We start from the raw sequence: 40,762 nt of genomic DNA, 5'->3' as shown, positions 1-40,762 counted from the left end.
TCCACAGACATGGCGCAGGATCGGGCGACAGCAACCAGGTTGACGACATGGCGCAGGCCGCCTAATCATGAAACCGCAACGCTGCCCGTTCCTTTTTCAACAGAGAACGGGACATCCCCGCCGTCGATCGCCACCTATCGCGCCGCGTTCGAAGCGGCGGGGATCGCAATCGTGCGCGAGGTGTTTTTTCCAGCACTCAATCCGGACATTTCGTCGATTGTCTCCGGCATGCTGGCCGAAAATCCGGATATATTGTGCTGGGATACGGCCTATGAGCCATTTGTTCATGCGCTGACCGAGGAGGCCTTCCGGCAGGGGTTCCAGGGACAGATCATTTCGTGCACCGCGGACAATTACAGGACGCTGATCGAGCATACCAGCAAGGAGTTCATGGAGGGCTTCGTCTTCCAGTTTCCGGATTTCGACGATCCCACGCTCAACGCACCCGGCGTCAACTTCAACCGGCCAAACGCCTTCTTCAAGGAATATTCCGCGCGTTTTCCCGGGACATGGAGCGCCGTTTCATGGGAATACGTTTCGATCCTTTCCCTGTGGCGCCAGGCGATCGAACTGGCGGGCACGGTGGAGCCCGTTTCGGTGTTGACTGCCATGAAAGCCGGCGGAAGGGGTGCCCACGCCTTCGGCGATGCCGAGTGGTGGGGGCGCGAATTGTTCGGTATCGACAATGCGCTGGTGGGCCCGTGGCCGGTTGTCGCCATACGCGACGGCAAGGCCCGCATCCAGGAATTCCGCTCCACCATCGAGTGGTGCAAGGCGCACGGGGACCTGCTCGAGCGACACATGCGCGCTCTGGGTCAGATGTGGGACCAGCGCGCGGTGCCGACGACACAGGACCGGGAAATCGAACCGCGCCAGCTTTCCCGGGAACGCCTGCCGCAGACGTAGCTCGGATACGCCCTAGTCTTCCTGCAACAGCCGCCGTTGCTCGTCGACCAGGTGGAGCTTGACGATCTCCACCGCATTTTCGATGTCACGCAGGGCAATGGCATTGTAGAGGGAATTGTAGCGCCGCTGATACTGCTCGATGCGTTTGGGCGACAAGTGGCGCTTTTGCTGGGCGGTCCGCAAATTGTGCTGGCGAACTTCCATGATCAGTTCATAGCAGGCGATAAGCAGCGGATTGCCGGTGCCGCGCGCGACAAGGAGATGAAACTCGTCCTCAAGGCGCGAATAGGCGCCCGCGTCCGTTCTGATCGCCTCCATGCGCATGAGCACGTCGCCGAGCGCCTCTATGGCGCGCGGCGCCATGTTGATTATGGCGAGCCGCACCATTTCCGGTTCGATTATGCCGCGCATGATCTGAAGCTGCAGGGGGCTGGTTGCCTCGGAAACCTGGTGGCTTTCGTCGGAGGAGGCCGGCATCACATCGTTTTGCAGCTGGTGGCTCTTGTAGATCACGAAGCTGCCACTGCCGGCCCGGCGGTTGATGACGTTGTGCGCCTCAAGCAGGTTCAGCGCCTCGCGAACGGTATTGCGCGCAACGCCCAGTTCCGCAGCAAGATTTCGTTCGGCGGGAAGGCGGGAGTCCGCCGGGTACTCCTCGGTATTGATCCTGGCAAACAGCGTTTCCACCACGACGCGTACCGTGCTCGGGATCGATTGGTCGCCGAACAAAGCCGCTGCCGTTTCGTCGCTCGCGTCGTTCAAGCTGTTCTCTTTCCTGGCCCGCATTCCGCAATTAAACAGTGTCTTTGGCTTTGCCGCATCAAAAAAAGGGCCGGATGGCTCCGGCCCAAGTTGCTAGCACAAGTTTCTTTAGGGAGGTAGTGTGGTCGCTAAGCCGTCTCCAGCTCGACCTGCAAATAGCTTTCCAGCGAATCGTCCAGGGCATCTTTCCACGGCGTGTGGTGCGGCGGGGCCATCGAGCCGGTCATCACCGACCGGTAGCTGTTGTTGCGAAAGCCCATGATGTTTTCCTTCTTGTGTTTCTTCCACTGGAAGAACGCCTCGTTTGCGCCCGCAATATCGAAGCTCGGATAGTCCGTCTCGGCGATAAGCTCGCCGGTATAGGCACCCTGGTACTCGATGCAGCCGTAGTCATCCTCAAGGGCGTCTTCGGCGGCAATGCGCGCTTCCACATCGGCGGCCCTGGCCTCGCGATCGGGCACTTCAATGCGGCCCATGATGATGTCGCGCACGTACCAGGCCTGTGCGTCGAACATGTTGAAGGTGTACCACTGGTCCTGCATGCCCAGGTAAAAGAGCCTGGGATTGTCCACCCAGACAACGCCCTTATACAGGTCTGCTGTCGCCAGCCGGTTTGCCGTGCGCAGCTTCAGTTCCTCCTGCATGAAGGGGAAATGGTGCACGTAGCCGGTGCACAGGATTATGGCGTCCACGTCCGTGGTCGTGCCGTCCTTGAAGGTGCAGGTGTTTCCGACCACCTTCTGAAGCAGCGGAACCTCTTTCCAGTTGTCGGGCCAGTCGAAACCCATCGGCGCGGTCCGGTAGGAAACGGTGACCGACCTGCAGCCGTATTTCCAGCATTGCGAGCCGATATCCTCGGCCGAGTAAGACGTGCCGACGATCAGGATGTCCTTGTCCTTGAATTCCAGCGCGTCGCGGAAATCATGGGCGTGCAGCACCCTTCCGTTGAACGTGGTGAAGCCCTCGAAATGCGGCACGTTTGGCGTGGAAAAGTGGCCCGAAGCGACAACGACGTGGTCAAATTCCTCGGAATACTCGCGGTCGTTGACAAGGTCGTGCGCGGTGACGGTGAATTTGTTTGAACCCTCGTCAAAGGTTACCCGGCGCACCGGCGTGCGGAACCTGATCCACTTGCGCACGTCCGCCTTCTTCACGCGGCCCTCGATATAGTCGAACAACACGCTGCGCGGCGGATAAGACGCGATCTGCTTGCCGAAATGTTCCTCGAAGGTGTAGTCGGCGAATTCCAGCCCCTCCTTGGGGCCGTTGGACCACAAATAGCGGTACATCGAACAATGCACGGGCTCGCCGTATTCGTCGGTTCCGGTACGCCAGGTGTAGTTCCACAGCCCGCCCCAGTCTTCCTGCTTTTCAAAGCAGACGATTTCCGGAATGTCCGCACCCTTCCGGGCGGCTGACTGGAATGCCCGAAGCTGTGCCAATCCGGACGGACCGGCCCCGACTACCGCCACGCGTTTTGTCATGTGTCTAACCCTCCGTTTGGTGGCCGGAACCTCGTTTGTCCTGACCGCTGGCATTTTTTGGTTCAGTCCAATTTACATGCCAATTGAACCAATGCAAGTCCAAATTGACGTATTGGTTCAAATATGCCATGATTGGCTCGCAAATTGGTATAAAATTGGCCTAGTTATCGCAGACTTCGTTATCACTTGCGGTCGGCTGGAGGAGCGCCGCCGCAAATTCGAGAATGTTCCGTCAACGATCAAAAATTCTGGCTTTACAGATATTTGCCAGGGAGGGATACACATGAGACTGACTTCCACGCCGCGCCGTATCAGCCGCCGCGAACTCTTGCTCACAAGCTCCGCCGCCGTCACCATGCTGGCGACCACAGGCGCACCGAAATTTGCTTTCGGCGCCGACAAGACCGTCAAGATCGGCTTTCTGGCCCCGCTTACCGGAGCGGTCGCGGCCTGGGGCAAACCCGGGCTGGACGGCTGCCAGATCTGGAGCGACCGGGTGAACAACGCCGGCGGCATCGAGATCGGCGGTGACCGCTACAAGGTCGAATTCATTGCCTATGACAATGAATACGATCCGGGAAAGGCCCGAACCGGTGCTGCCAAGCTGATCAAGGAAGACGGCGTCAAGTTCATCATGATGCTGGGCGGCGACACCTGGCCCGGCGTGCAGCCGATGGCGGAGCGCGAAGGCATGCTGGTCTCAACCTTGCTGCCATCCGATCTGACCCCGGACACCAAGACCCTTATCGCGCCCTGCGAGGTCCATCCGATATACAATGTCACCGGTGTTCAATGGCTGGCGGAAAACAAGCCGGACATGAAAACCGCGGTTATCTGCGCGCAGGACGATGCCCTCGGCAAGCCGTCGGTCGCAACCTATCTGGCAGCCTTCGAGGCTGCGGGCATCGATGTGATTGACGAGCCGCTGTTCTTCGATCCCGCGACAACGGATTTTGCTCCGGTGATGACCAGGCTGCTGTCGGGCAAGCCGGACATCCTGTGCCTCGATACCTGCTATGCCGACTACGTGCATCCGCTGTGCGAACAGGCTTTCCAGCAGGGCTTCCAGGGCACCATCATTTCCTGCACCGCGGATTTTTATCCGAAGATCATCGAAAAGACCTCCAAGGAGTTCATGGAGGGATTTGTCTTCCAGTTCCCCGATTTCGATGACCCGGCGCTCAACGACGCAAATGTCAATTTCTCCAAGCCGAACGAGTTTTTCCAGGAATATGCCAACCGCTTCGGCGAATCGGAATGGAGCGCGGTTTCCTGGGAATACGCCTCCATCATGGACCTGTGGGCGGATGCCGCGAGCAAGGCCGGTTCCATCGAGCCGGGCGATGTGCTTGCCGCCATGAAATCCAGCGGCAAGGGCAAACATGCATTCGGTGACGCCGACTGGTGGGGCGAAGAGCTTTTCGGCATCGACAACGCCCTGGTCGGCAACTGGCCGGTGGTGGTGATTGAAAACGGCAAGGCCGTGATCAAGGAGTACAAGTCCATACCGGACTGGTGGAACCAGCACAGCGATCTGGTGATCAAGCACTTCCGGGCGCTCGGCCAGATGTGGGATCAGCGCGGCTGATCTTCAGCCTTGCCCCGCCGCTCCATTCCCGTTTGCAAGAGGGAAGGGGGCGGCGGACCGGTGAGGGGGCGCCGCGCGACCTGTCGCGGCGGGCTCTGAACACCAGCAAAAGCGGTTCTCCCCGATCATGACAGAAATCATCCTGCAGACGACGCTCAATGCGGTCTATGCCGCCAGCTACATGTCGCTCATCGCCGTCGGGCTTGTGCTCATCTTCGGCGTGATGGGCGTAATCAATTTTGCCCATGGTGAACTCTATATGGCCGGCGCCTACACCGTGGTTGCGCTCTACTCCCATCTGAACTTTCCGTTCTTGATCGCAGTCGCGGCGGGACTTGCCTTCGTCGGGCTCCTGGGCATCTTGATGGAGTATTCGCTTTTCCGTCCGCTTCGCGACAATCCGCTGGGCGGCCTCATCGCATCGATCGGCTTCCTGCTGATGCTGCAGACGGCGGCGGTACTGGGTTTCGGCGTGCGGATGGCCCACATCAAGCCGCCGATCCAGGGCAAGATTGAGTTGCTGGGAGCCGTGCTGACCTATCAGCGCTTCCTTGTGATTGCGGCCGCGATCTTATTGCTGACGGGGCTCTACCTGTTCCTGCGCAAGACAAAGATCGGCTGGGCCATGCGGGCGTGCGCGCAGGACAGGGAGGCGGCGGCCCTGCAGGGGATATCGCTGAACCAGATCACCCGGATCGCCATGTTCATCGGCGCAAGCCTGGCGGGCGTTGCCGGTGCGCTGACTGCGCCCCTCGTCAGCCCGACCCCTTACATGGGCCATTCCGTCATTGTCACGGCCTTCATCATCATCATCGTCGGCGGCATCGGACATCTTGAAGGAGCCGTCGTCGCCGCGGTGCTCTACGCTTTCGTGCACACATTCGTCACCACCTTTTATGACGGAGTGGTGGCCGATATCGTCGGCCTCGTCCTGATGCTTCTGGTGCTTGTGATCAAACCGACGGGATTGTTTGGAGCCAGAGAACGTGCGTGAGGACATCAGCAAGATCTCGAAGTGGGGCCTCGGCCTGGTGTTCCTGGCGGCGCTTTTGGTGCTGCCCCAGGTGTTGTCCTATTCGCAGCGGGAAATTGCCGTGCTGCTGGTCATCAACGTCCTGCTGGTGGCGTCCTACCGGTTGATGACATTGACGGGCGAATGGTCCCTCGGCCACGTGGTCATCATGGGCGTCGGCGCCTATGCCAGCGCCCTGTTCGCCAAGCGCCTCGGCGTGCCGGTCCCCGTCTCGATGTTCCTCGGCGCATCGACCGCAGGCCTCGCCGCAGCGGTTCTGAGCTTCCCGCTGTTTCGGATGAAGGGGTTTTATTTCCTTATCGGTTCATTCGCTGCCGGAGAGGTGATCCGTCTCGTCTGGAAATACTTTTCAACGCCGTTTGGCGGCCCGAAAGGCATCAAGCTCATCCCCGGCTTCCCGGATATCGGGCCGATCTCGATGTTCGAGCCGGAGAACTACTACTATCTGTGCCTCGCCGTGGTGTCGCTCAGCCTGTTTATCCTTTATCGCATCGAGCAATCGCGTATCGGCCTCACCTTCCATGCCATCCACTGGCAGGACAAGCTGGCCGAATCCGTGGGCGTGGGCACCTTCCGGTATCGCATGCTGGCCTTCGTTCTGGCGTCCTTTTTCGCTGGCCTTTCCGGCGCGCTTTACGCGCATTATATCGGCACGATCAATCCGACCCGCTTCGACGTCGAGGAGATGGTGTTCGTGCTGATCTGGGCCATTGTCGGCGGCACAAACACCTTTTTCGGCCCGATCATCGGCGTGGTGGCGCTGACCATCATCAACGAGATCATCCTGCGGTCGCTGGGCTTCGACAGTGCCCGGCCGATGATCTACGGCGCCCTTTTGATCCTCTCGGTGCTGTTCCTTCCTAAAGGGCTGGAGGGCGTGGTGCAAAAGGCCGGGCGCATCTTCAAGGCACGCAAGGCGCCTGAGCCGACTGTGCGCAGGGAGCAGAACGCATGAGCCAGCCGATCCTTGAGGTGTGCGATCTTTGCCGCTCCTTCGGCGGCCTAAAGGCTGTCCACAATCTGAACTTCGCGGTCGAACCGCAGACCATCCATGGCCTGATCGGCCCCAACGGCGCCGGCAAGACCACCACTTTCAATGTTATCAGCGGCTTCTACGCACCCAGCAGCGGCAAGGTTGTCTACCAGGGCCGCGATGTCTCCGGCATGAAGACGTCGAAGCTCGCCGAAATCGGGCTGATCCGGACGTTTCAGGGTACCACGCTGTTTCAGGAATTTTCGGTAATCGACAATGTGCGCATCGGTTGCCACAACTCCGCACGGTCGGGGTTTTTCAGCCGCATCACCGGCATGGACCGGGCTGTCGAGACAGCCGCGCTGGACAAGGCCCACGAGCTGCTGGCGTTTTTCGGCCTGTCCGAAATCGCAAACGAACCTGCAGCCAGTCTGCCGCACGGTCACCAAAGAGCACTGGGAATGGCCGTCGCGCTTGCAGCCGACCCCAAGATCATTCTGCTCGATGAGCCGTTCACGGGCATGAACCCGGATGAGACCGCCCGCATGATGGAACTGGTGCGCGATGTGCGCCGGCGGGGCATCACCGTCATGCTGGTGGAGCATGACATGAAGGCCGTCATGGGATTGTGCGACGTCATCACGGTGATGAATTTCGGATCGCGTCTGGTGGAAGGAACGCCGGATGCGGTGCGCAATGATCCCAAAGTCATTGAAGCCTATCTGGGACGTGCGATCGATGCTGCTTGAAATTCGCGACATTCAGGTCCACTACAACGGCGTTGCTGCGCTGAAGAGGGTCTCCATCGAGGTACCCGTCGACGGGATCGTCACGATCATCGGTGCCAACGGCGCCGGCAAGAGCACCACGCTCAGGGCGGTCTCGGGACTGACCGCCATAAGCAGCGGCGAAATATGGTTCGACGGCGCGCGCATCGATACACTGCCGCCGGACAAGGTCGTCGCACGCGGCATTGCCCAGGTGCCGGAAGGACGGCGCATATTTCCGGACCTGACGGTTGAGGAAAATCTGCGCACCGGCGCTTACCTGCGGACCGATGCGGCTGCCGTGGAGCGCGATCTGGACGGTATTTTTGTGCGCTTTCCCCGCCTGAAGGAGCGTCGCCGCCAGTGGGCCAAGACGCTGTCGGGCGGCGAGCAGCAGATGGTGGCGATCGGCCGCGCCCTGATGGCCAAACCACGCCTGCTTCTGCTTGATGAGCCATCCATGGGCCTGGCTCCGGTGGTCATTCTGGAGATTGCCCGGATCATCAAGGAAATTGTGGCAAACGGCGTGCCCGTCGTCCTGGTCGAACAGAATGCGGAACTGGCTCTGGGGCTCGCCAACTATGCCTATGTGCTGGAAACGGGTACCGTCTCGCTGCACGGCGCATCAAGGGACTTGCACGAGAACGAACATGTGAAGAGGGCCTATCTTGGTGTCTGAAAAGTGGGAACTGAACGATCTGCTGCAGGCCGGCTGGAGCCCGTCTGATCTGGAATGGGAGCAAGCCGCCGAGGCTTACGCGAAATCGGGCGTTGAGGGCGATGCACAACGCGCCCGGGAAAGTGCCGGGCTTGCCTTGCGCATAGCCCGGGAGGCATTTCGGCCCGGAGATCCGCGGCTGGCAACGTCGGTGGCCAACCAGGCCCAGTGCATTGCCCCGACCGACGGCGCTCTGGCAGAAAAGTTGCTGCACGAAGCCTGTTTGCTGTGGCAGGCCTGCGGACCGTGGATCGACGCCATGCAGGCCCCGCGCGTTGCCCGGTCCTCCATGTTCCACATGCGCATGGAACAACGCCATCGGGACACGTATCGTGAGAATTGGCGCAGCAAATGGCACGGTATGTCGGAGAAAGCCATGGCGAAAATTTCCGATACGGATTTTGTCGAAACCAGTAATGCCAACACGGCCAAGGACGCTTGGGAGCAATGGCAGCGCGAACGACCGGCCATGCTCAACGACACGCGAAAACTGATGGCAGCCGTCTATCTTCTTCTCCCGGGCCTGAAAGGCTGAAAATCATTCAGACCGATGGCCGGAAGCCGCGTCTTACTTCTCCCTCACGTGTCCGAGGGTCTGATGACGCCCTTTACAACAACTTCAACGATCGTGTTCCGGGCGTTTTCGAAATCGGCCAAATTGAGCCGGCCCTTTTCAAGGGTGGCCGCGGTCACGGCCGCAAAATCAGCGTAGAACTGCGTTGTTGCCCACAGCATGATCAAAAAATGGTTCGGGTCGATGGGCGCCATCTTGCCCTGGTCGATCCAGCCTTGAATGACGGCGGCGCGCTCGCGCGTAATGTCCCGCATATGGCGTTTCTGGCGCCGCGATAGGAACTGTCCGCCGCGCAGCATCTCGTTGGCAAAAAACCGCGATTCGGGAACATGTTTGCGCGAGTATTCGAGTTTGGCCGTCACATAGTCGGCAAGCGCTTCCGCTGGCTCTCGCTCGGCACTGATGTGCTCAAGTGCCCGGTCCCAACCTGCCAGCAGTTCCTCAATCAGCCGCGTGTAGATGGCCTCCTTGGTGGCGAAGTAATAGTAGACATTGGCCTTCGGCAGCGCACTGACGTCTGCGATTTCGGCGATCCGTGTACCGTCGAAGCCCTTGCGCGAGAACAGTTCGACAGCGGCACTGAGGATTTTTTTCTCGTTGCGTGCGCGAATACGCTCTTCCGTATTGACCTTCGCAACCGGCCTCTTCGCTTCCGTCATGCCTTCAGATTACTCCAGTTTGCAGATTCCGGCAGATGAGCCCCGCCACTCGGGTGCGAGACCTTACAATGCACATACACCCTTCCTCGCCACGTTCCAAGCGCGCCGCCGGGCGAACTCCAATTTTCTGACGTTTCGGTCAGTTTTTTTCACATAAAACTTGACGCTTTGGTCAGGATTTGACAAGCTTTGCCCTGGCGACGGGAGGCGCCGTTCAATGCCGGTCAGGCTGGTCGATGCACTCAGGGAGACTCTGTCGGGTTGGCACGATGACCTGCCCGCGGCATGGCGCGCAGTGCTGGAAGACACGGAACTTGACCTCGACGGCTGCGATCCCGACCTGATGCTGGAACATTGGGAGCCGATCTTTCCCGCACGCAAACGCAATGCCTTTCCCGGTGCACCTGAAGGTGCCCACATGCTGCGCGCCTTCGACGACATAGGCCCGCAGGACGTGCGGTGCGTCATCCTCGGCCAGGACCCTTATCCCGAGCCCGGCTTTGCTACCGGTCGCGCCTTCGAATGCGGCAATGTCGCCGCATGGCGCGAACTCGACAAGATGTTCTCAAAGAGTGTCCGGGCCTTTATGCAGCTTATTTGCGCAGCCCGCACAGGCAAACCCGAATACGCACATTCCTTCGACCATTGGCCAACGCTGCTTGCCGACATCGAGGCCGGGCTGGTCGAGCTTGAGGCACCGGCCGACATCGCCGGGTGTTGGATCGACAGCGGTGTGCTCCTGTTGAATGCGTCTCTTACCCTGTCGCGGTTCAGCGTCCGGACGGATCCGCACCAATCCCGCGGTCACCTGCCGGTGTGGCGACCGTTGATGTGCGGTGTTCTGCGGCATCTCGCGCGGTCCGGACGCCCCGTCGTTTTCATGACGTTTGGCGATGCGGCGGCGGAATGCCTTGAGGCGGCGGAACTCGGTCGCATCGAACCGCCCGTCTTCCTGATCAGCCGCCCGCATCCGGCGGACGCGGAGGCCATTCTTGATCTCGAAAATCCCTTTCTTGCCTGCAATGACTTCCTCGAAGCGGCAGGCGAGCGGCCTGTTGACTGGTGACCCGATGAGCGAGTCCAAAACATACGACTACATTATCGTCGGAGCGGGTTCGGCAGGCTGCGTCATCGCCAACCGGCTTTCGCAGAACCCGGACAACAGCGTGTTGCTGCTTGAGGCAGGCAGCAAAGACCGCAACCCGCTGTTCCGCCTGCCGATGCTGATGGGCAAGCTTTTCCAGTCAGGCATTTACAACTGGCATTATCACACGGAACCGCAGCCGCATCTCAACGGACGGTCGCTCTATTGGCCGCGCGGCAAGGTGCTTGGCGGATCGTCGACGATAAACGGCATGATCTACGTGCGCGGCAACCGTCGCGACTACGACCGGTGGGCGCAACTCGGACTGGCGGGCTGGTCCTATGACGAAGTCCTGCCTTCCTTCCTGCGCTCGGAGGGGCACATCCAGCGCAAGGACGATTATCACAACGACGGCGGGGAACTGACCGTCTGCCGGGCGCGCGGCAACAACAGCCTTCACGAAGTCTTCGTCGAAGCCGGCACGCAGGCCGGCCATCCGCGCAATGACGATTTCAATGGCGCGGAGCAGGAGGGTTTCGGAAGATTCGATTTCACCATCCGCAAGGGCAAACGCTGGTCGACATCGTCCGCATTCCTCAAGCCTGTCATGAGCCGCCGAAATCTGACAATCGAGACCGGCGCGCTGACTCACAGGATCCTTGTCGAAAGCGGTCGTGCCGTAGGCGTCGAATTCTCGCAGGGAGGCGAATTCCGCACAGCCCGCGCAGATGGCGAGGTTATTGTGTCGGCCGGTACGGTCAACTCGCCGCAACTCATGCTGCTTTCCGGCATCGGGCCGGCGGACGAACTGTCCGAACACGATATCGATACGGTCCTCGACCTGCCCGGCGTCGGCAAGAACCTGCAGGACCACGTGGACTGCGTGATGTCCTGGGAGTGCCTTAAACCTGTGACCCTTTACGGCGACCTGCGCGCCGACAAGCTGGCCTGGTCGCTTGTCGAGGGCATGCTGTTCGGCCGCGGCACCGTCACCACCTTCCCCTATGAAGCGGGCGCCTTCATGAAGTCGCACACCGGTCTTGCCTCCCCGGATATCCAGCTGCACTTCATGCCGGCGCTCGAGAAAACGGCAAATCTGCATTTCCCGAATCCGTTCAAGAAAAGGCCGGTGGAAGCCGATCACGGTTTCACACTGCGCGTCGGCCCGGTCAATCCCGAAAGCCGTGGCGAAATAAAGCTCAAGTCGCCCAATCCCGATGACGCGCCACGCATTCATGCCAACTATCTGCAATCCGAGTTTGATCTGCGTACCATGATTTCCGGCATCCGCATGACCCGCGATGTGATCGGCCAGAAAGCGTTCGATCCCTATCGCGGCAAGGAACTGGCGCCAGGACCCGATGTCGCCACCGACGACGACATGACGAAGTGGCTGCGCGCCACCGCCATGACGACGTTCCATCCGGTCGGCACCTGCAAGATGGGCACCGACCCCATGGCTGTCGTGGACGAACGATTGTGCGTGCACGGTATCGACGGCCTGCGGATCGCGGATGCCTCCATCATGCCGATCATCGCGAGCGGAAACACCAATGCTCCGGCAATCATGATCGGCGAAAAGGCCGCCGAGTTCATTTTGGAGGATCGACAGAAATGATCATCGAACACCGAACCTACACATTCAGGCCCGGCACGATCGATCGCTGGCTCAACAAATACGGCGAGGAAGGCCTGCCGGTTCAGAAGCGGCACCTGAACCGCTTTATGGGTCTCTACACCAGCGAAATCGGCCGTCTGCACACCAGCGTGCTGATCTGGGCCTATGACAGCCTGGCCGACCGGGAAGCACGCCGTGCTGCCATGTACGCGGACCCCGATTGGCAAAAATTCATTTCCGAGGTCTGGTCGCTGGATGCCATCCAGAGCCAGGACGTGATGATCATGAATCCGGCACCGTTCTCTCCCGGTGTCGAACAAAATGAGGGCGCCTGATCAGGCGTCGAAACCGGGGAGACGCTGTCGGTCGAGGAAGCGATCGGCGGTCTACATAGCAGGAGGAATGTACAGATGTCTGATTACAAACGGATTGCTGCCGCGATTGGCGCCGCTCGATGCGACCGGAGGCTTTTCCTGAAATCAACTGCGGGGATCGTGGCACTGGGCGCTGCCGGCGCACTTGTCACGCCGAAGGCAACTGCGCAAACCGGCCTTGTCGCGCTTGTTCACACACAGGCCGCCGGCGACGCCGGTCCTGTCGATTCCATGATCTCGAAACTCAAACTGCTGGCCGAAGAAAGAGGCCTGCAAACCCGCGAGGTCTACGCTCAGGATCCGGCAACCTACGAGACCATCTTTCGCACGCTTGGCGACGCCGGCGCGGCGGTGGTGATCTCCACCTTCAACGAGGTGGCCGAGCCTTTCAAGGCGGTCGCGCCGGCCTACCCGGACACCAAGTGGATCCAGCTTTTCGGCGATCCGTTCGATCCCCCGATCCCGAACGTGGTGACGGTCTCCTATGACTATTATCTCGGCTGTTACCTGTCGGGCATCTTCGCCGGCCATGTCAGCAAAACCGGAAAGATCGGTTTCATCGGCGGCATCTCGATTCCGCCGATCAATGCCGATTTCAATGCCTTGAAGGCAGGGGTGCTTTCGGTCAGGCCCGATGCGACGGTTACCGCCGCTTTCGCAGGTTCGTTCCAGGATCCGGCAAAGGGTCAGGAAATCGCTACGCAGATGTTCAGCGACGGTATCGACTATATTCAGACCGACGCTGCGGCGACCGATTTCGGCATCATCACGGCTGCCAATGAGGCAGAAGGCAGAATGGTCAGCGCGCTCGATCCGGCGCAGTTCCCGCTCGGCCCGAGTTCCCTGATTTCAATTGTCGGACTCGACTTCGGTGTTTCCCTCTACAATGAAACCCAGAAGGCGCTGGGCAGTGACTGGCAGGGGGGGACGCATGTTTCGACCGGCATCGGCACCGGTGTGATCGATTTCATCCTTTCACCGGTATTCCAGGAAAAGGGCCCGGCCGATGTCATTGCCAAGTCGAAGGAGGTGTGGCCGACAATCGAGAAGGCAAAGGCCGGCATTCTCGACGGTTCCGTGAAGGTGCCGTTCAATACCGTGCTTTAGAGGAGCGACGACTGCAAGATCAGACAACAATGGAGAGCGATCACGAAACGCTCCTGAAGTGCCGGGAACTCACCGTTCGGTTCGGCGAGGTAACGGCGCTTCAGGACGTTGACGTCAGCCTGGAGGCAAACAGGATCCACGCCGTTGTGGGGCAGAACGGCGCGGGCAAGACCACCTTTGCCCGTGTCGTCGCCGGTCTCGTCAGGCCGGACAAGGGCGAGGTCAGGATGAATGGCTCCGCGATTGCGCCGGGCAACGTCGCCGCATCGCGCCATTCCGGCATTGAACTGGTCCACCAGAGCTTTGCGTTGCCCCCGTCCTTCACGGTTGCGGAAGCAATGCAGTTCGGCGCCGATGGGGGCGGACTGTACTCGCGAAGTGCGCTGGAGAGGCGCTGGCAATCCCATCTCGACAAGCTGGATATCCAGGTCAAGGCAGGTCAGCGCATCCGCGATCTGCCGATCGAATCGCAGCAGGCCGTCGAAATAGCGCGTGCACTGGTTTCCGACGCAAAGCTGCTCATTCTCGATGAACCGACGGCCGTGCTTTCACCGGAGGGTGCGGCCAGACTGTTCGATCAGGTAAGGCATTTGCGCGACCGCGGCGTGACCGTGGTTCTGATCCTTCACAAAATCCGCGAGGTGCTCGCAGTCGCCGAGACCGTTACGGTCCTGCGCGGAGGGTTGTGTGTGGCCGGCCCCCTGGAAACCGCGCAGATCGATTCCGAGCGGTTGTCGGAGTTGATCATCGGTTCATCGTCGGACGAACTGGACGACGAAGACCGGGCGGCGCTTACCGGAGCGGCAACGCCCGCTCACCTCCATGCCGCGCAGACATCTGAGGGAATACCGGTTCTTGAGTTGAAAAACGTCTCAACCCGGCGAGACAGCGACGGGCCGGGCCTTGATTCGATCGAACTTTCGATCCGGCCCGGCGAGATCGTCGGCATCGCCGGTGTCGAGGGCAATGGCCAGCGCACGCTGGTGCGCACGATCGCAGGTCTTTCGCACGTTTCCGAAGGAACCGTCGGCCTCAACGGCAGCGACGTAACGCAGCAGAGCCTCGCTGACCGGCGTTCGGCGGGATTGCGTATCATACCCTTCGAACGCAATGTCGAGGGCCTCAGCCTCAACAGCCCGTTGTGGGAGAACTGGTCGGCTCTCGGCCTGCTCCGCAAGCCGCTTTTCGCAATGATCAGCCCCGGTGGTTTTCGCCGAGACTGTATCGGGGCGCTCGAAAGTTGGGACGTTGTCTATGCGGACATCAACCAGCGGGCGGGTTCGCTGTCCGGCGGCAATGCCCAGAAACTGATCCTTTCCCGCGAGATCGATGAAGCCGCCAAACTGGTCATCGCCGCTCAACCGACGAGAGGGCTGGACATCGGCGCAACGGCTTTCGTGTGGGACGCGCTTCGCGCCGCGCGGGCGCGCGGCTGCGGCATCCTGTTCGTCTCATCGGATCTCGACGAGATCTTTGATATTTCCGACCGGGTCGCCGTGATGGTATCCGGACACATACAGGCGGTATTCGAGCCGCCCTTCGAAATCGGCCGCGTCGGGGCCGCCATGACCGGTGCGGTGCAGTGATGGAAAGCATCCTGTCCGGCCTGCGCGCCGCCGTGTTCATCGTCATCGCCCTGCTTCTGTGCGGCGTTATTTTCGAGATTGCCGGATATTCCGCACCGCTGATGTTTGAATCGATCCTTGACGGCGCGTTCCTGCGCAGGGGGGCCCTGGAACAGGCACTGCGATGGGCGCTGCCCCTGTTCATTACGGCGCTGGGCGTCGTCATTTCGTTTCGGGCCGGCTACTTCAATATCGGCGGACAGGGCCAGTTCTACATGGGAGCGATCGCCGCAGCATTTGTCGCCGAATGGCTGAAAGGCTCACCGGCTGCCCTGGTGATCCCCGCCTGTTTTGTCGCGGGCATGGCCGGCGGAGCATTATGGGCGCTCTGGCCGGGCATATTGCGCATCAAATCGGGGGCAGATGAGGTCATCACCACGCTCATGGGCAACTTCATCGCCGCTTTCGTCCTTGTCTACGTGACGGCCGGACCGCTCAAGGATCCGTCCGGATCCGGCCAACAGGCATCCAGCCGGCCCCTCGACGCGGCCTATCGCATCAGCAATTCGCTCGGGCTGTCGCCGACAATCATCATTATCGCCGTTCTGGCCGGTGTTCTCGTCTGGGCTCTGTTGAACAGAACAAGCTTCGGCATATTGGCCGGCCTTTCAGGTCGAAATCCTACGATGGTCGAGTGGCAGGGTGCCCGGGTCTGGCGGATCGGCCTGGCGAGCTTCCTGATCAGCGGCGCGCTCGCGGGCCTCGCCGGAACCATCGAGTTGATGGGCCCGAACGGACGGCTTGCCGGCGGTTTCCTGCCCGGCCACGGCTTCACCGCGATCCTGATCGCACTGGTGGCGAACCTGTCGGTGCTGGGAACGGCGGTCGCGGCACTGTTCTTTGGCGGCCTCGCCTCGGCGGCACTGTTCCTGCCGATCCTCGCGGGCCTGCCGTCCGCGGCCATCGACATTATCAACGCGGCAATCTCTTTGTTCATAACGGCAAAGTCCGGTTTCATAGACCGGGTTGCAAGACTTGGAAAAGGGCAATGGACGAAATCCTGATCGCCACTTTACGCTCGGGTACGCCGCTCGTTTATGCGGCGCTCGCCGGCGTTATCGCACAGCGGGCCGGAATCTGGCATCTCGGGCTTGAGGGGCTGATGATCGCGGGTGCCTGTGCAACCATTGTCGGCATTGTCCTGACCCAATCGGTGCTCCTTGCGCTGATCATCGCCATCGCTGTGTGCATGCTCGGATCGGCCTTGCTGTGGCTGGTGGTGGAAAAACTGAAGGCCAACCAGATTATTGCGGGTCTTGGCCTTACGGGGCTGGGATTGGGTGGAACGACGCTGGCCGTGCAATCCATATTCGGCACGCAGGCCGCCGTCAGCGCGCCGTTCGGATTGCCGAAGATCGGTCCGGCATTCGGACCGTTCGAGTCGCTCTCCATTCTCGCCTTGCTGATGCCTGTCATCGTCTTCCTGGTCTGGGTCATGCTGAGGCGAACGCGGTTCGGGCTGCGGCTTGCGGCCTCCGGAGAACACCCGTTTGCAGCCAGGAGCGCCGGCGTCAATCCATCGACGATGCGGCTTGCCGCACTGCTGATCGGTGGCGTGTTGTGTGCCCTGGCAGGCGCCGAACTCGCTGCCGGAAGCTTGAACATATTTGCCCAGAACATGACTGCGGGACGGGGCTTCATGGGGTTCGCCGCCGCCATATTCGGAGCCGGACATCCGATCGGAGCGGCTTGCGCGGCCATGTTTTTCGCCGTCGTCGGTGCAATGGGCATTCGCGCCCAGATCGTGTTCGGTGATCACATTCCGCACGAGCTTCTTCTCAGCCTGCCCTATATCGCCACCGTTATCGGCATATGGCTGAGTGCAAGGCTGCGCGGCGGAACCAAAGCCCTGACCGGTTTCGGGGAGTTGAGAGACCAATGACAGGGCGGCAGAAACGCAACCTCATCATATTGACGGATCCGGGACAGGATCAGGCTGCTGCCATTTTCATGATCCTTGGTGCTTCCGAGGCATTCAATGTCAAAGGCATCGTGGCGACAGCGGGAAACATCGACCTTTCCCATACGGTGAACAACTGTCTGAAGCTGCTGGAGTTGGCCGGTCGCTCGGACATTCCGGTCTATGCGGGCAGCCCGCGGCCTATTCTACGCGACCTGACGACAGCGGAACATGTCCACGGGCCGACAGGCCTGGACGGTGTTGAACTGCCTGAGCCGAAATCCCGGCCGGCACCTGGCAGCGGTGTGGCCTTCATTATCGATACGATACGCCGGGCTGACCCCGGTGAAATCACGATCTGTTCGCTGTCTCCGCTGACCAATCTCGCGCTGGCGCTGGTCCAGGCGCCCGATATCGCGCCAAAGATAAACAGCATCGTTGCAATGGCCGGTGCCTATTTCGAGGTCGGCAATATCACGCCGACTGCCGAGTTCAATGTCTATGTCGATCCCGAGGCCGCGCAAATCGTGCTCGGTTCCGGTGTCCCGGTCACCCTTTTGCCGCTCGATGTGACGCATCAGATGCTGTCGACCCGCGAACGCCTGAATGCGATGCGCGCCATCGGAAATCGCTGCGGCCCAGCGCTCGCCGATATGTTGACCTTTTCGGAGCGCTTCGATCTGGACAAATATGGCTGGGAGGGCGCGCCACTGCACGGGCCGTGCGTTCCTGCCTACATGCTTGATTCGGAGATCTTTTCAGGCCGGCACATCAATGTGTCGGTTGAACGCGGCAGCCCGCTTACACTCGGAATGACGGTTGCGGATTGGTGGCAGATTACGGACCGACCAAAGAACGCATTTTACGTGCGTAGCGGAGATGCTGTCCGGTACTATCAGCTCCTGCAGGATTGCCTGAAGCGCCTGCCTTGAACGGCTTTGCAAGGGGTGTCAGTGAAAAACTAGCCAATTTGTTTTTGCAGCGAACGCCGGCATTCCCCCGCGGCCGACCCGTCAGGAATGCCGCTGAGACCGCCTTTTCGGAACCGCGGGCCGGGAATGACGGTGGCGCTATGGCGCAATTCCGGTGTTATCCAACGCGTCGAGCAGGACCCTGATCGCCGGATAGCCCAGCGAACTCTTGCGCACGTGAACGCCGGCATCGCGCCGTTGCATTCCGCCGGCGACGGGCCTGATCTCCAGCCCGTGCGCCTTGATCACGCTTTCCAGCTGAAGCGGTGCGGACATGACGAAATTGCCCTGGGAGACCAGCTCGAGGCCGGTGAAAAATGAGGTCGTCCGGACCTTCACGTTCACCGTGTCGGTCTCTTCGGGAAGATAGAAATCGCTGATCGCCTTTTCGGTCTCGGGATCGTCCGTATAGATCACCCAGGATGCCCCGGTGAAATGCGCCGGGGTCACGAATTGCTGGCTCTCGGCCATGTGGCCGCGCTTGAAGACGACGCCGTGTTCGATCTCGATGATCGGCTTCAGGTGGATGGACTCATCGACGTCATCCGGCTCGATCATTCCGAGAACGACGTCCAGGCTGCCTTCGATCAGCATCGGGATCGTGCGCACATTGGCATCTGTCTGAAGGTCCAGGTCAAGGTGCGGGAAGCGGTCGGACAATATCTTGAACAGCGGCGCGATGAAGCGCATGTGAAACAGCGGTCCGGCGCCGACCCGCAGGACGGACAGGCCCGCGGCGCCGATCGCGCCCACCTTTTCAAGACTTGTCCTGTATTCGGCTTCGATCGTTTTCGCGTGTTCGAGAAACACCTTGCCGGCCGGGGTCAGCTTCATTCCCCGCCTGTGGCGTTCGAACAGCCGCGCGCCGAATTCCTCCTCGAGGCTGGCAAGCCGCTTGGTGACCGATGGCTGAGTCAGGGCCAGGAGATCGCTGGCCCTGGTGATGTTCTGCGTCTCGGCGACGGCCAGAAAGGCCTGGAGGTTTCGATCCATATGAAATTCATATTTTTTATCGATACAGTCGAATTATCAATTTTACAGAATATCAATATCCGTGCAAGCATCTGCGGATCACGGCAGGGAGGTGCATGGTGAGGACGGTGTTTGTATTGTTCGATTCGCTCAATCGCCGGGCCATTGGCGCCTATGGCGGATCAGCTTTGCGCACGCCCAACTTCGACCGCTTCGCCGCGAAAGCCGTGGTCTTCGACAACAACTATGTCGGCAGTCTGCCGTGCATGCCGGCGCGCCGGGACATTCACACCGGGCGCCTCAACTACATGCACCGGACCTGGGGGCCGCTGGAGCCGTTCGACGACTCATTTGCCAGGATCCTCAGCAGGAACGGTGTCTATACCCATCTGATTTCGGATCACCTGCACTATTTCGAGGACGGCGGCTGGGGCTATGCCAACGCCTTCGATAGCTGGGATTTCATTCGCGGTCAGGAATACGATGCGGTCAAGGCGCTGGTCCAGCCGCCGATCGCGCGCTACCGCGAGATGTTCGATGGCCGCCACTATCCGATGGGCGACCTTGAAGACGCCACCGCGATCACGCGGGGCACAACGGCGAAGATGGCCTGGAAGAAATCCCGGGGCGCCATCAATCAGGTCTTTCTCGAGGAGGAGCAGGATTTCCCCACGGCCAAGTGCTTCGCTTCGGCCTTCGAGTTCCTCGATCTCAATTCGGAAGCGGACAACTGGTTCCTGCAGCTTGAGTGCTTCGATCCGCACGAACCCTTCGTCGCGCCCGAGCGTTTCCGCGATGCCTATGCCAGCGGCTACAAGGGCAAGATCCTCAACTGGCCGATGTATGAACAATCAACCGGTTCCGAAGAGGAGATCGCCGAGATCCGCGGAAACTATGCGGCGCTCGTGGCCATGTGCGACGAGTATTTCGGCAAGCTGCTTGACTATTTCGACACGAACGGCCTTTGGGACGATACCTGCCTTGTGCTGACCACCGATCACGGTTTCCTGCTGTCCGAACATGACTGGTGGGGCAAGAACCGCATGCCCTACTACGAAGAGATCTCGCATATACCGCTGATGATATGGCACCCGCGGCACAGCGCCCAGGCCGGGCAGCGCCGCGCCAGCCTGACGCAAACGCCGGACCTGATGCCGACGTTCCTTGATTTTCACGAATGCGCAGCTCCACCGAGCGTGACCGGCGTGTCCCTCGTCCCTCTTTTGGGCGGGGACACACCGGTCCGCGACTCGCTGACATTCGGCATGTTCGCGGGACCCGTCGGCGTCACGGACGGGAAATACAGCTACTTCCGGTATCCGGTAGAGAACGATCCGAAACAACTCAGCCTGTACACGCTGATGCCCATGCACCTGGCGGAGCAGTTCTCCGTGGAGGAGCTGAAATCCGCCAAGCTCGTCGAAGGCTTCGACTTTATGAAGGGGGCACCGGTTCTCAAGGTGCCGCTGAGCGTGGAACGCACACAGGTGGGCATGGACGGGCAGACATTGGGCGCCTTTTCGACCGCGCTCTTCGATCTCGACGAGGATCCGGGGCAGTCGCGTCCCATTCGCAACGACACGGTCGAGGACATGTTCACCGCGGCAATCTTCAAGGACTTCGCGCGCCACGATGCGCCGCAGGAGCTTTACTCGTACTTTGGATTGGGTCGTCCGGAGTCGGGTTCCAGGAGCAACGAACAATTCGTAGCCAGGATGGAATGACCCATGTAGGGAGGAGCAGATGATGAAATTCAACCCCATAAAGACCGGTCTCGCAGTCGCGGTCAGCCTGATGATCGGCGCCGGTGCAGCGCTGGCGGAGTTTCCCGAAAGGACGATTGAACTCATTCATCCATGGTCGCCGGGCAACGCGATGTCCGTGTCGCAGATCATCGCGAAGGCGATGTCCGACGAGCTGGGCGTCGCCCTGCCGGTCATCTCGACACCCGGCGCCGCCGGCACCAAGGGCATGATCACCGCCATGGGCCGCCCCGCCGACGGATACACCATCATGGACGGCTATGTCGCGCCCCTGGTGCTCCAGCCGGTGCTCGGCAATGCCGACTGGACCTACGCGGACTACAAGCCGCTGCATGCCGCGGTATCCAACGCTTTCGCCATTGGCGGACGGCCGGACGAAACGCGCTGGTCGAACTTCGAGGAGATGATGGCCTACGGAAAGGCAAATCCCGGCAAACTCCGCTACTCGTCCGGTTCGCGCAACAACCTGCCGCATATGGTGATTGCCAAAGTGCTCCAGTCCTATGGCGTCGTCGCCCAGAACATTCCGTATTCGGCCGATGGAAACGCCGTGAAGGACCTGAAGTCGGGCGTGCTGGACTTTTCATTCATCAATGTCGGCAACTACAAGCAGGATCCGAGCGCCTTCAATATCATGCTTGTTCTTTCGGAGCTTCCGGGCGCCAAGGCGTCCTATGACGGTGCGCCCAGTATCGTCGATCTGAACGTCGACCTCGGGCTTTCCGGCCTGGCGCCCATGGGCTGGACCTGGTGGATCGTTCACCGCGACACCCCGGACGACGTGACGGAAAAGCTCCGCACGGCCATGACCGCGGCCATGAAGCGTCCGGATGTGCGGGAAGCCATCGAAGCGGTCGGATTCGTTCCGCTCGACTGGGATCACACCCAGTATGAGGAAATCGTCGGACCCGTCTCGGGGCAGCTTGGCGCCATGGGCAACGCGCTGGCGTGGGAAGAAGAAGAGCTCAAGAAGCTGAAATAGGAACCGGGACCGTGGTCATACGCAGGAAACATCTGAATGTCCTCGTGACGTTGTTTTTCGCGGTCGTGATCGCGGTCGTGTTCCAGCAAATCGCCACCGACATGGCTGAACAGGGGATCGCCTCCGGCGGTCCCTACGACAATGCGGCGGCTTATCCAAGAACCATCGCTCTGCTGCTCGGCTTCCTGATCGTTCTCAAGATCGCGGTCGGCCTTGTGTTCAGGACGCCATCGACGGAACCGGACGAGGGCATCGAGGTTGCGTCACTTTCCAAACCGTTCCTGATGCTCGTGGTCTTCGCGGTCTATCTGAGTCTGCTCAGCTGGATCGGTTACCACATCGCGACGCCTCCGATGCTCCTGGCCGTCATGTATATTGCCGGTGTCCGCAACCCGGTCGCCCTGATTGCCCTGGCCCTCGGCATGTCGCTCTTCTTCGCGTTCATGTTCGAATTCTTCCTCAAGATCGTGCTTCCGGGCGGCGTCTTCCGCCTCGTGATCCCGTGGAGCTGACGCGATGATCGTTGATTCACTTGCCGACGGGTTCGCGCTGTTCCTGACACCCCTTGCCATCGGACTGACGCTGCTTGGTGTCCTGTTCGGGCTGCTCATCGGCGCGTTGCCAGGCCTCGGTCCGCTGATGGGTATCATCCTGATGCTTCCGGTGGTCATCGGCCTGCCGCCGGTCGCGGCGATGGGATTCCTCATCGCGATCTTTGTCGGCGGGTCCTGCGGCGGTTCCATATCGGCGATCCTGCTGCGCATTCCGGGAACGCCGTTGGCCGCGGCGACGCTGTTTGACGGCTTCCCCATGGCGCAGAAGGGGCGTGCCTCGGACGCCATCGGGATTGCCATATCGGCATCGGCCCTGGGCGGGCTGTTCGGCGGGATCGTGCTGATCATGGCGTCGCCGCTTCTGGCCAACTTCGCGGCAAATTTCGCGCCGCCCGAATACAGCATGCTGGCCATAACAGGCCTCATCGCGATATCCGTGATTTCCGGCGGATCGGTCATCAACGGCTTGATCGCCGGCTGCTTCGGGCTGCTGCTGGCGACCATCGGCACGGACGAGTTTTCAACCGGCTACCGGTTCACCTTCGGCTCCCATCACATGCTCAACGGGTTTCATATCGTCGCCGTCGTCGTCGGCCTGTTCGCGATATCCGAAATGGCGCATCAGATGATGGGCAAGGACATGCTCAAATCGCCCGATATCGATGTCGCGCGTCCGGGTCTAGGCACCATCATCTTGACCATGAAGCACTGGATCAACGTGCTGCGGTCGTCAACCATCGGCGCCTTCTTCGGCGCGCTTCCGGGCGCCGGCGGCGTGATCTCGTCGTTCACGTCCTATGCCGCCGCAAAGGCCCTTTCGAAAAGCGATGAAAAATACGGCGAGGGGGCCGAAGGGGGCGTCGTCGCCACCGAGGCGGCCAACAACGCGACCGTCGGCGGAACGCTGGTGCCGACGCTGGCGCTCGGCATTCCCGGTGACGCCTCCTCGGCCATGCTGCTCGGCGCGCTATTGATCCTCGGCATCATTCCGGGACCCGAGATGTTCGTGCACAACGGCGAGATTGTCGGCGGCATCTTCCTTGTCTACCTGGCCTCCAATGTCCTGCTGCTCTTTGTCGGGATCATGGTCACGCCGATGTTCGTCTACGTGCTGAAGATCCCGAAAAGCCACCTGGTGCCGATCGTGCTGCTGCTGTGCTCAATCGGAACGTTCGCGCTGCAGGCTTCGGTTTTCGACCTGATGGTGATGTTCGCCTTCGGGCTTATCGGCATATTGTTCCGGGCGACGAACATCCCCCTGGCACCGGTCGTCATCGGGATCATCCTCGGACCGCTCCTTGAGAACAATTTCCGGCGCTCGATGCTGATCTCGCAGGACGGGCTGTGGATCTTTGCCGAGCGCCCCGTATCGGCGGTCCTTGCCGTGATCAATGTGGTGCTGATAGCGGGCGCGGTCGTTTTGACGCTGCGGGGCTGGCGCAGGTCCCTGGCAAGCGCGGAAGCCTGAGCGGCGGTACAAAACGCCGGCGGCGCTTCCAGCTAGTCCAGCAGTTCCATCACCAGCGCGCGCGTGTTGTCTTCGCTCAGCGTGACCGGGTTTCCAAGGCGGCTCGGATCGACGAGGGCGCCGGCGACGATGCGGTCGATGTCGGGGTCCGCGATACCCATCGCGGCGAGGTTCTCCGGGATGCCCAGCGTCGCGTTCAGTTCGCCGACGAAGGCGTAGAACCCGTCGAAGCCGCCGTCGATGCCGAGATAGGCGGCGGCCTCGACCAGCCGGTCCTCCACCGCCGCGCGGTTGAAACGCAGGACGGCCTGCATGACGACGGCATTGGTGGTGCCGTGATGGGTGTTGTAAAGCGCGCCGATCGGGTGGCTGAGCGCGTGGATCGCGCCGAGGCCCTTCTGGAAGGCGGTGGCGCCCATCATCGCGGCCGACATCATGTGGGCGCGGGCCTCGAGATCGTCCGGTGTCGCATAGGCGCGGGGAAGATATTCCTTCACGAGGCGCATGCCCTCGAGCGCGATGCCCTGGCTCATGGGGTGGTAGAACGGCGAGCAATAGGCCTCGAGGCAATGGGCGAAAGCGTCCATGCCGGTTCCCGCGGTGATCGCCGGCGGCATGCCGACGGTAAGTTCGGCGTCGGCGATGACCACAGAGGGCAGAACGGCCGGGTGGAAGATGATCTTCTTTTCGTGGCTTTCCGAGTTGGTGATAACCGAGGCACGCCCGACTTCCGATCCGGTGCCGGCGGTCGTCGGCACCGCGACATTCGGGGCAATCGCGCCGCCGTCCGCCCGGCTCCACCAGTCGCTGACGTCCTCGAAATCCCAGACCGGGCGGGTCTGGCCGGACATGAAGGCGACCATCTTGCCGAGATCGAGGCCGGAGCCGCCGCCAAAGGCGACGACACCGTCGTGCCCGCCGGCCCTGAAGGCCTCGATACCGGCGGCGAGGTTGATCTCGTTCGGGTTCGGATCGACATCGGCAAACAGCGCGCGGCCAAGGCCGGCCGCCTCCAGGATATCCAGCGCGCGGGTGGTGATCGGCAGGTCCGCCAGCCCGCGGTCGGTGACCAGAAGCGGCTTCGAAATGCCGGCGTCGGCGCAGGCGCCCGGCAGTTCGGCGATGCGGCCGGCGCCGAAGCGGATGGCGGTGGGGTAGGACCAGTTGGCTTTCAGCTTCATGCGCTCAGCTCTTCTTCAGATGATAGGATTTGGGACGGGTGACGTGCTGGTACCCGATATGCGACAGCGCGCCGCCGCGGCCGGTGTCCTTGCAGCCGGTCCAGCAAAGACCGGGGTCGAGATAGTCGCAGCGGTTCATGAACACGGTGCCGGTCTCGATGCGGGCGCCGATCGCGGCGGCACGCTGCGGATCGGCCGTCCACAGCGAAGCGGTCAGGCCGAAATCGCTGTCGTTCATCAGTTCCACGGCCTCGTCGTCACTGTCGACCGGCATGATGCCGACGACAGGGCCGAAGCTTTCCCCGCGCATCACCCGCATGCCGTGGGAGACGTTTGTCAGGATCTGCGGGGCAAGATAGGCGCCGCCGTCGTCGTCGAACCGTGCCGTGTCGATGACCGGCGTGGCGCCGGCGGCGATCGCCTCGGCAGTCTGGGCGCGCACGAGTTCGGCGAAGCGCCGGTGGGCCATCGGGCCGAGCGTGGTCCCAGCATCCAGCGGGTTGCCCAGCACGTAGGCGTCGACGATGGCCTTCGCCTTGTCGACAAAGCGGTCGTAATGGCGCCGGTGCACATAGATGCGTTCGATGCCGCAGCAGCACTGGCCGGAATTGAACATGGCGCCGTCGATGAGCGTCTCGGCCGCCCCGTCGACATCGGCATCGTCGAGTACGTAGCCCGGGTCCTTGCCGCCCAGTTCCAGGCCGACGCCGGTGAAGGTGCCGGCCGCGGCCCGTTCGATCGCCTGCCCGCCCGAAACGGAACCGGTGAAATTGACGAAGCCGAAGCTGCGCCGGGCAATCAGCTCGGACGTGGTCTGATGGTCGAGGTAGAGGTTTTGAAACACGTCCTCCGGAACGCCGGCCTCGTGGAACGCGCGCGCCAGCCGCTCGCCGGCGAGAAGCGTCTGGGTGGCGCCTTTCAAAAGCACCGCATTGCCGGCAATCAGGGCCGGGGCGACCGTGTTGATGGCCGTGAGGTACGGGTAGTTCCAGGGCGAGACGACCAGGACGACACCCTGCGGCTCGCGCAGGATGCGGCGCTCGAAGGCAGGGCCGTCCTCAACGACAAAGGGCGCCAGCGCCTCTTCGGCAATGTCGGCCATGTAGGACGCCCGTTCCTCGACGCCGCCGATTTCGCCGCCATAGCGCACTGGGCGGCCCATCATGCGGGCGAGTTCAGGTACGACCTCGTCGTTCATGTCCCGCAGCCGGGCGACGCCGGCGCGAACCAGGGCAACGCGGTCGGCGAGGGGGCGAGCGACCCAGCCCGGCTGCGCCGTTCGCGCCCGGGCAACCGCGGTCGCCGCCTCGTCGATGGAGAGCGTCGGGCGGGCGGCGAATACCGTGCCGTCGATCGGCGAGATGCATTCAAGCATGGTCAGGCCCTTTCGAAACCGCGGGCGATTTCCCAGTCGGTCACAACCCGGTCGAACTCCTCCTGCTCCCATTCGGCGCAGCGCACATAATGGGCGACGACATCTTCACCGAGGGACGCTTTCAGCATCGCGGAGCTGCGCAGACACTCGGTGGCGGCACGCAGGGTGCCCGGAATATCAGGCGCGTCGGCGGCGTTGTAGACATCGCCGGAGGTCGGTGCCGCGAGTTCCAGTTTCTCCTCCATGCCGGCGATGCCGGCAGCGAGCTGGGCAGCGAGCGCCAGGTACGGATTGAAGTCCGAGCCGCCGATGCGGCATTCGACGCGCACGGCCGCGGTGCCGTCGCCGCACAGCCGGTATCCGGCCGTCCGGTTGTCGACCGACCAGACGGATTTGGTCGGTGCGAAGGTGCCCTTGGCGAATCGCTTGTAACTGTTCACGTAGGGCGCCAGGAACACCATGATGTCGGGCGTGTATTTGATGAGTCCGGCAATATAGTTGCGCATGAGGTCCGACATGCCGAGCTCCGCTCCGGCATCCTGGAAGGCATTGCCGCCATCGTGCCAGAGCGACTGGTGGATGTGCGAGGCGCTGCCGACGCGCTTGTGGTCCCATTTGGAAAGGAATGTCGCGGCGCGGCCGTTCTGCCACGCGATCTCCTTGACGGCGTGCTTTGCGAGCGTGTGATGGTCGGCGCAGGACAGCGCCTCGGCATAGCGGATATTCAGCTCTTCCTGTCCGGCCTCGGCCTCGCCCTTTGTGTTCTCCACCGGAACGCCCATCGCCACCAGATGATTGCGCAGCGGGCGCATGATCGCCTCTTCCTTGGTCGTCTGGAAGATGTGGTAATCCTCGTTGTAGCCGCTGATCGGCTGCAGGTCGCCATAGCCTGACCTGCGGATCTCGTCATAGCTCTTTTCGAACAGGAAGAACTCCAGCTCGGTCGCCATCACCGGCGAAAGGCCCATGTCGGCGAGCCGCGCGATCTGGCGCTTCAGGACGGCGCGCGGGGCATGCGGAACGGGTTCATGCGTGTGGTGGTCGAGCACGTCGCACAGCACAAGGGCGGTGCCCTCCAGCCAGGGGACCGGACGCAGCGTCGCAAGGTCCGGCTTCATGACATAGTCGCCATAGCCCGACTCCCAGCTCGTCGACGCGTATCCGTCGGGTGTCGCCATTTCGAGATCGGTCGCCAGGAGGTAGTCGCAGCAATGGGTTTCCTCGAAGGCGCTGTCGACAAAATGCCGGGCGACGAAACGCTTGCCCATCAGCCGGCCCTGCATGTCGACGATGCAGGTGAGCACGGTGTCAATCGTGCCGTCGGCGACGGCGGCTTTGAGTTCGTCGAATGTCATTGTCCGTTCCACCAAACCCTAGACGGTCAAAATTGCGGGGCAGGGCATGCCCGCCCCGCAAACCGATATCAGCTGTAACGGTACGGCCGTCCAGCCTTTTCCATGTCCGCATTATACTTGCGGAAGATCTCGACGACCTTGGCCTTTGTCGGACTTTCAGCCGCGATCTCGTCCCAGAACTGGACCGCGGCCTTTTCGACTGTTGCCCATTCGGCGTCCGGGATCGTCGTCAGCTTCAGCTTGGTGCCGTGGACACGCAGATTGGCCTCGCCGCCCCAGTACCACCATTGCCGGTAGTAGTGCGACTGGTCCATGGCCATCTGCAGCATGACCTTCAGGTGCTCGGGAAGTTCGTTCCAGCGGTCCATGTTGGCGAAGAACGAGCCGGCCCAGGCGCCTGAGATGTTGTTGGTGAGGAAGTAGTTGGTCACGTCCGCCCAGCCGACGGTGTAGTCCTCTGTGATGCCGGACCAGGCAATGCCGTCGAGCTCGCCGGTCTGAACCGCGACCTCGATGTCCTCCCATGGCAGCGTCACCGGCACGACGCCGAACTGCGTCAGGAAGCGGCCGGCGGTCGGGAAGGTGAAGACCCGCTTGCCCTTCATGTCCTCGAGGCTGTTGATCGGGTCCTTGGTGGCGAAGTGGCACGGATCCCACGCGCCGGCGGAAATGTGCTTGACGCCGACGGCGGCATATTCCTCTTCCCAGATTTCTTTCAGGCCGTACTGGTTGAAGAGCACCGGCACATCGAGCGAATAGCGCGATGCGAACGGGAAATAGCCGCCGAAGACGGTGACTTCCGTGGGCGAAGCCATGGAATCGTCGTCCGACTGCACCGCGTCGATGGTTCCCTTCTGCATGGCGCGGAAGAGTTCACCCGTCGGCACCAGCTGATCGGAGAAGAACAGCTCGATCTCCATCTGACCCTTGGCAGCGATGTTGAAAGCGTCGATCGACGGCTTGATCACATGGGCGGCCAGCGCCGGTCCGGCATAGGTCTGCATGCGCCACTTGATCGGCGCCTGCGCCTTGACGGCGGGCGCGGCGAGAGTCGCGGCTCCGGCGATGCCGGCCGTCTTCAGAAATTTGCGTCGTGAAGTCATATCGTCCTCCGAGTTTTCATCGTTATGGTTTGCATTCCTGCTCCTTTCGGAGTTCTTGTCAGTTCCCGTAGATGTATTTCGGCAGCCAGAGCGCGATCTCGGGGAACGCCATGATCAGCGCCAGGCAGGCGATCATCACCCCGACAAACGGAATGATGGAGTTGTAGATGTCGGAAAGGCGCACCTCGGGCGGCGCCATGGCGCGCATCAGGAAGAGGTTGTAGCCGAATGGCGGCGTCATATAGGCGATCTGGGTGGTGATCGTGTAGAGCACGCCATACCAGATGAGATCGAAGCCGAGCGCCTTGACCAGCGGCACGTAAAGCGGCGCGACGATGACCAGCATCGCCGTGTCGTCGAGAAACGTGCCCATGAGCAGGAAGCTGAGTTGCATCAGGATGAGGATCATCCACGGGTCGAGCCCGAGCTGTTCGGTGAACAGGTTGTCGATGGCGCGGACGGCGCCGAGCCCGTCGAACACCGCGCCGAAACCCAGCGCCGCAAGGATGATCCACATGAACATGCAGGAGATCGCCAGCGTTTGCCTTGTGCTGTTCTCGAACACCTCGCGCGTCATGCGCCCCCGCAGAACCGCCGCGGCAAAGGCAGTGAGCGCGCCGATGGCCGAGCTTTCGACCAGCGAGGTCCAGCCGTTGACGAAGGGGATCATCATCGCCGCGAATATCGCCAGCGGCAGGATGCCGGCCTGCAGGAGCTTCAGCTTCTCGGCCCTCGGCATGGTGCGCGCATCGTCCTTGAGCGCCGGGCCCAGACTGGGCTGGAAGTAGCAGCGCACGCCGATATAGAGGATGAACATGCCGGCCATCAGCAGGCCCGGGACGACGCCTGCCAGCCAGAGCTGGCCGACCGGCTGGCGGGCGATCATGGCATAGAGGACAAGGACGACCGACGGCGGAACAAGGATGCCGAGCGATGATCCGGCCTGTATGACGCCGGTGACCATGCGTTTGTCATAGCCGCGTCGCAAGAGCTCCGGCAGGGCGATGGTGGCGCCGATCGCCATGCCGGCGACCGATAGGCCGTTCATCGCCGAGACCAGCACCATCAGGCCGATCGTGCCGATCGCCAGCCCGCCGTTCACCGGTCCCATCCAGACATGGAACATGCGGTAGAGATCGTCGGCGAGCTTCGATTCCGACAGGATGTAGCCCATGAAGATGAACATCGGCAGCGTCAGCAGCGGATACCATTTCATCAGCTTCATGGCGGCCGAGAACGGAATGTCCTGGCCGCCGGTGCCCCAAAGGGCAAGCGCGGCGATGGCGGCGACGGCGCCGATCGCACCGAAGACGCGCTGCCCGGTGAACAGCATCAGCATCATGGATGCGAACATGAAGATGGCGATCATCTCATGCGACATCGGCCTGGCGCCCCCATTCGTAGCCCTTGAGGCAGGCAATGTCCTTGAACAGTTCCGAGACGGCCTGCAGCAGCATCAGGAAGATGCCGAAGCACATCACGGTCTTGATCGGCCACAGATAGGGCCGCCAGGCCGAAGGGCTGCGCTCGGCCCGTCCGATGACCTCGGCCGCGCCGTCCGTGCCGCCGGTGAAGAAACCGCCGACGATCTGGCTTAGAAAGCCGATCGGCTCGTCCCCCCAATGGCCGAGCGAGTAGGCGGTCGAACCGATGCCGCCATAGAGCAGCACGCCGAGATAGAAGATCAGGAACAACACGGTGAAGGAATCGAACCAGGCGCGGCGGCGGATGCTCCAGGATCCGTAGAACAGGTCCATGCGCACGTTCGATCCGAGCTGGATCGAATAGGGGCCGCCCATGATGTAATAGGCGACCATGGCGAACTGGGCGGTCTCCAGCGTCCACAGCGAGGGCAGGAAAAACGTCTTCGAGATCGACGACCAGAGCAGGATCGCCATCATGACGAAGACGCCGTACATCATGATCCTGCCGATGCGGTGGTTGACAGCGTCCACGACGCGCACATAGGTCGCCATCACCCGGTTCACGATGAAACCTCCGGTGCGAGGTCGGCGATCGCCTCGCGCAGCCAGCCGGACAGCAATTGCGCCATCTTGATCTGCCGGTTCTTGCTGTCGATGAGATCGTTGCGGATCTCGATCATGACGTTGGCAAGACCGTTCCGGCTGCCATGCAGGTCGAGCGTGTGGGCGACGCCGTCCTTCGGTCCGTAGGGATCGTTCAGGCGGACGCAACGGCCGGTATGCTGCCCGGCACGCGCCATCATCGCGTCGGCGAGGCGCGGGTCCTCGCCGTGCAGGATGCCGATCTCGGTGGTTCTTTTCTGGCCGTGATAGGTGGGCGTGAAACTGTGAACCGTGACAAGCGCGGCGTCCGCCGGGGCGCGGCCGATCACCTGCTCGAGGCGCTGACGGAAAGGGCGGTAAACCGCGTCGACGCGCTCGGCGCGGGCGGCGGCGGTCAGGTCCGCATTGCCCGGCACAGCCGTGACCTCTGACACCGCCGGCACGGCGTCGTCCGCCTCCGGCGGGCGGTTGCAGTCATAGACCAGGCGGGACACGCAGCCGAACACCAGCGGTGCATTCATTGCGCCGCCAAGCGCCTCGGCGACGCCGAGGGCACCCGGATCCCAGGCGACATGGCTGTGCTGCGCCAGCGCGTCGAGGCCCAGCCCCTTGAAACCCGCCGGAATCCAGTTCGAGGCGTGCTCGCAGACCAGGATCACGCGGTGATCCCCGGATTCGTTGAGCACTGCCACGACCTGATCCGGTGTCAATGCGTTCGGCTCGTCCAGCAGCATCTGAAAATAATTCTTCACAATGGTGGCAGCTGTCAATATAATTACTGAAAAATTTTCTTCATGCGCGGTTGCCATGGGCATTGATTATTCAAGCTGAGAGGGCCGGAGGCGTTGGAACCACATGAAACGACGGTCGCCGAACGACTGAACGCCCGGCAGCGGGAGCTGACGCGGGCCGAGCGGCAGGTTTCCGATGTCATCCTGAGCAACTACCCGGCTTCCGGCCTCGGCAGCATCACCGAACTGGCGGAAGCGGCGGACGTGTCCACCCCGACCATTGCGCGCATGGTCCAGAAACTCGACTTTGCCGGCTATCCGGAGTTCCAGGCGAAACTGCGCGAGGAACTGAATGACATCCTCTCAAACCCGATCGCCAAGCGGGAGACCTGGGTCAGCGCTGCACCCGACCAGCACATCCTCAACCGCTTCACGCAGGAGGCCACCGAGAACATCCGCAGCAGCCTGGAACAGCTCGATCCGCAAATATTCGACCGCATCGCCGCCCTCGTCGCCGACCCGGACAGGCGGGTGTATATCGCCGGCGGCCGCATCACGCAGACGCTGGCCAACTACCTGTTCCTGCACCTGCAGATGATCCGGCCCAACGTCGTTCTCGTGCCGTCCAACTCGAACGCCTGGCCACACTATCTTCTGGATCTGAAGGAAGGCGATATCCTGGCGGTGTTCGATATCCGCCGCTACGAGAGCAGCACGCAACTGCTGGCGGAAATGGCGCGCGAGCGCGGTGCGGAAATCATCCTTTTCACCGACCAATGGCGCTCGCCCATCCAGGCCATCGCCGGCCACACCGTCTCGGCGCGCATCACGGTGCCGTCGGCCTGGGACTCATCGATCGCCATACTGCTGGTGGTCGAAGCGGCCATCGCCGCGGTCCAGGAGATGCACTGGGATGATACCCGCGGCCGGACGGAGGAACTCGAAGGCATCTTCGACCGGACCGGACTGTTCCGCAAATTCGTCTGAACCGCAAAGAGCGCGTCCGGTCGGCTCCTAGTGCGCCTGCACTGCCTCGGAAAGCTTGCCGGCGATTTCCAGCAATGGCCCGGCGGATGTCTCAACAGCCTTGTCCGTCGTCAGCGCGGTGCGGATCCAGATCATCGACACGCAACCGAGGACCCCGTTTTCCGCGCGTATCGGTACCGCGATCGATGCCGTTTGCGGACGGAATTCGCCGGCGTCACGGACCGTGTAACCGCGCGTGCCGGCGTCGCGGATCATGCGGTTGAGCCAGGCGGGCCGCAGAAAGGCCAGGTCGGCTGGATCGCCCAGGCGCCGAAGATGTTCGAGGATCAGTTCGCGTTCGTCCTCGGGGCAAAAGGCGAGGTAGGCCCGGCCCGCCGATGTGCGCAGCATCGGCAGCCGGTAGCCGATCATTGCCCGGTCGATCGACAGTGGCGAGCGCGCGTGTGTCGTTTCCAGGATCACCATGGCCGCGTTGTCATAGACCGCGAGATCGAGCGGCCAGACGAGCTTCGCGCCATATGCGGCAAAGAGCGGCCCCGCCGCCTGGCAAAGCTCGGATCGCTGCGCATGGCCGTCGCCCAGCGCAGCGGCGAGCGGGCTGACCCGCACCAGATTGGCGCTTGCGGAAAAGATGACATAGCCCGCCTCCTCCAGGGTCGAGAGCAGGCGGTAGACAGTGGGGCGGGGGATATCCAGTGCCCGGGCGATCTCGCCGGGCCGCGCCTCGCCGACGGCGTTTACGTGGCGTAAAATGGCGAGCCCGCGCGTGAGCGCGCGAACGGATTCGTTTTTTCCGCCCCGACCAGCCTTCGGCAACATGCGTCATCCTTTCATGTTGCACCTCAACACGAAAAGGCGGCGAACGCCATCATGCCTCCGCCGTTACGGGGTTCGACAGGATGCCGATTCCGGGCACTTCGACTTCGCAGACATCGCCGTGGCGCATCCACAGCGGCGGCGTGCGGCGCGCGCCCACACCGCCCGGTGTGCCGGACACGATGACATCGCCCGGCAGAAGCGGCAGGATTGTCGAGCAATAGGCGATCAGGCCGGGGATCGGCGTTATGAGCAGCGACAGGTCCGTGTCCTGTACAACAGCGCCATTCAAGCGCGTGGTGAGGTGCAATTCGGCCGGATCCGGTATCTCGTCCGCCGTCACCATCCAGGGGCCGAAGGCGCCGGTGCCGGCGAAAGTCTTGCCCGGCATGAACTGATGCGTGTGTTTTTGCCAATCGCGCACCGAGCCGTCATTGTAGCAGGCATAGCCGGCAACATGTTCGAGCGCACGGGCTTCGGGAATGCGCCGCCCCGGCTTGCCGATGATGACGGCAAGCTCGCCCTCATAGTCGAACATGTCCGATTCCAGCGGCTTGACCAGCGGCTGGCCGTGGCCGACCTGGCTTCCGGCGTATCTGGCAAAGAGGACCGGTTTGGCTGTCTCGTTGCGGCCCGTCTCGGCAATGTGATCGTGGTAGTTGAGCCCGACGCAGATGATCTTGTCCGGGTTTGGGATGACCGGTGCAAAGACGATGTCCCCAAAGGCGAAATCCGCGGGCTCGGCTGCAAGGGCGGCGGCGCGCCTTGGACCCTCATTGGCGAGAAAATCGCGCAGGGTCGGCTCCGTGAAACGTTTGCCGAGATCGACGATCCCGTCATCCACGACAAGGCCGAATGATGCGCGGCCGCTTTCTTCGAAGGAACACAGCTTCATGGTTTGCTTTCGTCTCCGGTTGTCAGTTTGTGCGAGGGCCGGGCGGGATGGCGGCGACGAGGCCGGCAAGCTCCTGCCTCGTCTCGGCCGTGCCCAGTGTGTAACGGTCCGGGCGCAGAACCGCGGCGCGGGCACCGGTGCGCTGCAGGTGCTCCGCCGCGTCCGGCGATGCGGCAGTCGATATGAATGCAGCCCCTTCGGGCGGCGCCATGCCGTCGATGAGATCCGGCTCCGAAACGACGACGAATTGATGGGGATAGGCAGCGTCCAGGCGTTCACCGTCCGCCAGGACCGGCTGGCCGAAGAGCCGTCCGGCCCCTCCGCCCGTTCCGAGGCCCGGCCCGAGCGGCGGCGCGATGGACTCCATCCGGGCGGTGCCGTCCTCGGTGCGCAGCGCCGCCCGCAGCGCCTCTTCAGTGCCGCAGGTGTTGATCAGTCCGCCAAGCCGGACGGCCGTTTCAATGTATTCGCGTGCATTCGGCCGACGTTCGGATTCGTAAGTGCCAAGCAGCCGCTCGGCCGACGTGCCGGTGACCAAGCCCCGGCAGACAAGCGCGAGCTTCCAGTAAAGATTGGCGGCGTCGCGTATGCCGGCGCACATGCCCTGGCCCATGAAGGGCGGGGTCTGGTGGCAGGCGTCACCGGCCAGGACCAGCCGTCCCTTGCGCCAGGTCTTCGCCACCAATGAGTGAAACACGTAGACCGCCGCGCGCTCCAGCACCGCTTCCTGCGGCTTCAGCCACGGCGAGAGCAACTCCCATACACGCTGCGGCCTGACGATTTCGACGGAATCCTCCTCGGGCAAGACGGTTATCTCCCAGCGTCGCCGCTGACCGGGGCAGCGCACATAGGTGGCCGGCCGTTCGGGAACGCAGTACTGAACGGAATGATCGCCCAGTTCCGGTTTTTCGCCGTTGAGAATGACGTCGACCACAAGCCAGCGCTCATGGAAGCCGAAATCCTCCATATCGCTCTCGATGAAGCGGCGGACGAGCGAACGCGCGCCGTCGCATCCGACCACATACTGTGCGGCAACCCTCCGGACCTTGCCGTCGCGCATATCCTCGTAGCGCAGTTCGGCCTCGTCTTCCCCGTCCTGGATCGAAAACACCTCGCAGCGTGTGCGGACCGTCACCGATTCACGCTCGGCCATGTGATCGCGCAGCAGTTTTTCGAGATCCGGCTGGTGAAAGCGGTAGTTGGCGCGCCAGCCCTGCGGCCCGGGGCCCTGCGGGCGCGGCCAGTCGAGCAGCAGGCTGCCGTCGGGGCCGACAAAGCGCATGCCGGGATGGCGGGCGGTCTTGGGTTCAAGCGCGTCGGCGATTCCGACCCATTGCATGACACGCATGACCTCGGCGTCGAGATGCACGGCGCGGGGAAGATGATAGGCACTGGCCTCGCGCTCGAGCACAAGGACCTTGACGCCGCACTGGCCAAGAAGGTGCGCGAGTGTTGCGCCGGTCGGTCCGTAACCGATGATGGCGACGTCGAAGCGTTCCATGACCTATACGCCCGCACCGGCGATGGCCGGCCTTTCAGGATGGGTGCGCCGAATGTCCAGTGTCTTGTCGGCCATCAATTTGTCCGTTGCATATTCGAGCCGGATTGCAGTTGGTGAAGCGTAGTCCGGTTCGAGTGGCCTCAGGAGACCATGCGGATCGAGTGTCCGCTATACGGACAAATGCCGGCCCGGACCCGGCGCCCGGGCATCGCCGATTGTTGCCGAACGGTCAATAATTATCCCCCAGATTTGCATCAATCCGGTGGATCATCTTGACCGTGAAAATCCACTTATCCGGTGTCGAATCGGCCAGTGTGATGCGAATGCAACACCCTGCAATCTCAGGGGTTTTGTGACGATTTCGTCTGCTTGACAATTTTCTGCCGAGCGCCTACCCGTCGAACACAATACAAATAAATATTTAATTAGTTTTGCGTCATGCGGTGCCTCGGCTTCCGCCCGATCGGTTTGTGTAGCGGGCCATCGGCAAGGCGGCGCCGGAGAGGGCATCAAACGTAAACAAAGACCGATTTACCGCCGCAGGCGGCGCGGTTGCGCCGGCTGCCGCCAATGCCTGCAAACGGTAGCGAGATGGCAGGGGATTCCTTGCCTTGGGCCTGCCGGACAACCAAACCCCTGGCCGGACTGTCGCCCCATTCCGGCCATCGTCCGGCGGGCCCATTTCATTGCGACCGAACAGAACCTGCGGTGTGCCTCAGGGCAGGGACAATCAGGTCGGTTCCCTGGCGCTGACGAAATGCGTGACCATCGCCACCAGTTCGCGCTCGTATTCCGGGTCCTTGAGGCTTTGCGGCTCGTAAAACAGTGTCGATCGTATACTGCCGAGCAGGGCGCCGGACAGCGCAAGACACGATATCTCCGTCGGCCGGCGGAAGCGCGCGGGGTCGATCTCCACGAGGCGCGTGTGAAACATGTGCATGATGCGACGATGGGTTTCGTTCGTTCTTGCCACCAGCTCGGCGTCGTCGATCAGCGCCGAGAGTATGCTCTTGCGGGCCCGGCTGCGGCTGAAGCGCTGCAGGATGGAGCGCACGACACCGCGTATGAGCTCATCTGCGTCCAAGGCGCCGGTTCCTTCAAGCAGGGTTCGTGCGGCCGCCTCCTGCTGCCTCAGCTCCGAATCCGCCATTTCCCTCATGATCGCCAGCTTGTGGGGGAAATAGCGATAGAGCGTTCCGATTGAATAACCGGCGCGCCGTGCGATGTGATTGGTGGTAAATCCGGCCTTTCCGCCGCGTTCCAAAAGCTGAGCAGTTGCTTCCAAAATCTCGTCAATGGTTTTGTGCGCCCGTTTCTGGTGCGGAAATTTCCTCTTTTTTTCAATTGGTTGCGGCATGATTCCTTCGCGACCCGTGTCTCCGAAAACCGAGTAGTGCGCGCTCCAAATCGAACATATCTAAATCGGACAGAGCAACAATTTCGGAGAAAGCTATGAAACATATTATCGTATTGGCACTTGTCCTTCTACCGGTCTCGGCCCTGGCGGGACAGTCCGAAGCAAATACCTGCGCCGCGGCGCTCAATGCACCGGCAAAACAGATCTACGACGCCAGCGCACCGCATGTGACGCCGACATCCGATCTGCAAAACATTGTCCGCGCCCAGGCGCGCGACTTGGTCCTTTCGGGTCAAATGACCCGCCAGGTCGCGCAGGCCAACGCAATGTCCGCCGGAAAATGCCTGCAGAAACTGCAATCGTGATGTGGACGGTATGATGTCCCGACGGTTTTGCCGCGCCTTTCTCCATTCGGGCGCTGCATTCCGATCGAGGGGCCATCGCACCACTCCACCCGCCAGGACAGGCAAACTGCCGTCGCCCCGGCAGCCTGTCCGGCGGATCTCACGATCTTTCACGGAGTGATTTTCATGAACCTCAAAACAATCTTACCGTTCCTGGCTGCGGTCGTCGTCATCGCATCGCCGGCCCGGGCAGCGAGTACGGCATCCGTGACGGTTGATCTCAACCTTCGCGCCGGGCCGTCAACACAATACCCAGTCGTTACCGTTGTGCCGCAATCCGCACCGGTCACCATGTACGGATGCAACGCCAACGTGACCTGGTGCGACATCGCCTATGGATCGCAGAGGGGTTGGGCATCCGCCAACTACATCCGCGTTTCCAGCGGCGGGACGCAGACCGTCGTCACCCCTGCCGTAGCGGCGACGGTCGGCATTGCCACCGTGGCTTACAGCCGTGCCTATTGGGACAACTACTATTCGACCTATCCCTGGTACGGGCAGTGGAATGTCTACTATCGGCCGCCGCCGCCCCCACCGCCTCCGCCAGGCTCCGTCACCGGCGGCTCGGGCTGTATCGGAAACGCCTGCGGCGCGACCCGCACGACGACCGGTTCGCAGGGCAATACCCTGCGACAGAGCGGTGGCTGCGTCGGAAACGGCTGTGCCACCAGGCAAACCGTGACAACGCCTACCGGCAATTCGGCCAGCAAAACGGTCACCTGCCGCCGGGGCGATCCGAACTGCACGGTCAGGCGGACCGGACCGGCCGGCAATACCCACATAAGGCAACGCCCGGTCAGGCCGTAAGCCGAACCTGACGGCGCGAACACGCGTGCTCGTCATCCCGACCGTTGTGCCCCGTTGCCGGGCCGGCGGTCGGGCGGGTCACGTGACACATTGATACGGAGATGCAGAGCGCTCATCCGTTTATGCTGAAATAACAATTATGTACGTGCAATACCGCAAGTATCCTGCGGCGACTTCCTCACATTCTGATTCAAGCGCCCGCCGCCCGCCGTTCCTCGGCTCGCCGGCGCGCGATGGCGCGTTTGGAAACCAGCGAAGCGGTGATGACGCCGATGGTGACAATGGCGATCAGGATCGTCGACAGCGCGTTGATCTCCGGGCTGACCCCGAGCCGGATGGAGCCGAATATCCTGATCGGCAGCGTCGTCGACGCTGGCCCGGTCGTGAAGGAGGCGATGACGAGATCGTCGAGCGACAGGGTGAAGGCGAGCAGCCAGCCGGAGATCACCGCCGGCGCGATGATCGGCAAGGTCACGCTGCGGAACGCATCGAATGGCGTGCAGCCGAGATCGAGCGCGGCTTCCTCGATCGACCGGTCGAACGTGGCAAGACGCGAGGAAACGACGATCGACACGTAGCACATGGAAAAGGTGGTGTGGGCGAGGACGACGGTGAACACGCCGCGTTCCAGTCCGACGGCGATGAACAGCAGCAGCAGCGACAGGCCGGTGATCACCTCGGGCATGACGAGCGGCGCGTAGATCATGCCGGAAAACAGCGTGCGGCCGAAGAAGCGGCCGCCGCGCACCATGACATAGGCGGCCATGGTGCCGAGCACGGTGGCCGCCGTCGAGGATGCGAGGGCCACCTTGAGCGTGACCCAGGCGGCGCTGAGGAACGCCTCGTTGCGCATCAGCTCGAAATACCACCTGGTCGAGAAGCCGGCCCATACCGTCACCAGTTTCGAGGCGTTGAAACTGTAGATGACGAGAATGACGATCGGGATGTAGAGGAAGGCGAAACCGAGCGTCAGCGACGTCACGTTGAACCAGGTCAGGCGTCTCATTCGTCTGCCTCCCGCTGGGCCTGCTGGTTGCGCTGGAACAGGGTAATCGGGACGATGAGGATGATCAGGAGCACCACGGCCACGGCCGAGGCGACCGGCCAGTCGCGATTGGTGAAGAATTCTTCCCACAGCACCTTGCCGATCATCAGCGTTCCCGACCCGCCGAGCAGCGACGGAATGACGAATTCGCCGAGGACCGGGATAAAGACCAGGAAACAGCCGGCGATCACGCCGGGCCGCGAAAGCGGCGCGGTCACCAGCCAGAAGGCTTGAATGCGCGAGCAGCCGAGATCCTCCGCGGCCTCGAGAAGCGAATTGTCGAGCTTTTCGAGTGTCGCGTAGATCGGCAGCACCATGAACGGCAGATAGGTATAGACGATGCCGATATAGACGGCGGTGTTTGTGTTGAGGATCGTCAGCGGCGCATCGATCAGCCCGATCCACATCAGCAACTGGTTGAGCAGCCCGCCCTGGCTCAAGATCCCCATCCACGCGTAGACCCGGATGAGAAAGCTGGTCCAGAAAGGCAGGATGACGAGCACCATGAGGCTCGGCCGCCACTCCTCCGGCGCGTTGGCCATGCCGTAGGCGATAGGGAAGCCGACCACGAGCGCGAGCAGCGTCGCGACGAACGAGATCGTCAGGCTGGAAAGGAAGGCTTTCCAGTAGAGATCGTCTTCGGCAAGGAAGCGGAAATTGTCGAAATCGAGTTCGCCGAGATAGGCGGTCAGCCCCTGCCATCCGGCAGAAAGGTCGAGCGTTGGCGTATAGGGCGGGATGGCGATCGCCGTCTCGGACAGCGAAATCTTCAGGACGATGCCGAAGGGAATGAGGAAGAACAGCAGCAGCCACAGATAGGGAATGGCGATCAGTATGAGACGGCGCAGGTTCATCCGTTCATCCCGTCAGCACGATCCCGGCGGTCTCGGTCCACGACAGCCAGACCGCGTCCTCCCAGGTGAAGTCGCGGCGCCCGACGCGCCGGCTGTTGGCCGCCTGGGCCTTCACGATGTGGCCCGAAGCCAGCCGCACGTGATAGGTCGAGATGTTGCCCAGATAGGCAATGTCGTGGATGTGTCCCCTGATCGCGTTGGCGGCGTCGGGTGGCCGTTCGGCCGAAATCGCGACCTTTTCCGGGCGGATGGCGAAGGAGCAGCGGGTTCCCGCCGCCGGGGGAGAGGCGGAGCATCCGATGATCGGCGATTGCCCTTCCGCCCAGCTGATTTCGATACGCTCGCCATCCACAGAGGCGACATTGCCCTCGATCAGGTTGACGTCGCCGATGAAGTCGGCGACGTAGACCGAGTTCGGCGTCTCGTAAATGCGGTCGGGCGT

Annotated in this window: 40 protein-coding genes (1 of these 40 running past the window's edge); 22 read left to right on the top strand and 18 right to left on the bottom strand. The window is 61.9% G+C overall.

What is annotated here, in order from left to right; all coding sequences use genetic code 11:
- On the top strand, positions 1 to 906 hold a 906-nt coding region (locus E4M07_RS24550), incomplete at its 5' end, for an ABC transporter substrate-binding protein (protein WP_169054377.1).
- A gap of 12 nt (positions 907 to 918) precedes the next feature.
- On the opposite strand, the gene E4M07_RS24545 is transcribed toward E4M07_RS24550, so the two are convergent.
- Together E4M07_RS24545 and E4M07_RS24540 are read right to left on the bottom strand one after the other, a co-directional pair.
- Complete coding sequence (locus tag E4M07_RS24545) at positions 919 to 1,668, bottom strand: FCD domain-containing protein (RefSeq protein WP_206057390.1); 750 nt, start codon at positions 1,666 to 1,668, stop codon at positions 919 to 921.
- Between the two features lie 128 nt (positions 1,669 to 1,796).
- Positions 1,797 to 3,152: an NAD(P)/FAD-dependent oxidoreductase gene (locus tag E4M07_RS24540; protein ID WP_136661059.1), complete on the bottom strand. Its 1,356-nt coding sequence runs from the start codon at positions 3,150 to 3,152 to the stop codon at positions 1,797 to 1,799.
- Between the two features lie 283 nt (positions 3,153 to 3,435).
- On the opposite strand from E4M07_RS24540, the gene E4M07_RS24535 reads away from it, so the two are divergent.
- The 6 genes from E4M07_RS24535 (at position 3,436) to E4M07_RS24510 (ending at position 8,766) form a co-directional block, all read left to right on the top strand.
- Entirely contained in the window at positions 3,436 to 4,740 is a 1,305-nt protein-coding gene (locus tag E4M07_RS24535; RefSeq protein WP_136661058.1) for an ABC transporter substrate-binding protein, read from the top strand.
- Between the two features lie 127 nt (positions 4,741 to 4,867).
- Complete coding sequence (locus E4M07_RS24530; protein ID WP_136661057.1) at positions 4,868 to 5,734, top strand: branched-chain amino acid ABC transporter permease; 867 nt, start codon at positions 4,868 to 4,870, stop codon at positions 5,732 to 5,734.
- A complete protein-coding gene (locus tag E4M07_RS24525) occupies positions 5,727 to 6,728 on the top strand; it encodes a branched-chain amino acid ABC transporter permease (protein WP_206057389.1) in 1,002 nt (333 codons plus the stop codon). Before E4M07_RS24530 ends, E4M07_RS24525 begins: the two co-directional genes overlap by 8 nt.
- Positions 6,725 to 7,495 (top strand): ABC transporter ATP-binding protein, encoded by a 771-nt coding sequence (locus tag E4M07_RS24520; protein ID WP_136661056.1) that lies wholly within the window; start codon positions 6,725 to 6,727, stop codon positions 7,493 to 7,495. Before E4M07_RS24525 ends, E4M07_RS24520 begins: the two co-directional genes overlap by 4 nt.
- On the top strand, positions 7,485 to 8,192 hold the full coding sequence (locus E4M07_RS24515) for an ABC transporter ATP-binding protein (protein ID WP_136661055.1): 708 nt from the start codon (positions 7,485 to 7,487) through the stop codon (positions 8,190 to 8,192). Before E4M07_RS24520 ends, E4M07_RS24515 begins: the two co-directional genes overlap by 11 nt.
- On the top strand, positions 8,182 to 8,766 hold the full coding sequence (locus E4M07_RS24510) for a hypothetical protein (RefSeq protein WP_136661054.1): 585 nt from the start codon (positions 8,182 to 8,184) through the stop codon (positions 8,764 to 8,766). The genes E4M07_RS24515 and E4M07_RS24510 overlap by 11 nt, the downstream gene beginning before the upstream one ends.
- A gap of 44 nt (positions 8,767 to 8,810) precedes the next feature.
- Here E4M07_RS24510 and E4M07_RS24505 read toward each other — a convergent pair whose 3' ends face one another.
- Complete coding sequence (locus E4M07_RS24505; RefSeq protein ID WP_136661053.1) at positions 8,811 to 9,464, bottom strand: TetR family transcriptional regulator C-terminal domain-containing protein; 654 nt, start codon at positions 9,462 to 9,464, stop codon at positions 8,811 to 8,813.
- A 217-nt stretch (positions 9,465 to 9,681) separates the two neighbouring features.
- Here E4M07_RS24505 and E4M07_RS24500 point away from each other — a divergent pair, with 217 nt between their 5' ends.
- The 8 genes from E4M07_RS24500 (at position 9,682) to E4M07_RS24465 (ending at position 18,104) form a co-directional block, all read left to right on the top strand.
- The gene (locus E4M07_RS24500) at positions 9,682 to 10,530 is read left to right on the top strand and encodes a uracil-DNA glycosylase (RefSeq protein WP_136661052.1); all 849 of its coding nucleotides are present in this window, start codon (positions 9,682 to 9,684) and stop codon (positions 10,528 to 10,530) included.
- A 4-nt stretch (positions 10,531 to 10,534) separates the two neighbouring features.
- A complete protein-coding gene (locus E4M07_RS24495; RefSeq protein ID WP_136661051.1) occupies positions 10,535 to 12,166 on the top strand; it encodes a choline dehydrogenase in 1,632 nt (543 codons plus the stop codon).
- The gene (locus tag E4M07_RS24490) at positions 12,163 to 12,501 is read left to right on the top strand and encodes an NIPSNAP family protein (RefSeq protein ID WP_136661050.1); all 339 of its coding nucleotides are present in this window, start codon (positions 12,163 to 12,165) and stop codon (positions 12,499 to 12,501) included. Before E4M07_RS24495 ends, E4M07_RS24490 begins: the two co-directional genes overlap by 4 nt.
- Before the next feature lie 75 nt (positions 12,502 to 12,576).
- On the top strand, positions 12,577 to 13,647 hold the full coding sequence (locus E4M07_RS24485) for a BMP family ABC transporter substrate-binding protein (RefSeq protein WP_136661049.1): 1,071 nt from the start codon (positions 12,577 to 12,579) through the stop codon (positions 13,645 to 13,647).
- Between the two features lie 29 nt (positions 13,648 to 13,676).
- Complete coding sequence (locus E4M07_RS24480) at positions 13,677 to 15,233, top strand: ATP-binding cassette domain-containing protein (RefSeq protein ID WP_136661048.1); 1,557 nt, start codon at positions 13,677 to 13,679, stop codon at positions 15,231 to 15,233.
- Positions 15,233 to 16,276, top strand: a complete 1,044-nt coding sequence (locus E4M07_RS24475) for an ABC transporter permease (RefSeq protein ID WP_246660586.1) — start codon at positions 15,233 to 15,235, stop codon at positions 16,274 to 16,276. The genes E4M07_RS24480 and E4M07_RS24475 overlap by 1 nt, the downstream gene beginning before the upstream one ends.
- Positions 16,261 to 17,154, top strand: a complete 894-nt coding sequence (locus tag E4M07_RS24470; RefSeq protein WP_136661046.1) for an ABC transporter permease — start codon at positions 16,261 to 16,263, stop codon at positions 17,152 to 17,154. Before E4M07_RS24475 ends, E4M07_RS24470 begins: the two co-directional genes overlap by 16 nt.
- Positions 17,151 to 18,104: a nucleoside hydrolase gene (locus tag E4M07_RS24465; protein ID WP_136661045.1), complete on the top strand. Its 954-nt coding sequence runs from the start codon at positions 17,151 to 17,153 to the stop codon at positions 18,102 to 18,104. Before E4M07_RS24470 ends, E4M07_RS24465 begins: the two co-directional genes overlap by 4 nt.
- Positions 18,105 to 18,242: 138 nt before the next feature.
- On the opposite strand, the gene E4M07_RS24460 is transcribed toward E4M07_RS24465, so the two are convergent.
- Positions 18,243 to 19,136: a LysR family transcriptional regulator gene (locus E4M07_RS24460; protein WP_136661044.1), complete on the bottom strand. Its 894-nt coding sequence runs from the start codon at positions 19,134 to 19,136 to the stop codon at positions 18,243 to 18,245.
- Between the two features lie 95 nt (positions 19,137 to 19,231).
- Here E4M07_RS24460 and E4M07_RS24455 point away from each other — a divergent pair, with 95 nt between their 5' ends.
- From E4M07_RS24455 to E4M07_RS24440, 4 genes are read left to right on the top strand one after another with little or no spacing between them, the layout of a single operon-like run.
- Positions 19,232 to 20,839, top strand: coding sequence for a sulfatase (locus E4M07_RS24455; protein ID WP_348640535.1), 1,608 nt, complete (start codon positions 19,232 to 19,234; stop codon positions 20,837 to 20,839).
- 19 nt (positions 20,840 to 20,858) lie between these two features.
- Positions 20,859 to 21,860 (top strand): tripartite tricarboxylate transporter substrate-binding protein, encoded by a 1,002-nt coding sequence (locus E4M07_RS24450; protein WP_206057388.1) that lies wholly within the window; start codon positions 20,859 to 20,861, stop codon positions 21,858 to 21,860.
- Positions 21,861 to 21,871: 11 nt separating this feature from the next.
- Entirely contained in the window at positions 21,872 to 22,372 is a 501-nt protein-coding gene (locus E4M07_RS24445; RefSeq protein ID WP_136661043.1) for a tripartite tricarboxylate transporter TctB family protein, read from the top strand.
- 4 nt (positions 22,373 to 22,376) lie between these two features.
- The gene (locus tag E4M07_RS24440) at positions 22,377 to 23,882 is read left to right on the top strand and encodes a tripartite tricarboxylate transporter permease (RefSeq protein WP_136661042.1); all 1,506 of its coding nucleotides are present in this window, start codon (positions 22,377 to 22,379) and stop codon (positions 23,880 to 23,882) included.
- Positions 23,883 to 23,914: 32 nt separating this feature from the next.
- Here E4M07_RS24440 and E4M07_RS24435 read toward each other — a convergent pair whose 3' ends face one another.
- The 7 genes from E4M07_RS24435 to E4M07_RS24405 form a co-directional block, all read right to left on the bottom strand.
- Positions 23,915 to 25,063: an iron-containing alcohol dehydrogenase gene (locus E4M07_RS24435; protein WP_136661041.1), complete on the bottom strand. Its 1,149-nt coding sequence runs from the start codon at positions 25,061 to 25,063 to the stop codon at positions 23,915 to 23,917.
- A 4-nt stretch (positions 25,064 to 25,067) separates the two neighbouring features.
- Positions 25,068 to 26,444 carry an aldehyde dehydrogenase family protein gene (locus E4M07_RS24430; protein WP_206057392.1) on the bottom strand — a complete coding sequence of 459 codons (1,377 nt, stop codon included), beginning with the start codon at positions 26,442 to 26,444 and terminating at the stop codon, positions 25,068 to 25,070.
- A complete protein-coding gene (locus tag E4M07_RS24425) occupies positions 26,441 to 27,793 on the bottom strand; it encodes a glutamine synthetase family protein (RefSeq protein ID WP_206057387.1) in 1,353 nt (450 codons plus the stop codon). Before E4M07_RS24425 ends, E4M07_RS24430 begins: the two co-directional genes overlap by 4 nt.
- A gap of 68 nt (positions 27,794 to 27,861) precedes the next feature.
- On the bottom strand, positions 27,862 to 28,896 hold the full coding sequence (locus tag E4M07_RS24420; protein ID WP_136661038.1) for a TRAP transporter substrate-binding protein: 1,035 nt from the start codon (positions 28,894 to 28,896) through the stop codon (positions 27,862 to 27,864).
- Between the two features lie 58 nt (positions 28,897 to 28,954).
- Positions 28,955 to 30,277, bottom strand: a complete 1,323-nt coding sequence (locus E4M07_RS24415) for a TRAP transporter large permease subunit (protein ID WP_136661037.1) — start codon at positions 30,275 to 30,277, stop codon at positions 28,955 to 28,957.
- Positions 30,267 to 30,872, bottom strand: a complete 606-nt coding sequence (locus E4M07_RS24410; RefSeq protein ID WP_136661064.1) for a TRAP transporter small permease subunit — start codon at positions 30,870 to 30,872, stop codon at positions 30,267 to 30,269. The genes E4M07_RS24415 and E4M07_RS24410 overlap by 11 nt, the downstream gene beginning before the upstream one ends.
- A gap of 8 nt (positions 30,873 to 30,880) precedes the next feature.
- A complete protein-coding gene (locus tag E4M07_RS24405; protein WP_206057386.1) occupies positions 30,881 to 31,675 on the bottom strand; it encodes an N-formylglutamate amidohydrolase in 795 nt (264 codons plus the stop codon).
- A gap of 93 nt (positions 31,676 to 31,768) precedes the next feature.
- On the opposite strand from E4M07_RS24405, the gene E4M07_RS24400 reads away from it, so the two are divergent.
- Positions 31,769 to 32,641, top strand: a complete 873-nt coding sequence (locus E4M07_RS24400; RefSeq protein WP_136661036.1) for a MurR/RpiR family transcriptional regulator — start codon at positions 31,769 to 31,771, stop codon at positions 32,639 to 32,641.
- A 27-nt stretch (positions 32,642 to 32,668) separates the two neighbouring features.
- On the opposite strand, the gene E4M07_RS24395 is transcribed toward E4M07_RS24400, so the two are convergent.
- The 4 genes from E4M07_RS24395 to E4M07_RS24380 all read right to left on the bottom strand — a co-directional run bounded on the left by E4M07_RS24395 (position 32,669) and on the right by E4M07_RS24380 (position 37,210).
- Complete coding sequence (locus E4M07_RS24395) at positions 32,669 to 33,460, bottom strand: DNA-binding transcriptional regulator (protein ID WP_136661035.1); 792 nt, start codon at positions 33,458 to 33,460, stop codon at positions 32,669 to 32,671.
- Positions 33,461 to 33,509: 49 nt separating this feature from the next.
- Positions 33,510 to 34,352 (bottom strand): fumarylacetoacetate hydrolase family protein, encoded by an 843-nt coding sequence (locus E4M07_RS24390; RefSeq protein ID WP_136661034.1) that lies wholly within the window; start codon positions 34,350 to 34,352, stop codon positions 33,510 to 33,512.
- Between the two features lie 22 nt (positions 34,353 to 34,374).
- Complete coding sequence (locus tag E4M07_RS24385) at positions 34,375 to 35,853, bottom strand: bifunctional 3-(3-hydroxy-phenyl)propionate/3-hydroxycinnamic acid hydroxylase (protein WP_136661033.1); 1,479 nt, start codon at positions 35,851 to 35,853, stop codon at positions 34,375 to 34,377.
- 730 nt (positions 35,854 to 36,583) lie between these two features.
- Positions 36,584 to 37,210 (bottom strand): TetR/AcrR family transcriptional regulator, encoded by a 627-nt coding sequence (locus E4M07_RS24380; RefSeq protein WP_136661032.1) that lies wholly within the window; start codon positions 37,208 to 37,210, stop codon positions 36,584 to 36,586.
- Positions 37,211 to 37,305: 95 nt separating this feature from the next.
- On the opposite strand from E4M07_RS24380, the gene E4M07_RS24375 reads away from it, so the two are divergent.
- Positions 37,306 to 37,575 (top strand): hypothetical protein, encoded by a 270-nt coding sequence (locus E4M07_RS24375; protein ID WP_136661031.1) that lies wholly within the window; start codon positions 37,306 to 37,308, stop codon positions 37,573 to 37,575.
- Positions 37,576 to 37,740: 165 nt separating this feature from the next.
- A complete protein-coding gene (locus E4M07_RS24370; protein ID WP_136661030.1) occupies positions 37,741 to 38,421 on the top strand; it encodes an SH3 domain-containing protein in 681 nt (226 codons plus the stop codon).
- A gap of 190 nt (positions 38,422 to 38,611) precedes the next feature.
- On the opposite strand, the gene E4M07_RS24365 is transcribed toward E4M07_RS24370, so the two are convergent.
- The 3 genes in view from E4M07_RS24365 to E4M07_RS24355 are tightly spaced (at most 4 nt apart) and all read right to left on the bottom strand, a layout consistent with a single transcriptional unit that may run on beyond the window.
- Positions 38,612 to 39,427 (bottom strand): ABC transporter permease subunit, encoded by an 816-nt coding sequence (locus E4M07_RS24365; RefSeq protein WP_136661029.1) that lies wholly within the window; start codon positions 39,425 to 39,427, stop codon positions 38,612 to 38,614.
- The gene (locus E4M07_RS24360) at positions 39,424 to 40,320 is read right to left on the bottom strand and encodes an ABC transporter permease subunit (protein WP_206057385.1); all 897 of its coding nucleotides are present in this window, start codon (positions 40,318 to 40,320) and stop codon (positions 39,424 to 39,426) included. The genes E4M07_RS24365 and E4M07_RS24360 overlap by 4 nt, the downstream gene beginning before the upstream one ends.
- A gap of 4 nt (positions 40,321 to 40,324) precedes the next feature.
- Positions 40,325 to 40,762 carry the final stretch of an ABC transporter ATP-binding protein gene (locus tag E4M07_RS24355; protein ID WP_206057384.1) on the bottom strand. Its footprint extends 705 nt past the window's final position, so the window shows 438 of its 1,143 coding nt (coding positions 706-1,143); its start codon lies beyond the right edge, outside the window — the gene reads right to left on this strand; its stop codon occupies positions 40,325 to 40,327.

The organism is Nitratireductor sp. XY-223 (assembly GCF_004959855.1).
GTDB lineage: Bacteria > Pseudomonadota > Alphaproteobacteria > Rhizobiales > Rhizobiaceae > Hoeflea_A.
The sequence above is the reverse complement of the archived record's forward strand: the minus strand, read 5'-3'. Positions and strand labels throughout refer to the sequence as shown.

Excerpts from the sequence above, each read along its gene's own strand:
- E4M07_RS24360 (WP_206057385.1), bottom strand. The coding sequence starts at position 40,320 with ATGAACCTGCGCCGTCTCATACTGATCGCCATTCCCTATCTGTGGCTG.
- E4M07_RS24505 (WP_136661053.1), bottom strand. The coding sequence starts at position 9,464 with ATGACGGAAGCGAAGAGGCCGGTTGCGAAGGTCAATACGGAAGAGCGT.
- E4M07_RS24375 (WP_136661031.1), top strand. The coding sequence starts at position 37,306 with ATGAAACATATTATCGTATTGGCACTTGTCCTTCTACCGGTCTCGGCC.
- E4M07_RS24365 (WP_136661029.1), bottom strand. The coding sequence starts at position 39,427 with ATGAGACGCCTGACCTGGTTCAACGTGACGTCGCTGACGCTCGGTTTC.
- E4M07_RS24530 (WP_136661057.1), top strand. The coding sequence starts at position 4,868 with ATGACAGAAATCATCCTGCAGACGACGCTCAATGCGGTCTATGCCGCC.
- E4M07_RS24410 (WP_136661064.1), bottom strand. The coding sequence starts at position 30,872 with ATGGCGACCTATGTGCGCGTCGTGGACGCTGTCAACCACCGCATCGGC.
- E4M07_RS24540 (WP_136661059.1), bottom strand. The coding sequence starts at position 3,152 with ATGACAAAACGCGTGGCGGTAGTCGGGGCCGGTCCGTCCGGATTGGCA.
- E4M07_RS24460 (WP_136661044.1), bottom strand. The coding sequence starts at position 19,136 with ATGGATCGAAACCTCCAGGCCTTTCTGGCCGTCGCCGAGACGCAGAAC.
- E4M07_RS24380 (WP_136661032.1), bottom strand. The coding sequence starts at position 37,210 with ATGCCGCAACCAATTGAAAAAAAGAGGAAATTTCCGCACCAGAAACGG.
- E4M07_RS24370 (WP_136661030.1), top strand. The coding sequence starts at position 37,741 with ATGAACCTCAAAACAATCTTACCGTTCCTGGCTGCGGTCGTCGTCATC.
- E4M07_RS24465 (WP_136661045.1), top strand. The coding sequence starts at position 17,151 with ATGACAGGGCGGCAGAAACGCAACCTCATCATATTGACGGATCCGGGA.
- E4M07_RS24515 (WP_136661055.1), top strand. The coding sequence starts at position 7,485 with ATGCTGCTTGAAATTCGCGACATTCAGGTCCACTACAACGGCGTTGCT.
- E4M07_RS24435 (WP_136661041.1), bottom strand. The coding sequence starts at position 25,063 with ATGAAGCTGAAAGCCAACTGGTCCTACCCCACCGCCATCCGCTTCGGC.
- E4M07_RS24395 (WP_136661035.1), bottom strand. The coding sequence starts at position 33,460 with ATGTTGCCGAAGGCTGGTCGGGGCGGAAAAAACGAATCCGTTCGCGCG.
- E4M07_RS24535 (WP_136661058.1), top strand. The coding sequence starts at position 3,436 with ATGAGACTGACTTCCACGCCGCGCCGTATCAGCCGCCGCGAACTCTTG.
- E4M07_RS24420 (WP_136661038.1), bottom strand. The coding sequence starts at position 28,896 with ATGACTTCACGACGCAAATTTCTGAAGACGGCCGGCATCGCCGGAGCC.
- E4M07_RS24480 (WP_136661048.1), top strand. The coding sequence starts at position 13,677 with ATGGAGAGCGATCACGAAACGCTCCTGAAGTGCCGGGAACTCACCGTT.
- E4M07_RS24475 (WP_246660586.1), top strand. The coding sequence starts at position 15,233 with ATGGAAAGCATCCTGTCCGGCCTGCGCGCCGCCGTGTTCATCGTCATC.
- E4M07_RS24385 (WP_136661033.1), bottom strand. The coding sequence starts at position 35,853 with ATGGAACGCTTCGACGTCGCCATCATCGGTTACGGACCGACCGGCGCA.
- E4M07_RS24425 (WP_206057387.1), bottom strand. The coding sequence starts at position 27,793 with ATGACATTCGACGAACTCAAAGCCGCCGTCGCCGACGGCACGATTGAC.
- E4M07_RS24450 (WP_206057388.1), top strand. The coding sequence starts at position 20,859 with ATGATGAAATTCAACCCCATAAAGACCGGTCTCGCAGTCGCGGTCAGC.
- E4M07_RS24520 (WP_136661056.1), top strand. The coding sequence starts at position 6,725 with ATGAGCCAGCCGATCCTTGAGGTGTGCGATCTTTGCCGCTCCTTCGGC.
- E4M07_RS24490 (WP_136661050.1), top strand. The coding sequence starts at position 12,163 with ATGATCATCGAACACCGAACCTACACATTCAGGCCCGGCACGATCGAT.
- E4M07_RS24455 (WP_348640535.1), top strand. The coding sequence starts at position 19,232 with ATGGTGAGGACGGTGTTTGTATTGTTCGATTCGCTCAATCGCCGGGCC.
- E4M07_RS24415 (WP_136661037.1), bottom strand. The coding sequence starts at position 30,277 with ATGTCGCATGAGATGATCGCCATCTTCATGTTCGCATCCATGATGCTG.
- E4M07_RS24390 (WP_136661034.1), bottom strand. The coding sequence starts at position 34,352 with ATGAAGCTGTGTTCCTTCGAAGAAAGCGGCCGCGCATCATTCGGCCTT.
- E4M07_RS24495 (WP_136661051.1), top strand. The coding sequence starts at position 10,535 with ATGAGCGAGTCCAAAACATACGACTACATTATCGTCGGAGCGGGTTCG.
- E4M07_RS24485 (WP_136661049.1), top strand. The coding sequence starts at position 12,577 with ATGTCTGATTACAAACGGATTGCTGCCGCGATTGGCGCCGCTCGATGC.
- E4M07_RS24500 (WP_136661052.1), top strand. The coding sequence starts at position 9,682 with ATGCCGGTCAGGCTGGTCGATGCACTCAGGGAGACTCTGTCGGGTTGG.
- E4M07_RS24470 (WP_136661046.1), top strand. The coding sequence starts at position 16,261 with ATGGACGAAATCCTGATCGCCACTTTACGCTCGGGTACGCCGCTCGTT.
- E4M07_RS24440 (WP_136661042.1), top strand. The coding sequence starts at position 22,377 with ATGATCGTTGATTCACTTGCCGACGGGTTCGCGCTGTTCCTGACACCC.